The sequence below is a fragment of the Aquimarina rubra genome (genome assembly GCF_042684305.1).
Lineage (GTDB): Bacteria > Bacteroidota > Bacteroidia > Flavobacteriales > Flavobacteriaceae > Aquimarina > Aquimarina rubra.
Genome location: NZ_JBHULE010000035.1, coordinates 1 through 57,671, shown reverse-complemented (window position 1 = coordinate 57,671; position 57,671 = coordinate 1). Strand labels below are relative to the sequence as shown.

53 protein-coding genes, 1 tRNA gene and 1 rRNA gene (1 of these 55 running past the window's edge) are annotated in these 57,671 nt (G+C 34.9%); 19 read left to right on the top strand and 36 right to left on the bottom strand.

Annotation, left to right across the window (positions count from 1 at the left end; translation table 11 throughout):
* On the bottom strand, nucleotides 1-318 hold the 5' end (the start) of the coding sequence (locus ACFSR1_RS19905) for a LytR/AlgR family response regulator transcription factor (protein WP_378294801.1). Its footprint begins 519 nt before the window's first position; the window shows 318 of its 837 coding nt (coding positions 1-318); its start codon is at nucleotides 316-318; the stop codon falls past the left edge of the window.
* A gap of 309 nt (nucleotides 319-627) precedes the next feature.
* Here ACFSR1_RS19905 and ACFSR1_RS19900 point away from each other — a divergent pair, with 309 nt between their 5' ends.
* Nucleotides 628-1,461 carry a fibronectin type III domain-containing protein gene (locus ACFSR1_RS19900; protein WP_378294800.1) on the top strand — a complete coding sequence of 278 codons (834 nt, stop codon included), beginning with the start codon at nucleotides 628-630 and terminating at the stop codon, nucleotides 1,459-1,461.
* Between the two features lie 218 nt (nucleotides 1,462-1,679).
* Here ACFSR1_RS19900 and ACFSR1_RS19895 read toward each other — a convergent pair whose 3' ends face one another.
* From ACFSR1_RS19895 to ACFSR1_RS19845, 11 genes are all read right to left on the bottom strand, one after another.
* Nucleotides 1,680-2,849, bottom strand: a complete 1,170-nt coding sequence (locus ACFSR1_RS19895) for a hypothetical protein (RefSeq protein ID WP_378294799.1) — start codon at nucleotides 2,847-2,849, stop codon at nucleotides 1,680-1,682.
* A 96-nt stretch (nucleotides 2,850-2,945) separates the two neighbouring features.
* On the bottom strand, nucleotides 2,946-3,410 hold the full coding sequence (locus ACFSR1_RS19890) for a hypothetical protein (RefSeq protein ID WP_378294798.1): 465 nt from the start codon (nucleotides 3,408-3,410) through the stop codon (nucleotides 2,946-2,948).
* Between the two features lie 105 nt (nucleotides 3,411-3,515).
* Entirely contained in the window at nucleotides 3,516-3,941 is a 426-nt protein-coding gene (locus tag ACFSR1_RS19885; protein WP_378294797.1) for a hypothetical protein, read from the bottom strand.
* A 1,274-nt stretch (nucleotides 3,942-5,215) separates the two neighbouring features.
* Nucleotides 5,216-6,226: a radical SAM protein gene (locus tag ACFSR1_RS19880; RefSeq protein WP_378294796.1), complete on the bottom strand. Its 1,011-nt coding sequence runs from the start codon at nucleotides 6,224-6,226 to the stop codon at nucleotides 5,216-5,218.
* Nucleotides 6,201-6,482 carry a hypothetical protein gene (locus ACFSR1_RS19875; protein ID WP_378294795.1) on the bottom strand — a complete coding sequence of 94 codons (282 nt, stop codon included), beginning with the start codon at nucleotides 6,480-6,482 and terminating at the stop codon, nucleotides 6,201-6,203. Before ACFSR1_RS19875 ends, ACFSR1_RS19880 begins: the two co-directional genes overlap by 26 nt.
* A 67-nt stretch (nucleotides 6,483-6,549) precedes the next feature.
* Nucleotides 6,550-7,389, bottom strand: coding sequence for a hypothetical protein (locus tag ACFSR1_RS19870; protein WP_378294794.1), 840 nt, complete (start codon nucleotides 7,387-7,389; stop codon nucleotides 6,550-6,552).
* A 647-nt stretch (nucleotides 7,390-8,036) separates the two neighbouring features.
* Nucleotides 8,037-8,438: a hypothetical protein gene (locus tag ACFSR1_RS19865; RefSeq protein ID WP_378294793.1), complete on the bottom strand. Its 402-nt coding sequence runs from the start codon at nucleotides 8,436-8,438 to the stop codon at nucleotides 8,037-8,039.
* Nucleotides 8,439-8,889: 451 nt separating this feature from the next.
* Entirely contained in the window at nucleotides 8,890-10,293 is a 1,404-nt protein-coding gene (locus ACFSR1_RS19860) for a TolC family protein (protein ID WP_378294792.1), read from the bottom strand.
* A 3-nt stretch (nucleotides 10,294-10,296) separates the two neighbouring features.
* On the bottom strand, nucleotides 10,297-11,649 hold the full coding sequence (locus ACFSR1_RS19855) for an HlyD family secretion protein (protein WP_378294791.1): 1,353 nt from the start codon (nucleotides 11,647-11,649) through the stop codon (nucleotides 10,297-10,299).
* Nucleotides 11,650-11,655: 6 nt separating this feature from the next.
* On the bottom strand, nucleotides 11,656-13,323 hold the full coding sequence (locus ACFSR1_RS19850; protein WP_378294790.1) for a peptidase domain-containing ABC transporter: 1,668 nt from the start codon (nucleotides 13,321-13,323) through the stop codon (nucleotides 11,656-11,658).
* Nucleotides 13,316-14,002: a TetR/AcrR family transcriptional regulator gene (locus ACFSR1_RS19845; RefSeq protein ID WP_378294789.1), complete on the bottom strand. Its 687-nt coding sequence runs from the start codon at nucleotides 14,000-14,002 to the stop codon at nucleotides 13,316-13,318. Before ACFSR1_RS19845 ends, ACFSR1_RS19850 begins: the two co-directional genes overlap by 8 nt.
* A gap of 147 nt (nucleotides 14,003-14,149) precedes the next feature.
* Here ACFSR1_RS19845 and ACFSR1_RS19840 point away from each other — a divergent pair, with 147 nt between their 5' ends.
* Nucleotides 14,150-14,503 (top strand): hypothetical protein, encoded by a 354-nt coding sequence (locus tag ACFSR1_RS19840; RefSeq protein ID WP_378294788.1) that lies wholly within the window; start codon nucleotides 14,150-14,152, stop codon nucleotides 14,501-14,503.
* A gap of 37 nt (nucleotides 14,504-14,540) precedes the next feature.
* On the opposite strand, the gene ACFSR1_RS19835 is transcribed toward ACFSR1_RS19840, so the two are convergent.
* The gene (locus tag ACFSR1_RS19835) at nucleotides 14,541-14,900 is read right to left on the bottom strand and encodes a hypothetical protein (RefSeq protein ID WP_378294787.1); all 360 of its coding nucleotides are present in this window, start codon (nucleotides 14,898-14,900) and stop codon (nucleotides 14,541-14,543) included.
* A 111-nt stretch (nucleotides 14,901-15,011) separates the two neighbouring features.
* Here ACFSR1_RS19835 and ACFSR1_RS19830 point away from each other — a divergent pair, with 111 nt between their 5' ends.
* The 9 genes from ACFSR1_RS19830 (at nucleotide 15,012) to ACFSR1_RS19790 (ending at nucleotide 22,636) form a co-directional block, all read left to right on the top strand.
* Entirely contained in the window at nucleotides 15,012-15,278 is a 267-nt protein-coding gene (locus ACFSR1_RS19830; protein ID WP_378294786.1) for a recombinase family protein, read from the top strand.
* A gap of 71 nt (nucleotides 15,279-15,349) precedes the next feature.
* A complete protein-coding gene (locus ACFSR1_RS19825) occupies nucleotides 15,350-15,736 on the top strand; it encodes a group III truncated hemoglobin (protein ID WP_378294785.1) in 387 nt (128 codons plus the stop codon).
* A gap of 120 nt (nucleotides 15,737-15,856) precedes the next feature.
* Nucleotides 15,857-16,915, top strand: coding sequence for a 3-oxoacyl-ACP synthase III family protein (locus ACFSR1_RS19820; protein WP_378294784.1), 1,059 nt, complete (start codon nucleotides 15,857-15,859; stop codon nucleotides 16,913-16,915).
* 90 nt (nucleotides 16,916-17,005) lie between these two features.
* Complete coding sequence (locus ACFSR1_RS19815; protein WP_378294783.1) at nucleotides 17,006-17,527, top strand: methyltransferase; 522 nt, start codon at nucleotides 17,006-17,008, stop codon at nucleotides 17,525-17,527.
* A gap of 18 nt (nucleotides 17,528-17,545) precedes the next feature.
* Nucleotides 17,546-18,400 carry a glycosyltransferase gene (locus tag ACFSR1_RS19810; RefSeq protein ID WP_378294782.1) on the top strand — a complete coding sequence of 285 codons (855 nt, stop codon included), beginning with the start codon at nucleotides 17,546-17,548 and terminating at the stop codon, nucleotides 18,398-18,400.
* A 72-nt stretch (nucleotides 18,401-18,472) separates the two neighbouring features.
* Nucleotides 18,473-18,622, top strand: a complete 150-nt coding sequence (locus tag ACFSR1_RS19805) for a hypothetical protein (RefSeq protein ID WP_378294781.1) — start codon at nucleotides 18,473-18,475, stop codon at nucleotides 18,620-18,622.
* Between the two features lie 219 nt (nucleotides 18,623-18,841).
* Entirely contained in the window at nucleotides 18,842-21,145 is a 2,304-nt protein-coding gene (locus tag ACFSR1_RS19800) for a chondroitinase-B domain-containing protein (protein ID WP_378294780.1), read from the top strand.
* A 117-nt stretch (nucleotides 21,146-21,262) separates the two neighbouring features.
* Complete coding sequence (locus ACFSR1_RS19795; RefSeq protein WP_378294779.1) at nucleotides 21,263-21,826, top strand: TetR/AcrR family transcriptional regulator; 564 nt, start codon at nucleotides 21,263-21,265, stop codon at nucleotides 21,824-21,826.
* 63 nt (nucleotides 21,827-21,889) lie between these two features.
* The gene (locus ACFSR1_RS19790) at nucleotides 21,890-22,636 is read left to right on the top strand and encodes an SDR family NAD(P)-dependent oxidoreductase (protein WP_378294778.1); all 747 of its coding nucleotides are present in this window, start codon (nucleotides 21,890-21,892) and stop codon (nucleotides 22,634-22,636) included.
* A gap of 83 nt (nucleotides 22,637-22,719) precedes the next feature.
* Here ACFSR1_RS19790 and pafA read toward each other — a convergent pair whose 3' ends face one another.
* Nucleotides 22,720-24,396 (bottom strand): alkaline phosphatase PafA, encoded by a 1,677-nt coding sequence (gene pafA / locus ACFSR1_RS19785; protein WP_378294777.1) that lies wholly within the window; start codon nucleotides 24,394-24,396, stop codon nucleotides 22,720-22,722.
* 115 nt (nucleotides 24,397-24,511) lie between these two features.
* Between pafA and ACFSR1_RS19780 the strand changes: the two genes are divergently transcribed.
* Entirely contained in the window at nucleotides 24,512-25,249 is a 738-nt protein-coding gene (locus tag ACFSR1_RS19780) for an MlaE family ABC transporter permease (RefSeq protein WP_378294776.1), read from the top strand.
* Nucleotides 25,249-26,013, top strand: a complete 765-nt coding sequence (locus tag ACFSR1_RS19775) for an ABC transporter ATP-binding protein (protein ID WP_378294775.1) — start codon at nucleotides 25,249-25,251, stop codon at nucleotides 26,011-26,013. Before ACFSR1_RS19780 ends, ACFSR1_RS19775 begins: the two co-directional genes overlap by 1 nt.
* A gap of 80 nt (nucleotides 26,014-26,093) precedes the next feature.
* Here ACFSR1_RS19775 and ACFSR1_RS19770 read toward each other — a convergent pair whose 3' ends face one another.
* From ACFSR1_RS19770 to ACFSR1_RS19750, 5 genes are all read right to left on the bottom strand, one after another.
* Nucleotides 26,094-26,810: a hypothetical protein gene (locus ACFSR1_RS19770; protein WP_378294774.1), complete on the bottom strand. Its 717-nt coding sequence runs from the start codon at nucleotides 26,808-26,810 to the stop codon at nucleotides 26,094-26,096.
* Between the two features lie 88 nt (nucleotides 26,811-26,898).
* Nucleotides 26,899-28,347 (bottom strand): DUF389 domain-containing protein, encoded by a 1,449-nt coding sequence (locus ACFSR1_RS19765; protein ID WP_378294773.1) that lies wholly within the window; start codon nucleotides 28,345-28,347, stop codon nucleotides 26,899-26,901.
* A 5-nt stretch (nucleotides 28,348-28,352) separates the two neighbouring features.
* On the bottom strand, nucleotides 28,353-29,429 hold the full coding sequence (locus ACFSR1_RS19760; protein WP_378294772.1) for a mannose-1-phosphate guanylyltransferase: 1,077 nt from the start codon (nucleotides 29,427-29,429) through the stop codon (nucleotides 28,353-28,355).
* 2 nt (nucleotides 29,430-29,431) lie between these two features.
* Nucleotides 29,432-30,028: a SprT-like domain-containing protein gene (locus tag ACFSR1_RS19755; RefSeq protein WP_378295422.1), complete on the bottom strand. Its 597-nt coding sequence runs from the start codon at nucleotides 30,026-30,028 to the stop codon at nucleotides 29,432-29,434.
* Between the two features lie 67 nt (nucleotides 30,029-30,095).
* A complete protein-coding gene (locus tag ACFSR1_RS19750; protein WP_378294771.1) occupies nucleotides 30,096-31,682 on the bottom strand; it encodes a vWA domain-containing protein in 1,587 nt (528 codons plus the stop codon).
* A gap of 89 nt (nucleotides 31,683-31,771) precedes the next feature.
* Here ACFSR1_RS19750 and ACFSR1_RS19745 point away from each other — a divergent pair, with 89 nt between their 5' ends.
* From ACFSR1_RS19745 to ACFSR1_RS19735, 3 genes are all read left to right on the top strand, one after another.
* On the top strand, nucleotides 31,772-32,722 hold the full coding sequence (locus ACFSR1_RS19745) for a hypothetical protein (RefSeq protein WP_378294770.1): 951 nt from the start codon (nucleotides 31,772-31,774) through the stop codon (nucleotides 32,720-32,722).
* On the top strand, nucleotides 32,719-33,192 hold the full coding sequence (locus ACFSR1_RS19740; protein ID WP_378294769.1) for a hypothetical protein: 474 nt from the start codon (nucleotides 32,719-32,721) through the stop codon (nucleotides 33,190-33,192). The genes ACFSR1_RS19745 and ACFSR1_RS19740 overlap by 4 nt, the downstream gene beginning before the upstream one ends.
* Before the next feature lie 198 nt (nucleotides 33,193-33,390).
* Nucleotides 33,391-33,771 (top strand): hypothetical protein, encoded by a 381-nt coding sequence (locus ACFSR1_RS19735; RefSeq protein WP_378294768.1) that lies wholly within the window; start codon nucleotides 33,391-33,393, stop codon nucleotides 33,769-33,771.
* A 14-nt stretch (nucleotides 33,772-33,785) separates the two neighbouring features.
* Here ACFSR1_RS19735 and ACFSR1_RS19730 read toward each other — a convergent pair whose 3' ends face one another.
* The 8 genes from ACFSR1_RS19730 to porU form a co-directional block, all read right to left on the bottom strand.
* Nucleotides 33,786-34,466, bottom strand: a complete 681-nt coding sequence (locus ACFSR1_RS19730) for an SDR family NAD(P)-dependent oxidoreductase (protein WP_378294767.1) — start codon at nucleotides 34,464-34,466, stop codon at nucleotides 33,786-33,788.
* Between the two features lie 45 nt (nucleotides 34,467-34,511).
* Nucleotides 34,512-35,459, bottom strand: a complete 948-nt coding sequence (locus ACFSR1_RS19725) for a M28 family peptidase (protein ID WP_378294766.1) — start codon at nucleotides 35,457-35,459, stop codon at nucleotides 34,512-34,514.
* Between the two features lie 162 nt (nucleotides 35,460-35,621).
* Nucleotides 35,622-36,209: an NUDIX domain-containing protein gene (locus ACFSR1_RS19720; protein WP_378294765.1), complete on the bottom strand. Its 588-nt coding sequence runs from the start codon at nucleotides 36,207-36,209 to the stop codon at nucleotides 35,622-35,624.
* Between the two features lie 71 nt (nucleotides 36,210-36,280).
* On the bottom strand, nucleotides 36,281-37,903 hold the full coding sequence (locus ACFSR1_RS19715) for a pyruvate dehydrogenase complex dihydrolipoamide acetyltransferase (protein ID WP_378294764.1): 1,623 nt from the start codon (nucleotides 37,901-37,903) through the stop codon (nucleotides 36,281-36,283).
* Nucleotides 37,904-37,906: 3 nt separating this feature from the next.
* Complete coding sequence (gene pdhA / locus ACFSR1_RS19710) at nucleotides 37,907-38,908, bottom strand: pyruvate dehydrogenase (acetyl-transferring) E1 component subunit alpha (RefSeq protein WP_378294763.1); 1,002 nt, start codon at nucleotides 38,906-38,908, stop codon at nucleotides 37,907-37,909.
* A 149-nt stretch (nucleotides 38,909-39,057) separates the two neighbouring features.
* Complete coding sequence (locus tag ACFSR1_RS19705) at nucleotides 39,058-39,540, bottom strand: cytidine deaminase (RefSeq protein WP_378294762.1); 483 nt, start codon at nucleotides 39,538-39,540, stop codon at nucleotides 39,058-39,060.
* A 168-nt stretch (nucleotides 39,541-39,708) separates the two neighbouring features.
* A complete protein-coding gene (gene porV / locus ACFSR1_RS19700; protein WP_378294761.1) occupies nucleotides 39,709-40,866 on the bottom strand; it encodes a type IX secretion system outer membrane channel protein PorV in 1,158 nt (385 codons plus the stop codon).
* Between the two features lie 39 nt (nucleotides 40,867-40,905).
* Nucleotides 40,906-44,745: a type IX secretion system sortase PorU gene (gene porU / locus ACFSR1_RS19695; protein ID WP_378294760.1), complete on the bottom strand. Its 3,840-nt coding sequence runs from the start codon at nucleotides 44,743-44,745 to the stop codon at nucleotides 40,906-40,908.
* A 213-nt stretch (nucleotides 44,746-44,958) separates the two neighbouring features.
* On the opposite strand from porU, the gene gldJ reads away from it, so the two are divergent.
* Both gldJ and ACFSR1_RS19685 read left to right on the top strand, forming a co-directional pair.
* On the top strand, nucleotides 44,959-46,632 hold the full coding sequence (gene gldJ / locus ACFSR1_RS19690) for a gliding motility lipoprotein GldJ (RefSeq protein WP_378294759.1): 1,674 nt from the start codon (nucleotides 44,959-44,961) through the stop codon (nucleotides 46,630-46,632).
* An 81-nt stretch (nucleotides 46,633-46,713) separates the two neighbouring features.
* Nucleotides 46,714-47,991 carry a UDP-N-acetylmuramoyl-tripeptide--D-alanyl-D-alanine ligase gene (locus ACFSR1_RS19685; RefSeq protein WP_378294758.1) on the top strand — a complete coding sequence of 426 codons (1,278 nt, stop codon included), beginning with the start codon at nucleotides 46,714-46,716 and terminating at the stop codon, nucleotides 47,989-47,991.
* Between the two features lie 11 nt (nucleotides 47,992-48,002).
* Here the strand turns inward: ACFSR1_RS19685 and ACFSR1_RS19680 are convergent, their stop codons facing one another.
* The 8 genes from ACFSR1_RS19680 to ACFSR1_RS19645 form a co-directional block, all read right to left on the bottom strand.
* Nucleotides 48,003-49,085, bottom strand: coding sequence for a DUF2652 domain-containing protein (locus ACFSR1_RS19680; RefSeq protein ID WP_378294757.1), 1,083 nt, complete (start codon nucleotides 49,083-49,085; stop codon nucleotides 48,003-48,005).
* Between the two features lie 124 nt (nucleotides 49,086-49,209).
* Nucleotides 49,210-49,284: transfer RNA gene (locus ACFSR1_RS19675), tRNA-Val, on the bottom strand.
* Nucleotides 49,285-49,370: 86 nt separating this feature from the next.
* Complete coding sequence (locus ACFSR1_RS19670) at nucleotides 49,371-50,588, bottom strand: bifunctional folylpolyglutamate synthase/dihydrofolate synthase (protein ID WP_378295421.1); 1,218 nt, start codon at nucleotides 50,586-50,588, stop codon at nucleotides 49,371-49,373.
* A 229-nt stretch (nucleotides 50,589-50,817) separates the two neighbouring features.
* On the bottom strand, nucleotides 50,818-51,717 hold the full coding sequence (locus tag ACFSR1_RS19665; RefSeq protein WP_378294756.1) for an energy transducer TonB: 900 nt from the start codon (nucleotides 51,715-51,717) through the stop codon (nucleotides 50,818-50,820).
* Between the two features lie 3 nt (nucleotides 51,718-51,720).
* Nucleotides 51,721-52,113 (bottom strand): ExbD/TolR family protein, encoded by a 393-nt coding sequence (locus ACFSR1_RS19660; protein ID WP_378294755.1) that lies wholly within the window; start codon nucleotides 52,111-52,113, stop codon nucleotides 51,721-51,723.
* 1 nt (nucleotide 52,114) lies between these two features.
* Nucleotides 52,115-52,801, bottom strand: coding sequence for a MotA/TolQ/ExbB proton channel family protein (locus ACFSR1_RS19655; protein ID WP_378295420.1), 687 nt, complete (start codon nucleotides 52,799-52,801; stop codon nucleotides 52,115-52,117).
* An 86-nt stretch (nucleotides 52,802-52,887) separates the two neighbouring features.
* Nucleotides 52,888-54,357: a sodium/proton antiporter NhaB gene (gene nhaB / locus ACFSR1_RS19650; RefSeq protein ID WP_378294754.1), complete on the bottom strand. Its 1,470-nt coding sequence runs from the start codon at nucleotides 54,355-54,357 to the stop codon at nucleotides 52,888-52,890.
* 26 nt (nucleotides 54,358-54,383) lie between these two features.
* Nucleotides 54,384-55,610 (bottom strand): Glu/Leu/Phe/Val dehydrogenase dimerization domain-containing protein, encoded by a 1,227-nt coding sequence (locus tag ACFSR1_RS19645; RefSeq protein ID WP_378294753.1) that lies wholly within the window; start codon nucleotides 55,608-55,610, stop codon nucleotides 54,384-54,386.
* A gap of 439 nt (nucleotides 55,611-56,049) precedes the next feature.
* Between ACFSR1_RS19645 and ACFSR1_RS19640 the strand changes: the two genes are divergently transcribed.
* On the top strand, nucleotides 56,050-57,192 hold the full coding sequence (locus ACFSR1_RS19640; protein WP_378294752.1) for an acyl-CoA dehydrogenase: 1,143 nt from the start codon (nucleotides 56,050-56,052) through the stop codon (nucleotides 57,190-57,192).
* Nucleotides 57,193-57,547: 355 nt separating this feature from the next.
* Here ACFSR1_RS19640 and rrf read toward each other — a convergent pair.
* Nucleotides 57,548-57,655 (bottom strand): 5S ribosomal RNA (rrf, locus tag ACFSR1_RS19635).
* Between the last annotated feature and the right edge of the window lie 16 nt (nucleotides 57,656-57,671).

Below are 57,671 nucleotides of genomic sequence, written 5' to 3'. Positions count from 1 at the left end.
TCCCAACGTAGAGGCCATAAACCTTACGATAGTGGTAATTTCTACTTTTTTAGAGAAATGTTTTTTCTTGTAAAATTTAAAATTAAGATGCGCTATGATTCCAACGAAAGTGGAAAAAATAATCGTAAAAAGAAAACCTTCTATGGGGAATCTATACGGTTCACTATCCAGAAAATTATAACTCGCTGCTAAATGATTGACTACCAAAGAGAAAATTATCAATATAATCGCTTTCTGAAACCAAAGCCATGTAGTACTACTGATACATATATGCCATACTGTTTTTACAATATTCTTGGTTGGTTGTGTAATACTCATAAATTAGAAACTCTTTTGTGTCAAATCAAAAGTAAAAAATAATTTCTCTGCAGAAATTTTACTAAGAATATTGTTCGTCATTTTTTAAACTTATTTTGAGTGTTTTTCTTTTATTAAATCAGCGTATGCTATGAAGTTCCGAAGCAAGCTTCGAGGTATTAGATCTACCCAGATCGGCTTATGATGTATCACCATTACTATCCCATTTTAAGACTATTTTCTCCCTTTCCTATTTTGTTGATTTTTAAAGTTGTAAAAATGATGTAAATACCGCATTTTTGCACTCAATTTAATAATAATGTACCCAAAATGAAAAAACTATTTACCTTCTTATGTATTTCCTGTATGCTCATTTCTTGTAGTGAGAGTGATATTTTCAGTGATATAAATGACAATGAAAATCAGAATGCGATTTATGATGCTCCCTATGTGCGGTCTTATACAACCTACACGTCTCAAACCTCTGTAACACTTAATGGTTTTATCAATCACGAAAATGTTGTTTTTCAAGAACCAGACACGTATGCCGTAGGTTTTATATTTAGAACCGGAGATGCTCAGGACTCCAGCAATGATCAGGTAATCGAATTCGAAGAAGAGGTAGCGTATTACAATGGTTTTTATAAATTTAATCGTACTATCACCAATTTAGACCCAAATACTACCTATTACTACACGGCATTTACCAAAAACGGACCTACAGAAGAAACCGATTGGGAATCCTTTACAACCTCTGCTATTGCCTGTACGTATGACCGAGATAATTATTATAATATTTCGGGAACCTGGAGAGATGCTAATGTAGAAATTACAAACCCTAGTTGCTGTGGCGACGGTAATGTTGGTTTTAGATTTGGGATATGGCCTGATATTTTTCAAATTAATTTTAATGAAATAAGCGTTGAATATCCAAAAACAGGCCAATATTTTGGTGTGGATTATGAGTTTGTGGGCACGCATATAGAAAGAGATCTCGTAAAATCTACCAATCAGGTATTGATCGACAATACAGACTCTACTCCCGAAACGGAATTGTTTGTAGAAAACGATGGCCAAAGAATTACCTTAATTTTTTGTGATACGAAGCTTCGAAATGGTGATATCCTAAACGGAAAGGTTTCTGTTGCCATTCCTGCAAATTAAATTCGAAGAAATAAGAGCATCAATAATCAAAAGGCAGCAAATTGGATTTGCTGCCTTTTGATTTATGGTATTTTTTGTAATGGTTGTTTTGGATGAGACAGGATTTGCATTATTCCTCAAAGTCAGGAGACTTTGCGGAGCCCGGTTATTTTGGAAGTTAAACCATAACACCACCAGTCACAACGATCCTCCATAGATGGGAACACTTTCATTTTTAATTATTCTGCGACAATAATTTTCACACGATCATTTGTTTCGTTTGAAAATGCGTCTACAGTGCTAAATATCACCTCAAATTCGCCAACCTCATCAGGATGCATTGTTAAAATCATGGTAGACGAATCAAAACTGGCCCACTTCACGTTTTCATTATTGAAGCTTATCTCTAACTGTTCCTGATCAATATCCTTAAAATAATCTGTCGGAATTGATACTGTTGTTTCCTTACCAACTTTAATAGTCTGTGTAGTGATTGGATTAAAAACAAATGGTTTAAAAACCTTCTTTGTATGTACCCAATAAATATCTGACTCTGCCAACCCTTTTTCATCCATTTGCAATCGAGTAAAAAATAAAAAATTATGGTCTGCACTTACAAAGGGCCTTCTTTCCCAATCCGAGGTATTGATAGTAGCATCTAAACTTCTGGGTTGGGTCCATTTTTTTGTAGCATCTTGATAACTGATCCATAAATCGGGTGCATTTTCATTGGTTGCATATCGGCTAAAAATAATATAATCCTCATCTGGAGCGACAAAGATACTTTCTTCATCGCGCTCAGAAGAAATTACATCTATTCGTTTGGCATTCGTATAGGTACCATTTTCTAGTGAAGAAACATATAAATCTGCTGTTCCGCTGCTATTACTATCCCTGTTCGACGAAAAATAGATCGTTTTATCCAAAGACATACAGGCTGAAGCTTCTCTTTCTAAAGAACTAATAGGGTGACCCTCTTTTTTAGGATCACTCCAGGTACCCTTATTTTTTTGTAATCTCCATATATCGGTAACGTACTTATTTGTATCCGATACACTTTTGGCGAACAACATAGATTGTCCGTCGGGTGAAAAATAAGGAAGATACACGCTTTGACCCTTTAGAGGTTCAAAAATTGCAGGTCTTGTCCATCCTTCAGACTCTTTTTTAGCGTACCATATATCACCACTAAAATCTTCTTTGTCTAGCACACCAAATGCCACTTCTTGCGTATCCGGTGTAAATGAAATTCCGTGATCTAATCTCCCTTTTACAGACACAATATCCGGTGCAAAAATCAGAGGAATCATATCAGGATAAGATTGCCCCAAATAATCAATGGATTTAGTAGATGATGTACAACTGATCAGTCCAAAAATAAGCCCCAGCGATATCCATAGTTTACTCATAAAGTTCTATTCTGTAATGTCTCTGTTTAAGTTCGTTAAGATACATAGTTTAGACAAAGTAACATTAAATGTTTACTGTGAATCCCATGTTGGTTGCTATTTGCACATGAATTGAGTGGTTTTGTTTTTCCATTGAATCCAATATTCTTGCAATCCTTCTGGTGTGGTAATAAGCTCACTAATAGCCAGTTTATGATTAGGCATCAATGCATTTTGAAGCTGTTTTTTTCTAGCTTCCAATGCCGGTGCATGATTCCATCCACCTACATGATCGAACGAAGTATATGCATCACAAGGTTGATCAACCCGTTTAAACGGAATTTTTAAATAGTAGACCACCTGACCGCTCCCCATTCCTTTGGTAGTCATAACAATATTATCGAAGTCTACTTTAGCATACTCACCTTTTTTGAAAAGTTCTTTGAGTTTGTCTCCCACAGCTGCAGACATTTTATTAGAGAACTGGTGCGCCACATCGGATCCCTTTACAAATTCCGGCCCTTCATACTGACCACTACAATCTGCACTGGTACAATGGATCACTGGCTCTTTATCTATCATACTACAAAAACACACTATTGAAAACAGTGCGATGATAAAGAATCTGAGGTTTTTGATCATAATGGTATAGATTAATAGTCTACTGTTTGTGCTACCGGTCGGAGTTTATGATTTGTTATCCAGCGTTAATGCTTTTATTTTTTTAATTTTTTTCTCAATTTCCAAAACTCTTTTATTCCAGTATACTTGAGCATTTTGAGCATCATAAAAGGGTTCCTTTTTTGATCCCGTTTTCATTTCTTCCGGAATGCTATAAATAAACCTTGCATTGTGGTGCTTGTCTTTGGCTATCTCACTTTGGGTATCAGGATCTTTTTTTCTTTGTGCCCAAAAGTGTTGATGCTCCAGATATCGTTCTTTAATCTCTTCGAAATAACTAATTAAAGCTTTTGAGTCATTGGGTATATATCCTGGTCCGCTACAGCCACAAGAATGAAACGTAATACCAACTTCATACAAGGTAGCCATATGAGCCCAGGCTTTTGTATCGGTTTTCTTAGGAGATTCAAAATCCAATCCCATATTTGCCATAAGATTATTGCATTCGGGGCATTTTGCAGGTGATTGTTTATCATCCTTACTTTGCCCTTTCGTAATATCCCGTAGCAGCCTTCTTTTAAATGTTTTTCTACAGTTAAAACAGGCATAATGAGATTTATAAGTTGTTATGCCATACCTGCACATGGTTTAAACATATTATTTTTGATAATAGACACCAGTTTCGTTTGATTTTACATCTTTGATCATCCGCAAATAACTGCTATGATCATTTATCCAAATGTAGTGTTTTTACTTTATTGCACTATGAAGTTGCAAACTTCATAAAAATCGGGGGTACTTCTTAGATACCTCCTCCCTACCTTTGGAGTACCCAGGGGGTACCTCTGAGCTAAGTCTATCTTAGCTCAGAGGGAAGTGACACTTAGTTCTAACACAAGTGCCACTTCTGTTTGAAGTACCCCCTTCGTCGATTTGTAGTACCCCTTGCAGACCTTTTCGACAAGAATACCCACTACCATAAGTACCCCAAGTTATGTTCTGGCTGATATATACCCACTTATACAAGTACCCTCTCCCCACTTATAGTAGTGGGTTTGAGTTATTTTTAGCTAGTTTTTATTATAGAAATGTTAAAATTTATTAGTTAGGCGTTACGTTTGGAAAGTTCTTATGCTGTTGGTTTCATCCTAAAAATCGGGTGGAGATGTATTAAACGGAAAAGTTTCTGTTGCTATACCTGTGGATTAAATCTAAAGAAAAGAGTATCACAAACGCAACACAGAAAGCACTTACGCGCTATTATAGTCTTTTTAATTTTTATATTTAGGGTATGTTATTATTATCAATATTTTTTTTAGCCTCCTCGGTCTATATCTTTCTATCATATTATTATGAATGGGAACACTCAAAAAAACACTGGCAAAGAGGAATTCCTTATTCTAAGTTTGATAAAACTCTGGGTATAATAATTTCTATCATTTTACTTGTCTTCTCCGTCTACATTTTCTTGAAATCTTTTAGCTAGTTACTATACTACAAAGTTGCTTGCTTTCGAAGAGCAGCGAGTACCAAAAAACGCAGCACGGAAAACATTTCCGCGCTATCATAGTTAGTTTTACACTTGCACGTAACGGTCTTGTATAAGAAGAGTAGGGCTGAAAACAGTCGATATCTATTCGGTTGAACGCAAGCCGAATTTTTAAATTCTTCTTATTATCTTTTTTATGAATAAGCTAATTTAATAATTTAGTGACCTCTCAAAAGTACTTTTATAATTGGACCAGCAACTAATCACTATATTATTTTCACATGTTGTTAGGCACAATTTCATTCGCTTTATGTGGACACGCTAATTTGTTAACTTCCCAATTTTCAAAACCAGACATCCAGTATTTCAATTTTTCAGAGTCAATATTCAAAGTACCATCTAGATTTATATTTCCTAATTTATTTTCCTCTTTGTCTAAAGCAACTGTACATTTGGCTAAAGTTCCATCGCCTCTGATAGCAATAGAATTGGGTTTTGAAGCGTAACAAACATAAGAGTTTTTTAAATCGAATATTTGATTTCTATTTAAAACTAAACTTTCCAAATGCTTTTTTATTTTTAGTTTCTCATTTGGCATCATTCTTTTAATATTTACTGAGTTCTTACCACCTAAATCTTCAATAGCTTTAAAATAAAACTTAAACCTTTCATCATAAAAATCTGAATTCAGCTTAGAAATTAATGGTTCCATTTTTTCAGCATTATTCGGATGATAATGAATTCTTAAAATAATTTCAAATTCTAAATTAGTTTCTTTGATAGCCTTTAAGTTTTTCCATATTTTTTCAAATGTTGCACCTCCATTTTTTAAAGTTCTAGTTTTATTATGAATCAAATTATCTCCATCTATTGATATTTGAAATACCTTGACGTTATTATTAACTAATTTGGTGAATCTTGAAACACTCAAGGAATAAGCATTAGTTGTTATGTTTGAAAAATTAGTAAAATTTGGAAAATCTTGGCTCAGAGAGTTGGTATACTCTAAAATTTCAATTATTGAATTAAAAGCTAATAGTGGCTCTCCACCAAACCAACTAAATTCTAAGGAACTCAACTGAGGTGCTCGTCTAGATATCAACTTTTTTATACTTGAAACCAGTTCTGGTTTCATTTTGCCAATTTTGAAATCTTCATAGCAATAAGTGCATCTAAAATTACATTGTTCCGTTGGGAAAATTATTAGATTCAGTCTAGAATTGTCAAAAGCATCTTGGATGATTGACGACTTTTCCTCTGCACTAACAACCTGCTCCACAAACTCCATTTTTAACAGCTGCTAATGGATTAAAATTTTCAAACTTGGCTCGAAGTGCTTCAGAAAACTCTGGATTCTTAATTGTAATAATTCCTACATCATCAATCGTAATATCATCCAACGAAAATTGTGGTATCTCACTTTTAATAAATTCAACTGTCTCATTCTGATTCACCACTAGTTTTGTTAGTAACGAAGAATCTTTAATTGATACTTGGTCAGTGCCGAAATCAACTTTTTCTGGTGTAATTTGAATTTTGCTCATTATAATTATTTATTAGTTAATATTCATTTTATTAGAGTTCTAAAATAAGAACTTGATAATACATTAATTATTTAAAAATTGAATAGCCAATTCCTATTCCAAGCCAAGGTTGATATTTGAAAACCCAATTTTGACCAGTCGAGGATAATGGTAAATCCATACCTAAAAGAATGCTTAGACCAAGTTTTCCATAACCGTATTGGTAGCCCAAACCAGAGCTAACACTTAAAATATTATCTCCATCATTAAGTCCGTCAGTATTTTTCTTTTTAAGTTCTAATTTATTAAGACCTAAAAATCCATAAAAATTTTGACTATTCGTCAATTTCGGTTCTCTACCTTTCTTATAGGAAAATTTCTCCCAACTTTTTCCATAAGTTACAGCGATATTAACATCAGTCTCAATATTATTTGTGAAACTTGGCAAGCTATCTGATTGATTAGTCAAGTATACTTTTAAAGGAACTGTTATAGCACTTACTTTCCAAGATTTTCTGGTTATTTTAATTCCTTCTGTTACGTCTATATATAGCCGTCTCTTTATTTTTCCGTTGTATTTTGCAAAATCATTAGCTACATCTGCTCTAGGGATTATTATAAGCTTATTTCCCTTTTGTTCTAAATCTACATATATTGAAGAATAATTAAAATTAGGATTAATTGTCTTGAATGAAAATGTTTTATCTACCTCTACATATTTTTTGGTTTTCTTAGTAGCATTCTTTCCTTCAAACGTGTATAAAATTTCTTCTGTGTTTTTCTCTTCTTCTAAAACTATAGGAACTTTACTATTTTTGGATGTTCCATCTTTTTTAAGATAAATTCGATAATTACCTTTTATTTCTTCTTGAGCTACAATATTAAGACAAGAAGAAATCATTAGTATAATAAGTATTTTAGTTTTCATAAAATGATAATGTTTATTCACATTAATTTGCAAAATATCAATATTTGTTAGGAATTAAAATACCCATTATCAGGTGTTTTTCAAATTGCGCCTAACAGTTGTATGCAGTAACCACGGTAATCATATTACCAACATATAAAATATCTAATCACCTATTCTTAAATTCTCCCCACCAAACTACCACAACCACAAACCAATTCCTTACGGGAATCCGTAATGGTGATATTTTAGTATGTACAATGATGAAATAAGACTACAGGAACTGTACTCTTAGGGCGATAGTGGTTACGTTAGTAGAAAGTTTATGGCTTTCTGGTATGAATGTGCTATTCAATTCTTGGGGAAATCATAGCACATTTGGGTTTTTAAATATATAAAAATAAATTAACTGTTGTTGTTTTGTTTCATATTGCCCTTATTATTATTGTTTTGGATTCCAGCCTACGCTATGTCGTAAGGTATTTTTCAGTTTCACTGAAAACCAGATTTATTTTGCTAAAATCTTTCCAAGGCTTCAAGATTTCTTAACGCAAAACCAACCTTATACTGGTGAAAAAAGATTTTCAAAGCCCTGCTTTGGAACGTCAGTATATTCAATCGATAAAATTTTTGTTAGATGTTAAGAATTGACGCTTTTTTATTGATGATTACTTCTTGGATTTTGTGTATTCTAAAAACAACTGACATCCGGCTATGCACCAGGCATAGGTTTCTGCTAAAGTGATCTCTTCATTTTCCTGTGCCTTTTCTCCTTCTTCTATACAAATCTGCTCCAAACGATCGATCGCTTGTACCGTAGTGGCATATAATTTCTGCTGTGTTTTTACTTCTCTTAAAAACTGATTGGCAACTTTTAGATCTTTTTTTAATTGAGCAATCTCACTACCCACACCTACTTTCATTACCTGCATCATGGATATAAACCTGACCAATTCTCCTAAAAAATCTGTCGGCATACATAAATAACCGGACCGTGCAGGATTAGGGATGGCTTCTTTACTACCATCTGCTACAAATTCTTTGACCATCACAGAAAATATGGTTGACATATCTAAGATTCTTTAGATTTTTTCTCTATGAAGTTGGTTAACAGCGTTAAAAGTAGCGTTCCTTACTTTGATAAAAAACAGGGGAATCTACCTGTTTTTAAAACCATGCAATTATAGGGAAAACTCCCTAAATATGTTCTAAAAATAGATCAATTATTTTTCGTTTTATCCGTCAAGCGTTTGGGAGTCTAAAATCCAAACAGTGTTTTTTTTGCTATGATGGATTCCGCCTCTACCTACACAAACGTTATGGCAGACAGGTGCAGCGGAATGACAAATCGTTGTTTTTTGGATTCCGTTTTTTACTTCGACAGAGAAATTTTAAAGATATCGAAGGGCTAAGTTTGAGACTTCGTGTAAATGTTTAGCTCAGGGTATAAGATTCCAATGGAGGCTTCGAGGACCTCAGCCTCCATAAGTATCGGGAAAAAGAATATGTTATTAAAGTATGTTACAGATTCTCCGGATTTACGGCAAGGTTCTTAAATAGTTTTGCTTTGGTGCCAAAATACTTGTTTTGGAGCTTGTTTCGCTTTAGCTCTGCATCAATCAATTTGCTCTCTCGAGAATTTATTAAAAACAAGGAACTCTCTCCAAAACTAAACTTGCGTTCTTCGGCTTGCAGTAACGTATTGTAGTCGGTTACAATATTAGCAATCAAACTATTTTGAGTTTTAAAAGATTCTAACTCATTATAGATCGCATTGACTTTATTTTCGAGCTGTACTTGCACACTTGCTAGTTCATATTGGCTATCCTGGATTTTATATTTGGCCAGTTTTACAGCCCCACGTTCTTTTCTCAAAAACAATGGAAACTGAAAAGTAACGCCTCCTTTATAATCGGCTGTATTAAAAGAATTGGCTACCTCTGGTGAAGCTGTTAGGAAATTATATTCCAGATTGATCTTAGGTAAGAGTTTATTTGCTTTTAATCTGCGGTCTATTTGTAATCCTTCGATTTTATAATTTAATGATCTTAGCTTAGGATGATTTACCAAATCGACTCCAGTTAGCAATGCTTGCTGTATTTGTAAGGTTTGATCAATCACAGCATCTACGTCATTATCCGGTATTACATTAGGCTGCAATTCTACCGGGATATTATTACCAATCCAGAGATAATTAGAAAGATCCAGGGCTGATTTCATTAATTTTACCTTAGCCTGCTCCAGGCTTAATTGTCGGTTCTGCACTGTAATTTGTGCTTCTACCGTATCAATAATCGCTTTATCACCGGCCAGCGCGCTGCTTTTTACTCCTTCAAATCGAGTTCTGGCATTGGTTAAGAAATTCTCATAGATTTCTTTTTCATTATAAGCCTCTAGCCAGTCAAAATACGCCAGTGATGCATTGTATAAAATTTCATTGACCAAAAGATCACGATCTGCTTTGGTTTGCTCTCTAAACAATCTGGCTTTTTTTAGCGATGCCATACGATCATTGATCAACAACCCTTGCGCAATGGGCACAGATATTCCTGCACTGTATAATCCTTCATCCGGAACGGTTCTTTCTGGATTTAGAAAAATCCCTTCGTTTTGTTCAAAATTGGCTTTCAACTCTATTCCATACCAGGTTGGCACTTTGAACGTAGCATTCAGCAAATCATAATATTCTGATCCTTTAAACTTTTTACGGTCGTAATCGACTTCGATTTTAGGATCAAAACCACCTCTGGATTTTAGCAAATTTGCCTCACCCACACTTATATTTAATTCGGCTTGTTTAGCAACCGGATGATGCTTTTTCACAAAACCCAGATACTCCCTGAAATTAAGCGTAAGCGTATCTTTTTCCTGTGCGTAAAACAGCGTGGTGATAAAAAGAAAACTGCACAACAATACTTTGTTCATAGGTTATTTCTTTTTGGTGGTTTCTGCAGTATCTGCAGGTTGGTAATAATTAGGCGGGAAACCGTTTAACTGTCTCCACAATTCGAACCAAATCGGCACGTCTTCCAGCAGTGCGATCGTATTGGCTCCTGATCCTACGCGCACACCTTCCGGCCACGGATGATCCTTAGGATCTGGGGATATCAACACCCGATACATTCCGTTTGAACTAATAAATGTTTCTATAGCCACCACTTTTCCTCCATAGGTTCCGTAGGACACATTAGGCCATCCGCTAAAAATGATTGCCGGCCATCCATCAAATTGTATACGCACTTCTTCATCTATATGGATCAAAGGAAGATCAATAGGCTTTACAAAAGTTTCTACTGCCATATCGTACTCAGATGGCATAATCCCTACCAAGCGATCTCCTTCTTTAAAAGTCTCCCCGATACCGGATTGAATCGCTTTATTGATATATCCGTTTTGCGGAGCCTTGATGTAATACAAGTCGTTACGAATCTCATAATTCGTGTACTCGTTCTCTAACTTGGTTACTTGTGCTTCTGCATCAAACTGACTGGATTGGGCTGTAAACCGGTCACTCTGAGCTTTAGAAATTTTTTCTGCATACTCGGCCTGGATACGGTTCATTTCTATTTGAGCATTGATCACATCGTTCTTGCTAGCCAATAGTTTATTTTCTTGCGAGATTAATTTAGCCTGTGTTTCCTGCAGCTTTAGCCGTTTTTCTTCAACATCAGTTAAGGATTTTAATCCTTCTTCTTCTAACTGTCGGGTACGATTAAACTGTCTTTCTGCGATGCTGATATTCGTTTTGGCTGCTTCTAAATCAATGCTATCACTTTTTACTTTTAACCGTGATTGTAATAATTTGTTACTGGCTTGCTCAAGCTTTAAGGCGCGTTCTTGTACCAGCGCATCTGCCTGATTTGCCAATGCTTTTACTTTTCCTTCATAAGAAGTCACTGCCATCGATTTTGCTTTGATCTGCTTCCCGGTTCTGGCTACCAGATTTGGGTCAAAGTATTCGTTTTTAATCTCAGATATTCTCATAATGGTATCACCCTTTTTAACAAAATCTCCTTCGCGCACATACCATTCTTCTATTCTACCGGGAATCGGCGACTGTATGGTTTGTGGTCTCTGACCCGGTGTTAATGTGGTTACATACCCCTTACTGTTAATATTCTGTGTCCACGGAAGAAACAGTATAATAAAAAGGATGATGGTAAACGCTAATAAAAAACGATTAAAATATTTGTAATGTTCTTTACCAAATACCTTCTGTGATGCTTTATATCCTAAAATGCTCACAGTCTTATTAAGCTTGTTGTTTGAAATATTTAGCATACCTTCTTATTTTTCACTTACGATTTTACCGTTATCTATGGTAATAACTCTACCACAACGCGATGTCCATTTGTTATTCTGACTTACTACTACTAATGCCCAAGGATTTGCAGGGTCTGCCAGAAAATCCATAATCCTGGAAGCTTCTGCTCCATTAAACTGATCCAGTGGATCTTTAAGAATCAATAGCTTTGGTTTTCGTACGATGCCACGTGCCAGTACGATTTTTTTGGCAATGGTATACGGTATCTGTCTTCCTTCGGGATATAGCATCGTTAATAATCCCATAGGTTGTTCTTTTACGAACTCTAATAATCCTACTTTTTCTAATGCCCAATACACCTGATCGTTGTTAATAGTGACATCTCCGAAAGTAATATTTTCCAGAATCGTTCCTTCAAAGGGAGATTCTTCGGTTAGCGACTGCCCAAGATATCCTCTGTAATAGTTAAGATTCACCCCTTTTAGAGAAACATCATTAATATAAATGCTGCCACTATCAGGCTCTAACAAACCTGCAATTAAACGTAATAGGGTGGTCTTACCGGAACCATTAGAACCCTGTATCAAAATGGTACACGTAGGCGTGATGGTTAATGAAACATTGTCGATAATTTTTTTGTCTCTATCCGGAACTGCATACGAAACCTGATCTAGTTCTACTGTAAATCCTTCATCCTCTTTAAAAGGTGTTTCTCCGGACTGTGGTTCTAATTCTTTGTCCACTACCTGACCTATTTTTTCTAAAGAAGTCAGTACATCATAGAAAGACTCTAATCCTACAATCAGTTTTTCTACCGAACTAATGACCAATAAAATAATGATTTCTGCTGCTACGAACTGACCAATATTCATCTGTTGATTCAAAACCAAAACCCCACCGATTAGTAAAAGTCCAGCAGTTACCAGCACCTTAAAACCAATCATCTGAATAAACTGAATCACCAATATCCTAAAATGACTCTCTCTCGAATCTAAATAATCTGCCACCAGATTATCATTTTTACTCAGTGCCAGACTTGTTCTACCGGATAACTTGAAACTAACTATAGATCTTGCTACTTCTTGTATCCAATGAGCTACTTTGTATTTACTTTTTGATTCACTCAGGCTGGTTTGCATTCCTTTGGTTGCAGTATACTTAAAAACCACATAGATTAGTAATAATAGCAGAAGACCGTAAATAATAAAAAACGGATGATAAAAAGACAGTAGCAAAAGTCCGAAGATAATCTGCACCAATGCAGTCGGGAAATCAACTAATATCTTTGATAATGCTTTTTGAATAGTCAACGTATCAAAAAAACGATTGGCAAGCTCCGGTGGGTAGTAATTACGCAGCTCACTCATCTTTATTTTAGGGAATCGATACGTAAACTCAAATGAAGCCCTTGTAAAAATCTTTTGCTGTACATTTTCTATAATTCTTATTTGCATTAGCTGAAGGATTCCAACAAAGAGAACTCCCAGTGTTACCAATATAACGAGAATGATCCAAGATGTACTTATCTGCGCTCCCTGCAGCAAGTTGATAATCGCTTGTATCCCTAAGGGTAGCGATAAACTCACCAATCCTGCGAAAATTGCATAATAAAAAATTTGGAGGATATCTCTTTTATCAAGTTTTAAGAGTCCCATCAGACGCTGCCAGGCAGTCAATATGTTTTTAGCCATTCTTTTGGTTATTTAAAGAATTAAATACTAGGTCAATAAAGTATGTTGTTGGTGTGATCTTCTCATCGCAATCGGTCAATGTAGCAAAATGATCTTTTAGAAAATGCTGGTGTAATGCACCTTCGGTGACTGTACTAGCCAGACTAGTGGGGAACTGATACTCACTGTCTACTTCGAGAATCATATCCTTGATCCGGTTGACCAGTCTTTTGTATATAGAAAAATATCCTTCTTTATTTTCGTTATCAACTTCTTTAGTCAAATAAGATTTAGAATATTCATTAATAACAATCTTATTTAGTAATACCTCATTGATGTGAGAAAATGAGGAATCTTCCTGGGTAGTACGCGTAATAATTTCGATAGCTTTTCTTAGTTTTTCTGAGGAATCTGAAATACTGTTTGTGGTAAATACCAATTGATACTCTAACCATCCCCAATACCAGGAAGTAAGGTATAAGAGTAACTTATGCTTATTTTCAAAATATCTGTAAATCGAACTTTCGTTAGATCCGATTTTTGACCCCAATTTTTTAAAAGTAAAACTATCAAAACCTATCTCATCAATCAATAGAATACTATGCTCTACTATATTCTTCCCCAAAGTTGAAGATTCCGGATCCTTTAAGTATATATTATTATGGATATTAACTTTCAGATCTTGAAGTATAAATTTCATAACTAAAACTATTTACCTCAAAAATAATAGTATTACTATCAATATTTAATACATTAACTATTATTTAACCAAATTTTATGTTTTACTGTTAATCAAATTTTGGTAAATTAGTAGTGCATAGCATACAAACAATAAATTAAACAGTAAATGAAAAATCTAATCATTATTGCATTTTTATCGTTCGTTACGATGAATGCACAGGAGTCACAAACCTTGTCTTCAGACACGGTAGCAGTCGGGGATATTATTACCTTAGGGACGCCATCAGGACAGACCTACCAACATGTTTTATTTCCTCGGACCAATTTTATCATCAAAAAAGGCGGAACCACTAATTTCAAACAGTTACAAGGAAAAAAAGTAGTTGTTACCAACAAAGAAGTGGTAGGAGGTATTACTAAAATTACCATTGCAAGAAAAGACGGAAAAAAATTCCTGAATAGTATTGCTAATGTAAAGGTAAATTTTGATGACGCCGTAACAGCAAAAGAAATTCTGTGAGGTAAGTAAAGCCAATAAAGAGATCAGCAATCAGTGCTTATTGCTCATTTTGATTTGTAATTTCTGCAAGTTTATCTCTGATATCCTGATCATCAAGATATCTTAGCAACGCTTGTTTGAAGTGATCTTTATTGCCATATGTTACGCCGGTTTCTTCAACAATATAGCCTTCTTTTAACATCGTACCCTCACCTGTCACTAACCAGGTGGGGTTGATTTCTGTATACAATTGTATAATTTTTTCTATAAAATCACCTCCAATATTGCTGTTTGCCGACTGTAGTCTATGCAAATAGCCCGCACTCGCACCAATAGAGAGGCTAAAACTTCTAAGGCTAATTCCTAAATGGGCAGCAAAAATAATAACTCTATCTAAAATTTTATCTTTTTTATCCAAAATATTGACTATTATTTGTGTATATCCAATATTTTATATAATATTGTATAACAAAACGATAACATTACATTCACAAAGATACTTATACCAAAGACATTAGCCAACTTAATTATGATTACACCTGAGGAACGTACTGCGATCTTAAAGGTTATAGGAAGTAAGCATGTAAAAAAAATACAAGCTTACTTAAACCAGAATAAGATTCTAAGTCCAAACAAAAAACCATATTCCAAAACGAGTATATCTTATATCTTATCCGGGGAAAGAGAAAATGAAATAGTAGAAAATGCCATTTTTGCGTATGCGCATCAAAAAATGATTGAAAAAGAAAAACAACAAGAATTGCGAGATCTTATCGTCTCTAAACAAAAATTATAGCCCAAAACCAGAGTACTTGTCCGAATACCTTGTAATTTTGCATATACACATTAACGTAAACCAAGGTATTTTTGGACAAGGATCATTTAACAGACATCGCCAGCCGAGAAGATATAGAATATTTGATGTGGGCGTTTTATGAAAAAGCATTGAAAGATCCCACCATTGGTCTATTCTTTACTGAAATAGCCCAAATTAATCTAAAAGATCATATTCCGCATATTACTGATTTCTGGGAACAACAGCTATTTTATACCGGTAACTACAAAAAGAATGTATTGCAAATTCACCAGAACCTGCATCAAAAAAAGTCGATGGAGAAAATCCATTTTAATGCCTGGTTAGCATTATTCACCTCCACAGTGGATGCCAACTTTAGCGGAACCAAGGCAAAATTAATGAAAACACGGGCATTATCCATCGCCACAGTAATACAATTAAAAACCGGACAAAATTGATTCGTCTTTACTACTTCCTATCATAATTATAAACGCTTAGCCATCGTAAAATTTATTATGCAAGCATAATAAAGTGGTTTTTAATAACTACCTTACCTTCTATAAAAAAGAAAAGGAAAGATGAATATCAAAATAACCGGCACAGGAAGCTATATTCCTACAGAAATCATCCAGAACGTGGATTTTGAGAATCATCAATTCCTGAATGCCGATGGCAGTCAAATCAGGCATCCATCTCCTGTTGTTATCGATAAATTTCAAAAAATTACGGGTATTGAAGAGCGTAGATATGCTTCAGAGGAATTAAATACCTCAGATATTGCTTTTCTCTCTGCAGAAAAGGCCATTGCCGATTCTGGTATTGACCCAGAAACCTTAGATTATATTATTGTTGCCCATAACTTTGGAGATGTTAATAAAAATTCATCTCAGGCCGATACGGTACCTAGTCTTGCAGCTAGAGTAAAGCATCTTTTAAAAATAAAAAATCCATATTGCGTAGCTTATGATGTGCTGTTTGGATGTCCCGGCTGGATAGAAGGTGTGATACAAGCTATGTCTTTTATCAAAAGTGACATGGCAAAAAAGTGCTTGGTAATCGGTGCAGAAACCTTATCTCGTGTTATTGATAAGCACGATCGCGATTCCATGATTTATTCTGATGGATCAGGAGCATCTATTATAGAAATTACAGAAAACACCGGAGGAATCATATCCTCTGCAAGTGCCTCTTACACCTATGACGAGGCTAATTTTTTATACTTCGGAAACACTTATGACACTAGTTCTAAAGATTCTACAAAATATATTAAAATGTATGGTCGTAAAATCTATGAATTTGCGCTAACCAACGTGCCTAAAGCAATGAAAAAGTGCCTGGATCAAGCTAATGTTGATATTTCTGAGGTTAAAAAAATTCTTATCCATCAAGCTAATGAAAAAATGGATGAAGCCATTGTAAAACGATTCTATGAACTGTATGAACAAGAGGCTCCGGATGGAATTATGCCTATGAGTATACAAAAACTAGGAAACAGCAGTGTGGCCACCATTCCCACACTTTTTGATTTAATTTTAAAAGGAAAAATAGCCAATCAATCCATAGATCCGGGAGACATTCTATTATTTGCCAGTGTTGGTGCCGGTATGAATATAAATGCTTTTTTGTATCAATTCTAAATCAATTTAGAAAAATCTACATATCTGAATATGGTAATCTTTGTAATTGTCTATTTTTACACCTTATAATAGATAGTAACCCATTTACCAATGTACGAAGGAACGTTTCCTCACAAACGATATAAAGAAACACTAGAATTCTTAAGAGCGCACGTTTCGGCTCCTGCAACTATACTCGACCTTGGTGTCCATAATCCTTTTGTGGAGTTTATGGAAAAAGAAGGATACACTGTAAGTAATACATCCGGTGAAGATCTGGATTTAGAAACTGAAGCTGTAAAAACTAGCGAAGCAGACGTTGTAACGGCTTTCGAAATTTTTGAACATCTAATTGCTCCTTTTAACGTATTACGTGATATTAAAGCAAACAGGATCGTAACTTCTATCCCTCTTAAATTATGGTTTTCTCCGGCTTATAGAAGTAAAACAGATCCTTGGGATCGTCATTATCATGAGTTCGAAGATTGGCAATTTGATTGGTTATTAGAAAAAGCCGGTTGGGAAATAAAAGCCAGAAAGAAATGGACACATCCCATCAAGAAAATTGGTTTCAGGCCTTTGCTTAGGTATTTTACTCCGAGATATTATATCGTATACGCAGAAAGAAAATAGTTTAATAATACTACCATCTTGAACATTTATATTGTCATACCAGCACATAACGAAGAACTATTGATTGCTAAAACTTTAGACTCATTAGTTGCCCAGACAATACTTCCTAAAAAAATAGTAGTGGTTAATGACAACTCTACTGATGGTACAGAAGCTATAGTTAACGAATTCATCGGCAAACACAATTACATTTCTTTAGTAAATACAAGTTCTTCTGAAGATCATATGCCGGGTAGCAAAGTTATCAATGCATTCTATCAAGGATATAAAACACTGGATGATGGATATGATGTGATCTGCAAGTTTGATGCAGATCTTATCTTTCCTGAAAATTACCTGGAAACACTAATAAAACATTTCGAAAAAAATCCAAAAACCGGAATGGTAGGTGGTTTTTGTTATATCCAAAAAGAGGAGAATTGGATTCTGGAAAACCTTACCAACAAAGATCATATTCGAGGCGCATTAAAAGCGTATAGAAAATCCTGTTTCCAGGATATCGGAGGGTTAAAACCTGCCATGGGCTGGGATACAGTGGATGAGCTGTTGGCACAATACCATCATTGGGAAATCAAAACCGACGAATCGCTAAAAGTTAAACACCTGAAACCTACAGGAAATACCTATAACCCAAAAGCAAAATACAAGCAAGGTGAGGCTTTTTATAAAATGCGATATGGTTTTATGATTACACTGATAGCCTCTGTAAAACTATCACTATTAAAGAAACAACCTCGATTGATTATGGATTATATAGCTGGTTTTTTTAAAGCTAAAAGAGAAAGACAACCATTTCTGGTTACAAAGACCGAAGGTAAATTCATTAGAAAGTTACGTTGGGGAAAAATCCTCCAAAAGTTATTTAAATCCTAAAAAATACTTCTTTTCTACGTTCTGTTTATTCCTTTTCATAGATTCAGGTATTATTAATTAAAAAACCTGAATATGTTACACAAAATTTTAAATGTAGAAGGGATTGAGATTCTCAAGAAAGAACATCAAAAAACAATCACAGGTGGAGAACCTCCTTGTCCTCTATGGGTTTGCAACTCACTAGAAACCTGGCCTCTTCAGCCAGCTTGCTATTGTGAATAGATTTCTAAAAGTTAAAAGGTGTTTATGTAAAAGTTAGCATAAACACCTTTTTATGTTTTCTACTAATCCTTCCATTCATTAGGAGGCAACTTGGTTATTATAAAAAATAGACCTAAATTGCTCCACACACAACTTACGAGTATCTACTTTTAACGAAGCATTAGACTGTTTTTTGAAGTCTAATGGGAATGTTTAATACAAATATTTCAAAACAAACAAATGAAAAAAAGTAGGCTCTATAGCTATCTGTTAGCTATTCTATTCACTGTAAGTTCTTGCACACAAACTAGTACTACAAAACAAACCGATGGAACCAATGTTGTTACTACCATCGAAGAATTTAATGATGCTATCGCAGCAGCACAACCAGGAGACGAAATTACCTTAAGCAATGGTATCTGGACTGACACACATTTCGTAATTACAGCAGAAGGCACAGAAGAAAAACCGATTACAATTAAAGCTCAGGAAAAAGGAAAAGTAATCTTGTCGGGTAATACTTCTCTAAAAATCGGAGGAAAACATGTGATTGTAAAAGAACTAGTTTTTAAGAACGGTTACACAGAAGAAGATGCACTGATTATCTTTAAAACCGATGATGGAAAATTAGCAGAACATTGTAGGCTTACCGAAATAGCCATTGATCATTTTAATCCAACCAATAGATTCGATAAATCCGAATGGATTCATCTTCACGGAAAAAACAATCGAGTAGATCATAACTATTTTGGAGGAAAACTAAATGCCGGTGTAACTCTGGTGGTAAGACTAAACAATAAAAACAGCTTAGAGAATCATCACAGGATTGATCATAACCATTTTGGATACAGACCTAACCTAGGGTCTAATGGAGGAGAGACACTTCGTGTTGGAGTTTCAACATATTCTTTAAGTCCATCAAGAACATTGATTGAGAACAATTATTTCGAACAATGTGATGGCGAAGTAGAAATCGTTTCTCTTAAATCAAGTGACAATATAGTGCGTAACAATGTTTTCTATGAATCCGCAGGTGTATTGGCATTAAGACATGGAAACCGAAACTTAGTAGAAAACAATTTCTTTATCGGAAACAACAAACCAGGTACAGGAGGAGTTCGGGTTATTAACGAAGGCCATACTATTAAAAACAACCATTTTCAGGAACTAAGAGGAAAACGTTTTTTTGGAGCGCTACCGGTAATGAACGGGGTACCTAATTCGCTAATCAATAGATATCATCGAGCAGAAAACACAGATATTGTTGGAAATAAGTTTTTAAAATGTGATCATATCCAGTTTGGAGTAGGCGCTGATAACGAACGAACCGATCCTCCTCAAAATATAAGATTTACTGACAATGTTTTCTATCATCCCGAAAGAAAACAAGTCTTTGAAGCAATTTCGGATTATAGTACCTTCTCCTTTTCAGGAAACGAAGTAGTATCTGCGGATTCGAAATTTAATCACAAAGGATTTAAACAAGTCGAAATTACATTCTCAAAAGATCCTGCTGATGGTTTACTAAAAAATAAAACCTACCAACCTACACTTCCTATTACAAAAAATGAAGTGGGACCAAACTGGTACACACCACAGCAGAAATATTTTGAGATCACCAACAAAAACTCGAATGCAACACAAGTATCCGGAAACGAAAATGAGGCTTTATTTGATACCGTGAAAGCTGCGGCATCAGGGGACACTATTTTATTAAAACCCGGAACCTATACTTTTACCAAACCGTTAATCATCAACAAAGCATTGACCATTACCACAGAAAAAAGTAATAATCCAGTAATCTTTACTTATGACCAAAATGAGTCGCAAAAACCTCTAATCATCATAGAAAATGGAGGAAGCCTATCCATTACCGGAGTTATATTTGATGGTGCTTCAGAAAATGGTATTGCACAATCCGGAATCGCTACCTCATCAAAACCTATGATTGATCACTATAAACTAAAGGTAACATCTTGCGAATTCAAAAACTTCGATGCGAGCCGAAAAACTGCTTTTAGAGCTTATAAAAACACCTATGCAGATACCATCGTTTTTAAAAACTCAAAGTTTCATAACATTTCGGGGAATGCAATCAGTTTAGATGGTGAAAATGAAAATAGAGGACGCTACAATGCAGAGTATGTAGAAATTAACAACTGTCATTTTAGCAAAGTAATGGGGAATGCAGTTTCTCTATTAAGAATGGGTAATGACGAAAGCACCACCGGACCATATTTAGAACTAAAAAACTCTACATTTATCGACGTGAATAACAAAGATTTAGGGAGTGTAGTGCTGCTTTGGGGAGTTCAGAAATTAAATATTGATAACTTACTATTCATTAATTCCGGAAAAGGTGGTAGAGCTATAAAATACGAAGATCCGGGATGGGCGATTAGTGCAATTGATAACATCAGTCTTATCAATTCTGGTCGTATCGAATCCTTTGGAGAACGCACTGGTAATAATATCGAAATTATAAAAACTGAAAAGCCCTTAGAGTTCAAGCCAAAATATAAAGGTTATAAAGCCTTACAGTAAAAAAAAGATCCATCCCAACAACCTAACCAATCGTCAAGTAACAGTGTATTTCTGTTAAACATTTCTCAAAACCAGACAGACTTGTCTGGTTTTTGTGTTTTTTTATATATTTGTCGTGTGAAACACTCCAAGGTAAGAGATCATATCATAGAAACAGCCTCTGCTTTATTTTATAATAAAGGGTATAACCTCACGGGAATTAATGAGATTATTAAAGAAGCAGGAATCGCCAAGGCAACCTTATACAATCATTTTCCTTCGAAAGAAGATATATGCATAGCCTATTTACAGTATAAGAATGAGGCTTTCAGAAATGATATACAAGAATTTGTTCAGAACATTCCACCCGGAAAAAAGAGAATATATGCCCTATTTAATTTTCTAAAGTTATTTTTTGATCAAAAAGATTTTAATGGTTGTTGGTGTCTGAATACTTTCTCAGAAATGCCAAAGGAAAACGAAAATGTAAAGAGCGAAATTCAGAAACAAAAAAATAATTTTATACAGTTTATTAAGGGCTTGGTTATCGACAATTGTGATCAAAATTCTGATCAGGCAAATGAAATGCTAGCCAGAAAAATTTATTTATTGTATGAAGGAGCCATTTCAGAAAGCAAATTACATCAAAACATCTGGCCGATCGAAACATCTTTGTCCTTATGCAAAAAAATCATAGCATAAAAAAATTTACATTTAAAAAGACAGACTTGTCTGTACATAATTAATTATCTAAATATAAATTAAATGACTCAATTTAAAAACAAAATTGCTCTGGTTATAGGCGGGACCAGCGGAATCGGCAAAGCCACGGTAGACTCATTAATCGAAGGAGGAGCCACGGTTCATGTAGTAGGTAGAAATACATCCAAAATTCCGGATGGAAATAACATCATTAAACATCAAGTAGACATTACGAACAAAGCTAATGTTGATCAGCTTCGCCACACTATTGAAAAATTAGATCGCTTAGATTACCTGGTAAACGCATCCGGAATTTTTGGTCCGAAACCTTTTTTAGAACATACCGTTACAGATTATGATTCCTATCAGGATCTTAACCGAGGATTCTTTTTTATTACACAAGCAGCGGCTAAGAAAATGAAAGAAAACAATAACGGATCAATCGTAAATATAGGCTCTATGTGGGCGAAACAAGCCGTAAAAGCCACTCCCTCTTCTGCTTATTCTATGCAGAAAGCAGGATTACACTCGCTAACACAACATTTGGCTATGGAACTAGCTGATCACGGAATCCGAGTAAACGCAGTATCTCCCGCTGTGGTAGAAACTCCTGTATATGATGGCGTTTTTGGCGGAGCTGAGGAAGCTAAAAAAGCGTTGGTTGGTTTTAATAATTTCCATCCAATAGGAAGAAATGGAACCGCAAAAGATATTGCCAATAGTATTACTTTCTTATTATCAGATCAAGCATCTTGGGTAACCGGAGCTATTTGGGATACTGATGGTGGTGTGATCGCCGGCAGAAACTAAAGGCTTATTAGTAAGAGTAAAGTCTCGGAAAAAGGAGACTTTACTCTTTACATACTTTATATCATACCTGCACTAAAAATAATTTAGTTTAGCACAAAAGGCAATACATCTCCCGTCGCTCCATTAGGAAAAGTGATTCCCAGCAAAGCAGAAATCGTTGGTGCAATATCAGGAATGGTTGTTCTCTCTGCAGTGCTTCCTTGTTTAATACCTTTACCCATAAATAATAAAGGAGCGTGTGTATCGTAATTTAATCCACTACCATGTGTTGATCCCGTTGGAGAATATACAATAGTAGCCGGATTTAATACAAAAATAACATCCCCGCTTCTTTTCTGATTGTATCCTTTTTGAATCAAAGCAGCAATTCCATTTGTAAAAGTTCCTGTCGATAGTTGTTCTCTGGTAAATACTTTATCTATTTGATCATACTGTAAAATATAATGCGCAATAGCTTTCTGTAAATCCTCTGGGTTTACATTGTTTTTTGCTAACATATTATATGCAAAAAACACCTGATCATTTGATATTTTTTCGATCAATCCATCCACTTTAAACTTTTCCTTTACAAAAGCTTCAACGCTGGTGGATAATCCTTTCATATTAAAATAACCCGCAGGAATTTTAACGGTCTTTAAATAATTCGGCACATGAACGGCACCATGATCTGCCGTTAAAAACACTGTATAATTTCCTTTCCCAACTTTGGCGTCCAAAGCATTAAAAAATCGTTCCAGATCTTTATCCAAGCGCAAATATGTATCTTGTATTTCTTTGGAATTTACTCCAAAATTGTGCCCTACATAATCTGTACTGGAAAAACTTACTGTTAGAAAATCAGTAATAGCATCTTTCCCTAGTTCTTCGCCATCAATTGCAGCAATTGCAAAATCTGCTGTTAAACTATTTCCATAAGCCGATCCTTTGATAATATCATAACCCTCATTCTGATCTTTCAACGTTGCTAAATCATATGGAAATGTAGCGGTTTCCTTTCCTTTAAAACCTCTCTCAAAGGTATTCAGATCGTCACCACTTTCTGTATAAGAATTAATATCATATAGAGTATTCCAAACTTTTAAATACGATTCTGCCTTATCAGAATCATTAAATTTTTGTACCCATTCCGGCAAGTCATTTCTGTAATATGTACTTGTGATCCATTTTCCTTCGTCTTTTCCTCTAAACCAATATGCACCATTAGCAGAATGTCCTGCAGGTAAAATAGCTCCTCGATCTTTAATAGCGATCCCGATCGATTTTCCTTTCAGTTGTGTATGCAATCTGTTTTGATCTGCTACAGTAGTCGTTTTCATTCTATGTGGTGACATTCGCTCTAATTCACTATCCGAACCTACTGCTTTTACAGAAGGATCACTGGCGCAATACACTTCTTTCTTACTGAACTTATCGTACCAGTAATTCGAAATAATCCCATGATTTTGAGGTGTAGTCCCTGTAAATACAGAAGCGTGACCAGGTCCTGTATAGGTTGGAATATAGTTGAAGTGATTATTCTTACAATTGAATCCTTCTCTAATCATTCGCTTAAAACCGCCTTCACCAAAGCGATTATAAAAACGTGTTAAGTAATCGTATCGCATTTGATCCACAACCATACCTACTACTAATTTTGGGGAAACATGTATCGTTTTTTCTTTAGAAAATTCGTTCGAATTAGAATCAGATTGCAACTGTTGTGATTTACATTGTATAGAAATCAGTACTAGTCCAAGAATTAAGAATACTTTCTTTATCATTACTCATTTATATTTAGATGGCTAAAATACCATTTATGCAAATGTAAAACTTTAATAGAAGGTTATATCCTGTCGCTAATTTTTTTTCTATTTTAGCCCTTCTAATGTAAGACATATGTTTTATCTGGACGATATTGGTCGTTATTTTTTAATGCTAAAAGGAGTTTTTAGTCGTATGACTAAAGGTTCCGTTCTAAGGAATTTAATTTTAAAAGAAATAGATGACCTAATTATAGGATCATTAGGTATCACCATTTTTTTAGCATTCTTTATCGGAGCGGTAGTTGCCATACAAACTGCGTTGAACCTAAATAATCCTTTGATTCCTAAGCAGCTTATTGCATTCGCATCTAGGCAATCAGTAATCCTGGAATTTGCCCCTACTTTTATTTCTGTGATTATGGCCGGTAAGGTAGGATCTTTTATTACATCTAGTATTGGTACAATGCGGGTTACAGAACAGATCGATGCATTAGAAGTCATGGGAATTAACTCACTAAACTACCTGGTTTTTCCGAAAATTATTGCGATGCTTATGTATCCTTTTGTAATTGCCATAGCCATGTTTGTAGGTATTTTTGGAGGATATATTGCCGGTGTTTACGGAGGATTTGTTTCTAGCAGTGAGTTCATTAGTGGGTTACAGGAAGATTTTATTCCGTTTCACTTAGTATATGCTTTTATAAAAACATTTTTATATTCATTCTTATTAGCAACCATACCTTCGTTTCATGGATATTATATGAAGGGAGGAGCTCTAGAAGTAGGTAAAGCCAGTACATCTGCATTTGTTTGGACTACCGTTGTTGTTGTTATAGCTAATTATGTATTAACCCAATTATTATTAAGCTAATGATAGAAGTAAAGGACATACATAAAGCATTTAATGGAGAAGAGATTCTAAAAGGAATCACCACTACTTTTGAGCGCGGAAAGACAAATTTGATCATAGGCACCAGTGGAAGTGGTAAAACAGTTTTCCTTAAATGCATGCTTGGATTATTCACCCCAGAAAAGGGGAGTATTTGTTATGATGGAGCTACCTATTCTGAGTTAAATGAAGAACAACAAAGAGATCTGAGAGAACAGATGGGAATGGTATTCCAAGGGAGTGCATTGTTTGATTCTATGACAGTAGAAGAAAATGTGATGTTCCCATTAATGATGTTTACCAAACAAAAAAAGGAAGAAATGCTAGAACGAGTAAACGAAGTATTGGCTCGTGTAAATCTCGAAAATGCAAATAAGAAACTTCCTTCAGAGATTAGTGGTGGTATGCAAAAACGTGTAGCAATCGCAAGAGCCATTGTAACCAGACCTAAATATCTTTTCTGCGATGAGCCCAACTCTGGACTAGATCCCAGAACCGCTATCGTAATTGATAATTTGATTAAAGAAATCACCGAAGAATATGACATCACTACGATCATCAATACGCATGATATGAATTCTGTCATGGAAATTGGAGAAAAGATTGTCTTTTTAAGATATGGTCATTTAGAATGGGAAGGTGATAAAACACAAATTTTCAAAACTGATAACGAAGCTGTAACTGAATTTGTATACTCTTCTAACCTATTCAAAAAAGTAAGAGATGCTCAGTTGAAGGGATTATAATTATCGATACACCATTTACACCAAAGAATCTACCCTTTTTTCTTCCAATAAATTTCAAATTTACTTAGAATAATATAGTTCTATTTTGCTATTAAAATATTTTCCGGAATTACATTTTCCATCTTAGCAAAAGCTAAGCTTAAATTATCTTCTTTTATATCATCTAGCAACCATCTACCTTCTGAATATTCCATTACCCATATATGACTTTCATCCTGATAACCTAATCCTCCTTCTACAACCTTTCGGGTTTCTTTATCTATCAAATAATCCTGAATGCTCCCTGAAAAACTAATGACAATTTTCGAACCCTCATAATTATCGTTATTTGTCAATTCTAGATATAGTGGTCTTATTTTATTAATCTTCTGAAGATCACATATGTTCCTTAAATTATTTGACTTCCATTTATCTAGATGAGCAGATTGTTGATTTTGCCAATACCAATGATTTACATATTCTTTAACTTCACTCATATCTTCATTACCCCAAGCATTATACACACGAGTAATAATATTGGAAAAATTCTTTTCAAGATTTAACCACGAAAAATCCTTATTCTTTAAACCTATCTGTACTAGTTGCTTTTTTGTTTTTCTTACTTTAAAATATTCAACAGTTTTGATATAAACAATGAGCGGTAATAAAACAATCACCACCAGTAACATCAAAATTTTTCCCCACCAGGTCTTAAACAAACCTTTTGCAATCACGCCACCAGGACCTGCATATATCGGGTCTATAAAAAAAAGAAAAGCTATAAAAACTAGTAGTACTATAAATTTTGAATTTTTCATTCCTCTATTATTTAAGTAGTTTCACCATATGTAAGTGTCTGTATACTCATAAATGTTATCCTATGAGAATAAACTAATTGTCAACTAATCACTTCACCAACAACGTATCTGCTTTCAGTTCACTGGTAATCCACTCGCGTAAATCTTTATTTCTAACATCGTTAAGACTATCAGATACCTGGAATTTCCATTGAGGAAAGATAACTTTTACCGTATCTACTTTTAAGAAATTAGATTGAAGGACTTCTCCATAACCTAGTTCTGACAAATCCGGGAAACGGATCTTAGCATCTTTAGCAATGTTATTATACGGTAAGACTTCTACAGGTGCTACTTTCTGAGCTTCTGCCAACTGAGTTTCCAAAAGTGCAAGGCGTATTTTTAAATCTTCTACTTTATCCAATAATTCTTCATTCTCAGTTTCTAAACGATTTAACTCCACAATATAGCGATCGTTTGCTTTGGAAATTTGTTCAATTCCTCTAGCTTTATTACCGCTAATTTTCAGTGTAAAATCTCTTATACTTTCGTAATTCTTAAGTTCATTTTGCAAATCACTCACAGTCGCTTCAGCGATTTCACCATCAAAATATAATTTGATTGACTTATCATCATATTCATAGAATTCTTTACGCAGATATAAATTAGGGTTTGCATCAATTTCATTTGCCAAAAAACTTTTATAATCCCTATCCGCATTACTCATGTTCAAGGTAATATAAAAGGTCCAAATTGCGGGAATAACGGCGATAATTGCAAAAGCAGATGCTATTCTGGCTGTACGTTTTCTTTTTGCCGAGTTTGCATAACGCAGCATAGGAAAACGTAATAACTTGGCTACAATAAAAGTAGACAATGCTATAAAAATGGCATTAATACAAAACAGATACATAGCGCCTATTGCAATTTCTACTTTTAGCACTGCAATACCAAAACCTACTGTACATAAAGGAGGCATTAATGCCGTAGCAATCGCAACCCCTGCTATGGCATTGGGCATGGTTCCTTTTTTGGATTTAGCAATAATCAGTGCCAAACCACCAGAAATAGCCACAAAAACATCCAGAATCGTTGGGGCAGTTCTGGATTTTAGCTCTGGAGTAAGTTCTGTCAATGGAGATACTGCAAAATATAAAGTAGCAGTTAGCACACTTAATCCAACCATCACTCCCAAATTAACCAAAGATCTCTTTAGTGTATCTATGTCATTAATTGCTATAGAAAGCCCAACACCCACTATTGGTCCCATTAAAGGAGAAATTAACATCGCACCAATAACTACCGCAGTTGAACTCACGTTTAGTCCTATCGATGCCACAAACACCGAAAATATCAGAATCCAGGCATTATGTCCTTTAAATGGTATATCATTTTTAACATCCTCTATGGTCTGGTCTTTATCGGTGTCTGATCGTATATTCAATAAACCAGAAAGAAATAGCTTAATACTCGCAAAAAGACCTATAGCGTCTCTTTTTACAGATTCTTTAATCTCTTCTTGTTCTGAATTGGCAGGCTGATTTGTATTCTCTTCCATGTATATTATCCGTATTTTTCTCCGTAAGTATCTTTTACTTTTTTAAGTACTTGTTTAATATCCTGTTCTTTCTTTTTAGGGTAAATTAATAGCACTTCTTCTTTATCCACAATGATATAATCTTCTAGTCCATCTACTACTACAATCTTGTCTCCAGAAGTTCTAATCATGTTACCAGATGCATCTTCTGCCAAAACTCTGGCATTCACCACTGCATTATTTGCATCGGTTTTATCAAGTTTATCATATAATGAACCCCAGGTACCCAGATCGTTCCAATCAAAAGTAGCAGGAAGGACATATACATTTTCTGCTTTCTCTAAAATAGCATAATCTATGGATATATTTTCTGCAAGCGGATAATTTTTAGCAATAAAACCATCCTCTTGCTCTGTGTTATAGACAGGTAAACCTTTTTCGAACAGAGCGGTCATTTCTTTTTGGAATCTTGCAAAAGCTTCTACAATACTCTTAGCACTCCAAATAAATATCCCTGCATTCCAGAGATAGTTACCTTGGTCTAAAAACTGCTTTGCAGTTTCATAATTAGGTTTTTCTGTAAACTGAGCTACCTTTTTTATCGCACTGGTTTCTTTATTGTATTGTATGTATCCATACCCGGTATTCGGAAAACTAGGCTGAATACCTAAGGTCATTAGCATGTCCTTTTCTGAACAGGCGTCAAAACATTGTTTTAAATTTCCTGTAAATGCATCTTCATCTTCAATCCAGTGATCACTTGGTGCTACTACCATCACTGCATCCGGGTTTTCTTTTTGAATTTTTAATGCTGCATATAATATACAAGGAGCCGTATTGCGCATTGCCGGTTCGGTTACCACTTGACGCTGTTCTGCATCGGGTAGTTGCTCTAAAACCAGGTCATTATATCGCTCATTAGTAAGAATGAATATATTCTCTACCGGAATGATTTTAGCCAAACGATTAAACGTTCGTTGGATCAGTGTCTCTCCGGTTCCCAACATGTCGTGGAACTGTTTTGGGAACTCTGTTGTACTTACTGGCCAAAATCTTGATCCGACTCCACCAGCCATCAAGATGGCATAATAATTTTTGCTCATAATTAATTTAGTAATTCGACCTCAGCATTAGGATTAAACAAATAGATTCTACCCGTGCTAATTTCGATACATTCATAACGTTTTACACGTTTATTTCCTTTTTGGAATATCTTTCCATTATACAATCTAAACTTGCTTCCTAAAGGCACTTCAAAGATATAATTTTTATCATTCTCCGGATCATATTGTTTTAGCGCTAACGATAGTTTTGCATCAGTATCACTACTTGCTCTCGGATTCTTAAAATGATTTGCAATCACAGGCAATAACCTTGACGGAAAAACATCCGGATTGATATACGGTAGCATCAATTGCTGAAAAGTTCGTTTCCACTCTATTCCGTGAGGTTTGATGTAGCGTCCATATTTCTCGAAAGCTACCAGATGAGCAATCTCATGAATCAACGTTATCAAAAAACGATAGGTATTCAAAGATGCGTTAACCGTGATTTGATGTCTACCATCTGGCATTTTGCGATAATCGCCATGACGAGTGACACGTTCATTAACAATTTTGAGATGAACATTACATTTCACAATCAAATCAAATGCCGGTTCTAAAGCACGTTCAGGGATGTATCTTGCCAGGATTTCCTTCATTGCCGCAAAATACAAAAATAAGCGCATCGATTAAATGCGCTTAGTAAAGAATTCTTGTATCTATTATCTATTCAACTTTTTCATAACTACTCATTAATCTTACAAACTCAGCTCGATATCCCTGTTCATCGTTCCCTCTGCTATTTTTTGCCAACTTGATGATATCCTCAATACTTTGATTTTGTATATACTGTGAGTTTCTTAACTTCATTCCATACCACGCCACAGAAGCAGCAAATTGAAAGTCGTTCGAGATTTGTTTCTCAGTATCTGTTTTATGTATATGAACCATCTCCATACTTTGATCTTCCTTTGGTTTTTTATACCTGAATTTTACGGTAAGTAACTCGTCTCCATATTTAGCTTTCTCAACTCCTTCATTTTTTTCAGAGTATTTTAAATCTGAAACTTCCTTGAGGTATGTGCTTTGTACTCCAGTTGGGATGACCTCATACAATGCTGTAACTGTGTGACCACTCCCCAATTCTCCGGCATCTTTAGTATCGTCTATAAAATCTTCGTCATTTAATAATCTATTTTCATAACCTATCAAACGATACGCCTGTACTTTGGCTGGATTAAATTCTACCTGAATTTTTACATCTTTTGCAATGGTATATAATGTTCCGCCAAACTCTGTTCCTAATACTCTCTGTGCTTCTTGCATGGTATCGATGTATGCGTGATTACCATTACCAGTATCGGCCAATGTTTCAAGCTTACTATCTTTATAATTTCCCATTCCAAAACCCAAACAAGTTAAGAACACTCCTGATTCTCTTTTTTCCTCAATTAACTCTTTCATTCCGGCATCACTACTAACTCCTACGTTAAAGTCACCATCGGTTGCCAGAATTACTCTATTATTCCCGTTTTTGATAAAATGCTCCTCTGCAATTTTATAAGCAAGCTTAATTCCTTCACCACCAGCTGTTGAACCCCCAGCTTGCAGATCATCTAATGCTTCTATTATTTTTTCCTTATTTTTTCCACTTGTTGGTTTAAGCACTACTCCGGCGGCACCTGCGTACACAACGATAGACACCTTGTCTTTAGCTCTTAATTGTGATACCAACAGTTTAAAGGCCTTTTGTAATAAAGGTAATTTGTTCATATCATTCATAGATCCAGAAACATCAATTAAAAATACCAGATTGGATGCGGGAAAACTTTCTGCCGGTATTTCTTTACCCTTTATTCCAATTTTAACCAATTGTGTTTCTTCATTCCAGGGAGTAGATCCGGATTCTGTATGAATCGCAAAAGGATGCTTATCGACAGGTTGTTGATAATCATACTTAAAATAGTTGATCATTTCTTCTATCTTCACAGCATCTGCAGGAATCTCCTGACCGTTATTAATCATCCTGCGAATATTACTATATGAAGCTTTATCCACATCAATTGAAAAAGTTGATAACGGAGCTAGGCTTACTCTTTTAAAGGTGTTTTCTATAATTTCTTTATACGCCTCATCATTTTCATTGCTATCTTTTAGATTTTCAAAACCTTGTGTAAAATCCACGCTCTCTTCCAAAACTATACTTTCATGAACATTATACTTTCTAGTGGCATACTGATTGCAAGAACTTATTACTAAAAAGAATAATCCAAGAAGTATAAATCCGATTTTTTTAATAGTCTTTGTTTTCATATTTATTGTTTTTACCTTGTTAAACTGAAAACAAACATAGTATCATAAAAACCTGTATTCTTGTATAGTCTTTGTAAAACCCTTGTAAATTGTTTTACAAATCATATTTATTTAATAATCAAAATATTACAATTATTAATCCTGAAGAACACATAGCATTCTCTCTTCTTAAAAAAGCAGTTTCTCAACAGTTTTTAAAGGAGAATACTGCCTCGAGTAATGATATTTCTCAATGGAAAGGTCAGGATATTATTTTGTTTCAGGAAGACTTGAGAAAACAGGTAAAAGGTAGTATTAGTGAAAAATCGTTCTACAGCTATTTTAAAAACAAATCAGAAAAATTACCTCGTGTAGATATTCTTAATATGCTATCTGAATACTGCGGACATAAAAATTGGGGAGATTTTAAGGCACTAAATTCTAATAAGAAAATTCAGAAGAAAAATCGTGTAGTTTCTAAATTGATTGGCTTTTTGTTAATTGGGATTGTATTTATCACCTCTGCTTACTTTTTAATCCCGAAGACGCACACTTTTATCTTTTGTTTTATTGATCAAGACAGAAACCTACCCATTACCAGAACTCCTATTGATATTATAGTCTTAAATGATAAGCAATCTCCTTTTTATGCAAAAAGTGATAGTTTAGGTTGTTTTAAATGGCGTACCAAAGATGACTATATTCATTTTGTAATCAAATCACCGTATCATAAAACAGATACCATTTTTAGAACAGTTTCATCGATTACCAATGAAAGCATCCAGGTTCGTACAGATGATTATGCCTTAATGTTACATTATTATGCCAATGGCAAACTTGAGGATTGGAAAAATAGAAAAAATGAATTATCCAGAATGATTTCTGATGATGCGACTATTTTTCAGGTATTACCATCAGGCTTAGGTATCGAAGTATATTCTAAAAGTGAATTTATAGATAAACTCACAACACCCACAAAAAGCTTACAAAATATTGAAATCATTGAGTCCAAGAGATCTAAAAATCAAATTGTTAAACTAAAATTCAGAGTAAAGTCATGAAACAATTTGTATATCTCATAGTACTACTTATAATTACGAGTTGCGCAAACAACTCATTTAAGAACATGGAAGCGCCTGAAATAAGTGAAGATAATTTTTTTACCGAAGATGAGGCTTCGTTTGCTACTTTAGAAGATGCTTATGTGGTTTTGGTTTCAGAAAAACTACAAGATTATCTGGATAAACAAATATTGGTAAATCAGCACCCGGAATTTATAGCTAAAGAGGATACTCCTGTATTATTCACTACAAAAAAAGCAAAAGAAATACGGCAAGTTAAATTTATAGGGCAGCCTGAAATTCTTTCTGACTCAATTACTAAAATAATCACACAGGTTCATTTTGGTAATACACAAACTGACACTATTATTTCTTACATTACCACTTCTGAAACCCTAATTGACGGTGTTAGATTTAAAACTTCAAAAGCAACTTTCGAAAGGATGAAATCATCCAAAAAAACGGATTAAAAAATGTTTTTCAACATGTTTTTTACGGTTTTTCCGTCTTACAAACGTTAAGAAATCTTTGATTTAAGAGTTATTTGTCGAACAAAAAACAACATTTATCGAGTTTTTACAAGTTTTAACTTGTTGTTAATCAATTATTAATATTTTTGGAGTCCTGTTTTTTAACATTTTAGAAAGAATATTTAAAGATTAGACATTATGAGAATTTTTACAATTTTACTATTACTTTTTATTTGTACTACTACCAGTATCGCACAAACCCAAGTTGAAGATCCACAGGAGAAATTAAAATTAGTGGAAGAGGAACTAGAGCAAATAAATAAAAAATTAGAAGAATTGGCAGAACAAAGAGCAATTCTATTACAGCAAGAATTGAATCTTAGTAATTACGCCAGTGATCGTGTAAAAAATGTAATCATAAAATACTCAATTCAAGCAAATAAGGTGATCCAGTCTAATGCCTCTGCAAACGAAAAGACAAAGAACTTAAGTAATATTGTTTATTTCCAGAACGAAGAGTTTAAAAAATTACTTACAGTTCATCAATTTTATAAATACCTGAAGTTAACGGATATATAGAGATTCATGTCCGGCTATGGTGTACTGCTGGATACCTGGAGTACTTTCCCATTATAGAATTTACTAGCAGTAAGTGCAAAATTCTTGATATATTCTGCCATTTCTATAGCTGTTAATGGCGCTTGATATCCCGGAAAAGCTTCCTCTAACATCTCTGTTTGCACTGCTCCTAATGCCAATACATTAAAAGCAATACCGCTTTCTTTATATTCTTCTGCCAAGAGTTCACTTAGTGTTATAACGGCACCTTTACTAGAACTGTATGCGGCCAAACCAGGAAACTTCATACTGCCTTGAATTCCACCCATACTGCTTACAGTAACTACATGGCTTCCATTAGTCATAAAAGGTAGCACTAAACGGGTAATTTCGGCCACACCGAAAACATTTACTTTGTAGACGTCTTCAAATTCCTGAGTAGAAATTTCTGCAAAAGGTTTATTTAATAATTTACCCGCGTTATTAATCAAAACATCTACTTGGTTCCAGTTTTTGGTAACATAATCAGTCATTTTCTCCAAATCTCTGGGATCGCATATATCAAAAGAAAATGCGTGAATATTTTTATGATTCAGCGCTATAATTGGTTTTTCATTTCGGGACAAAGCCAAAACATGATGCCCTTCATCCGCAAACAATTTTGCCATTTCATAACCTATTCCTCTACTAGCACCGGTGATAATAATATTTTTCATAAGCTCTTAGACTTTACTAAATTCCTAAAAAGGAAAGCAAGTATATCATTCGTTTAATTTAATTTCTTTGTTTGGTGTATTTAATATATTGTTGATCGCCGGCACACAATCATTGATAAGCTCTGCCATAAATTCAAAATTCATCTCAGAAACCTCATCATCTACGTGGTGATAGTAGTCATAATTGGTGAAATCAAAGGTAGAAATCGTTTGGCACGGCACATTAAATGCTGAATAAAAAGGATAATTATCACTTCTCCTGAACAGCTGAAATTCTTTTGCTTTTGGTAAAAAACCTATTAATTCTTTTCCCGAATATTCATTAATTTTTTCTGCCATATTTGACATTTCGTACCCTGTAATATAGGCTTTATATGTTTTATCATTTAAAGGCACTCCAATCATTTCGAAATTAACCATAGTATAAAGATCCAGGTTTTTCTCTTTTAAAACTTTGGCCAGATGATCAGATCCCAATAAACCTCTTTCTTCTGCTCCAAATAATACAAATAGCACGCTTCGTTTATTGGTTTTAGCTTTTGCGAAATGTTTTGCTAACGAAATCACCGCGGTACTCCCTGCTGCATTATCATTTGCTCCATTTGCAATACTATCTCGATTCACCTCTTTTCCTTTTCCTATGTGATCAAAATGTGCTCCTATTATCACAAACTGATTTGCTAATTCAGGATCTGTCCCTTTTAGATAGCCCACAACATTATAGGTTTCCGTTCCCTTAGCATCAAAAGTATTAAGATATGTTTCAAAATAAGGTTCTACTCCAGATTTCTCAAACTCCTTCTCAATAAATTTAGCGGCTTTCTCTAGTCCTTCACTTCCCGTGTCTCTGCCTTCTAATTCATCGCTAGCTAAGAAATTCATAATAACTTCAACATCAGATGCAGCGACATTAGACATCGGAGATTGTGCTTTAGTTACTTCTTTACAGTTTATAAATAAAAGGGCGATGATGAAAAATAATAGCTGTTTCATATGTTTATAATATTCTTTTTAATATCAAATGGAACTTGTCGAATAATCATTTTCTGTAAGTAATGAAAATTTTACTGTGACTCCATTCTTGTTTTTTTTTATTTTCTACGGTGAATTTTTTTTTGATAAAGATACTTAAAAAGAGTGCTTCTGGACAGGTAATTAAACACTCATTACATCCTTTATTTTTAAATACTGCAATAACAAGATCGTCCTTGCATCTTTAATTTCGCCTGAAGCGATCATCCTGAATGCTTTATTAAAATCTATTTCGAGCACATCGATATGTTCTTGTTCTGCAGAAAGTCCTCCACCCTGATCTGTACGCATATCATCCGTATATTCTGCTATAAATAAATGTGCTATTTCTGTCATTACACCCGGTGAAACATACGTTTCAAAGGCTTTTTCTAAGGTGTGGATGGTAAATCCCGTTTCTTCCAGCACTTCTTTTTTAGCGCATTCTTCTGGCATATCTCCATCAAGAGACCCTGAGCATACTTCAACACTCATCCCCGATGTATTACCATTGAGATATGTAGGAAGTCTAAATTGCTGTGTGAGAACCACTGTATTTTTTTGGAAGTTATACAATAATACAGCAGCACCATCACCGTGATCATATACTTCTCTAAGATGTTCTTCTTTTGGATGATTTCCAGGATGCTTATAATCGAAAGTATATTCTTTCAATAAGAAGGTTTTATCAGAAAGCACTATTGATTTAAGATTGTCTATTGGAGTTTTCATGTACGATTAAAGATAAAAAAAATCCTACTTCATTGGAAGTAGGATTTGTACTATTTAATACTCCTTTCTGACTATGCTAACATAGTTACAGGGTTTTCTAGGTATTGTTTTAAGGTCTGTAAAAATTGCGCGCCAGTGGCTCCATCAACCGTTCTGTGGTCACAAGCCAAAGTAACCTTCATAGTATTACCCACAACCACCTCATCATTTTTAACAACAGGTTTTTTAACAATAGCTCCCACTGATAAAATCGCGGAGTTTGGCTGATTTATAATAGATGTAAATTCCTGAATACCGAACATACCTAAATTAGATACCGTAAAAGTACTCCCGCTCATTTCTTGAGGAGTCAACTTTTTATCTCGTGCTCTGGTTGCCAAATCGCGAACCATAGTATCGATTTCCATAATATTCATACGATCGGTAAATGGTAATACGGGAACTACCAATCCATCAGGTACTGCGACCGCTACACCAACACTTATATGTTTGTTATAAACGGTAACATCATCTTTCCATGTAGTATTTACTTGAGGGTGTTTTCGAAGTGCCATTGCACAGGCTTTCACCACCATATCGTTAAAAGATACTTTAGTATCAGGCAACTCATTAATAGTCTTACGAGAAGTAATGGCATTATCCATATCCACCTCAATCGTTAAATAATAGTGAGGCGCTGTAAATTTGGATGCAGAAAGACCTCTGGCGATCGCTTTTCGCATTTGTGAATTTTTCACCTCTTCAAAACTCTCTTCTCCTGCCGGAGTAAATGTTTGAATCGATGGAACTGAAGTTGTTTGTTTTGATGCTGCCGCAGTAGTAGAAGCTTCAGAAGGTGTAAATGATTCTATATCTTTCTTAACGATTCTACCATTCTCACCAGTACCTTTTACCTGAGATAAATCTATTCCTTTATCTGCCGCAATTTTCTTGGCTAGTGGCGAAGCAAATATTCTACCACCAGAGGAAGAACTCTCATTTCCAGAACTAACCGGAGTTGACTCTACTTTTTCCTCTTTGGTTGATGTAGTAGTTTCTTTAGCTGAAGTAGCGGTTGCAGAAGGGACTCCATCTTTTATCCCCGAAACGTCTGTTCCGGCAGGACCGATAATTGCTAATAAAGCATCTACAGGGGCAGTTTGCCCTTCTTCTATACCAATATGTAACAATGTACCGTTATAGAAAGATTCGAATTCCATAGTAGCCTTATCTGTTTCAATCTCGGCTAAGATATCTCCTTCTTCTACGGTATCGCCAACTTTTTTAAGCCAGGTAGCTACTGTACCTTCTTCCATAGTATCACTAAGGCGAGGCATTGTAATTACTTCTACTCCTTCAGGAATTTCTGTGGCCCCTCCTGATGAAACAGGAGCTGACTCTTCATTCTTATCCTCTTCTTTTGGAGTATCTGCTTGTGGTGCTGAATTTCCATTCAATAAACCAGAAATATCTTCTCCTTCGTCTCCAATAATTGCAAGAAGTTGATCAACCGGCGCTGTCTCCCCTTCTTCAATCCCAATATGAAGTAATGTACCTTCATAAAAAGATTCGAATTCCATGGTTGCTTTGTCGGTTTCTATTTCCGCAAGGATATCCCCTTCATTAATTTTGTCTCCTTTTTTAACAAGCCACTTCGCGACAACTCCTTCTTCCATGGTATCGCTCAATCGCGGCATATTAATTACTGTAGCCATAATCTATTGTGGTTTGTGTGATAAAAATGGGTAATCTTCTTGCTCGTATACAACATCATACATCAGATTCTTTTCCGGAAACGGAGATTCTTCTGCAAATTTCTGACATTCTGCTACTCTATCCTTCACTCCTTTATCAATGGCAGCGATCTCATCATCTGTAGCGTATTTTTTATCTTTAATAATATCCAAAACTTGAGTAATTGGATCAATTTTTTGGTATTCTGCTACCTCTTCTTTTGTACGATATTTTTGGGCATCACTCATCGAGTGTCCTCGGTAACGATATGTTTTTAGTTCAAGGAACGTTGGTCCACCACCAGTTCGAGCTCTTGTGATTGCCTCGTCCATTGCTTCTGCAACTTTTACAGGATTCATAGCATCCACGGGGCCACAAGGCATTTCATATCCCAGTCCAAGTTTCCATATATCCGTATGATTTGCTGTTCTTTCTACCGATGTACCCATTGCATATCCGTTATTTTCTACACAGAATACTACTGGTAAATTCCATAACATTGCTAAGTTAAAAGCTTCGTGAAGTGATCCCTGACGTGTAGCCCCGTCGCCCATAAATGTTAATGTAACAGCGTCTCTTTTATAGTACTTATCTGCAAATGCTAATCCAGCACCTAAAGGAATCTGTCCTCCTACAATACCGTGTCCTCCATAGAACCTATGCTCTTTAGAAAATATATGCATAGACCCTCCCATTCCCTGAGAAGTACCTGTACCTTTTCCGTATAATTCTGCCATTACTCTTTTAGGATCTTCTCCCATTCCGATAGGTTGCACATGATTACGATATGCAGTTATCATTCTATCTTTGGTAAGATCCATAGCGTGCAAAGCTCCTGCCAAAATAGCTTCTTGACCATTATACAAATGTAAAAACCCTCTTACTTTCTGCTGAATATATACCTGAGCAAGTTTATCTTCAAACTTTCTCCAGAAAAGCATTTCTTTATACCAATTTAGGTAAACTTCTTTGGTTATTTTTTTCATTTACAATTGTGCTGATAAGTGTAACAATTAATCACCTAAAATGGTAATTATTAAATTTTTCCGATTTAGTTCATTACTGAACGAAAAACAAAAATAAGGTATTCGAAATTAAGGGAAAAACAGTTTTACCAATAAAATCTACGAAAACGTTATAAATACGAATTATCAAAAATAAGAGGTAATAAATTAGCTAAAGAATAAGATTTAACCACTTTTCCTGTTTCTCCCATAAAAAAGATCTCTATGGGTTTCTTTTGATTAAGCTCATATTCTGCAATTGATTGCCTGCATGCTCCACAAGGTGGAGTAGGTGTAATCAACTGATGTTTTAAGGATTTTGCAGAGAGTGCCATTTTTATAATTGGGATTCCCGGAAAATTTGCTCCTGCATAAAATATAGCCACCCGCTCTGCACATAGTCCTGATGGATAACATGCATTCTCCTGATTATTCCCCAGCACTACTTCTCCATTTTCCAGTAGTAACGCAGCTCCGACCAAAAACTCAGAGTACGGAGCATAGGCTTTGTCTCTAATATCAAAAGATTTTTGCATTAAATCTTGGATGTCCTCCGGCAGTTCTTCAAATGAATCATACACTTGTAAAGTAGATTTTATTTGTATTTCTTTCACACATTTAAATTTTACAGTATCTGCATTAAAAATAGTAATTATCGAAAAAACACTTAATTAATAACGAATACTCTTATTACTTTTAAAGGGAATACAATGTACTATAAACAAAAAAAGTATCAAACATTACTGCTTGATACTTTTTAATTATTCTAAGAATAGGTTATTCTATCTATCGTAAAAATCTTCTCCAAAATTAAATGAAAGACCAAAACGAAGTGTTCCTTCCAATGGGCTTCTTACTGCAGAAGTAGAGAATAAGTAGGATACATCTAAGTTCACGATCGTGTATTTAAAACCAAGTCCAAGAGAAACAAACTTACGTGCTCCTTTTTCTTCTGCTTCATTAAAATACCCTCCTCTAAATGAAAAGACATCTTTATACACATACTCTGCTCCTAGAGACCAGGTAAATTCCTGTAGTTCTTCACTAAAACCACCATCAGCATCTCCCCAAGAAGAAAAGATAGCACCAAAAGAACTGATGCTTTGATATTCTGCATTATCTTCTGCATCAATATCACCATCACCGTCAAAATCCTGAGGACTCGGCACTAATAATTTAGCAAACTCTAAAGATGGTGTAATCCTATTATATTCATCTAACAAGAAATCAAAACCAAGTCCAGCTCTAAAAGTAGTAGGGATAAAATTTTCCTGACCTGCATCATCATATTTTATTTTAGGACCGATATTAGAGATATTTACTCCAGCTCTCCATCTACCATTAAATGAGTTATATGCTACTTCTTCACTTCTATAAAAAGCGGCTACATCTACACCAAAACTGCCCGCTGCACTTGCATCGGCTCCCAAACCTTGCAATCTTAAATCAGAACGCAAATAACGACCTGCAATACCCATAGAAAATGTAGGACTTAATTGTAAAGCATAGGATACATCTAAAGTCAATTCATTTGGTTTCTGCACATTTGGCTCATCATTAGGACCTTGCCTAAATTCAATATCCCCTAAGCTAAAGTATCTAAAACTAGCAGCAACGGCACTTCTCCCATCTTGACCGAAACGATTGTAATAATTTACACTTCCCAAAAATATATCATTTACCAGGTTACTCAAATATGGGGTGTAATTAATACCCACTCCTTGTTGTTTTCCGATAAAGGCATATTTAGCCGGATTCCATTGTTGCGAAAATGCATCTGCGGATGTTGCAACCCCTTGATCAGCTAAACCAGCTGCTCTTGCATCTGCGGCAATTAATAAAAATGGTGTTGCCGTAGTTATGGCTCTATTTTCTTGAGCTTCTATTTTAAAATTCGAAAGTGTTAAAAACACAAACCCAAGGATTATGATTTTTCTCATGTGAAAATTGATTTTGACAAATATATAGTTATTTAGTTATTATAATATGACGAGTTTTTCAAATTTTTCAACTCGCTGATTTGTTAACGTGGATTTTACAGATATCTTGTATACATACACACCTTTTCCTAATTTATCACCGAAATCATCCCTTCCATTCCACTGAATATCTTCTCTGTAACTTGTTTTACCGGATAAGGTTTGATTCTGAGTCCAGATCACTTTTCCTGAAACCGTAAACACCTGAACCTGTACTTCTAACACATCATTAATAGCACCAGAATGTTCAAACCAGAACTCTGTGTGACTCACAAATGGATTGGGATAATTCAACACGTTATTTAGTGTGAAACCAGCAGCATCCGTCACAACAAATTGAATTTCCTGAGTAGAAGAATTATTATAGACATCCCATCCTTTAAACGTTAGTGTATGTAGACCAGGCTCCAAATCCCTAAATTTAAAATTAACAAGGCCTTTCGTAAAATCATCTACCTCTGTCTCATAAAAATCATTAAGAATAAACGGATTAGAATCATCTCCATCAAGTATTGCAGAAATATCGTGACCAATTCCACTAGCGGTATTAATTCCGTTTTCATCCTGCAATTTCGCTATAAGTATTGGAGAATCGTTAGTTACTCCACCAGAGACAAAACTTTCATCGTTCATAAACAATTGAATTTGCGGTCCAACATTATCTTCAGGAGCATTCTCATTTAAACCTCCGACCAAAATTGTTTGATCAACTCCGGTCTGATTTTCTAACACTCCATTTCTTGCTGCATAAAAACTAATCCTTCCTGCATCTACCGGAATGCCAATATCTCTTGGCACAATAAACTCAAAATCAAAAAGACCGTTGGTTACTGATGCCTTTCCTCTAAATATAATTTCTCCAAGTGTTTTATAATTCAATCGGATGATCTGTCCTGCGCTGTTTACGGTCCTATCATTAGCTAGTGTGACTCTATCTATTTCTTTATCATATATTGTCGTCGATAAAATACCATTATAATCAGACAACAACACTCCTGACTCACTAACTACCTCTCCAGAAATTTTTATCCTACTTAAGGCTTTGAGCGTATCAACCTCTTGGGTAATAGGAACATCATTTATATTTGTTAGACGAATATTTGGCTTAGGAACAGCCATTTTCATTGCTGGGTCTCCAAAAAAGAAAACTACCCGCCTACTATTCGTAGTAAAGGAATTTTTCATTTGTCTCACTGCTTCTGCTACCGACGGATATTCAGATCCATCGGGAAACAAAAATTCTGACAATCTATCATTTACTGATATCCCAAAAGTTACAATCACATCTCTTGTTGTACTAATCAATCCAACCGTACCGCCATTTATATTCTGGTATATAAGTTCTCCAGCCGAGTCTCTACAGGGATTATCAAACTTGGTAAATTCACAAGTAACCGTTATAAAAATTGGATACCTATTCGTATTAGCTAATTCGATTACATCCGATTTGTTCAGTATAAATTCCTTTGCCAATCCGTCTTCACCTCCGTGTCCAAAATAGTCTATGGCTACTGCTCCGGTTTCAATTGCATTAGAAATAACTTCATTAACCTGCGGATATCTATTACCAGACGGAGAAGATTCCTGCTGAAAAGCATCTGCATATATTTTAGTTAAATTGATATAAGGTTTTCGCTGAACCAATTCATCTCCAAGTTCATCTAGATTTCGCTGAATCGTTTCTTCCCAATCTTCATCTACATCATCCGCAATTAATAAAACCGAGTTTCTCCATCTACCAAAAGACTGTTCGCTATTATAATCGATAATCTTAGAAACCATGGCATCAGCCAATTGAGGTGTATCTGCCAAAACTCTCCCTACCGCTATATCTAACCGATCACTTGCTAACATTTGTCCTTCTAAAGGATCCATAGAACCAAAGAAATCGTCAGTTGCGAATGAACTGACTAATGAAAAACTACTTAAACTCTGAAAAGTAGGCACTATATTACTATCAGCACAATTCTCTCTTAACAATAACCCTTTATAATCAACAGAAGCATCTCCAAAAAGACAAACATATTTTAACTGTTCACTAGGACTTGAAGCATTTTCATACACATACCTAATCAAATTTCTAATGGCTACAATATCTTGCTTACCACTTCCAAACTCGTGATATATTTGATCTAATGTTATAACTTTTACATTATAATTGTTTAACGTTCTATGATGATCAGCAAGTCTATTTGCTGATTGAACCAAGGTGTTATTCGAAATAATGAGATAATCAATATCTTCAAACTGTCCTTGATTGTTTAGAAAAACTGTCCCTTTAATATCTTGATTATCTACTCTAGCAGTTTGATCCGATAACGGATCATAATAATCAGTAGGCACCAATCCTACATATTGGCGTGATTCACCCATATTTACCTTGAAGCTTATAGTAGAGGCTGCATTGGTATTACTAATACTACTTATCGACGCTGGATTAGTCACATCCCACACCTGAGATATTGTTCCTGCATTTGTAATGTTATATTGCCCAATTCCACTTGTGGTTGCAGCTTCTTCGTAAGAAAATCGCATTTGAGAATTTGTCCCGGTCAGTGCTCTTTTTGCTTTCAGGCTGATAAAATCAAGGTATCCTATTGCTGCAGGGTTTCCGTTATTATTATAATTAAGTCCCACAGTGATCTTATCCGTATTAGATGTTATATCTTGTGTGAGCTCTCTTGGAGACCCCAAAGATGTTCCAGAAATTTGAGCAAAGCTCAAAATTCCAACCTGACCATTGTTGGCTGTAATATTCATGCTTGATGGAGAAACTGATGTTGCTGCAGCAAAAACTCTTAACTCAATAGGCTCAGTTGTAATTAAATTAGGAAAGTCAAAATCATAATTTTTACTGCTTTGTATATCAAAACGATCTCCAAACCAACGCCTCCCAACTTTTACTATACTATACTCATCGACTTCATAAAACTGATAATCCGAAAAGGAATTAATCTGTACGTCTGCAGCGGCTGTTGGCTCAGTGTAACCAGACACTCTTCTGCCGTTAACTCCTCCTGCAGTGACATAATAATAAGATTTATCAGCATATAGGTTAATATTTGTCAAATTCTCTTCACTGTAACCCTGAGTACCTTCTCCATAAAATAAAATATAATCACTCCCTGAGAAATTACCATCTTCACCTCCTACAAGCTGAATGGCATTTTCTCTTAAATCAAATTCTGTGTTTTCCTGATTAATCAGAGGCATCATTTGACCTCCATTACCATATATTTTTATTGTTCTTGGATCTACCGTCGATACATCCATACCTAAACTACTAAGAAAAGCAGGTGTGATTCTAAAAACTCCAGTTTTATCTACGTAAAAGCGGAACCACTCGCCAGAAGCTAATACCGAATTACTTACTGGAAACCTTTTTATACTAGATTTTTGCCCTGATGTTTGATAGACAATATCAAATGACACTACTTTCCTGAAGGTATTTCCATTTCTCACAAAAGGTAACACGCTTGCAAAACCATTCCTTTTACTTCTTGCTTCGCTAGATCGTATGTCATAAGTAAGCTCTTTAGGGATAAGATTTATGTTAAGATCTTTAAGTTCTGCTCTCGAAATAGTTTTGTAAACAACATTTTCTAACCTTGCTGTTATTGTATTAATTTCTTGTGATTCTTCCCATTGTGTGGTAAACTGCACTCCAATATCATCCAGATATTCGAAATTTTTCTGGTCAAATCCCGGAACTGTGAACGAGACATTACTGGATGTATTAATTTTTACATCTTTCCAGTTAATGTCAACATGTACTGTCTGCTGTGCTGAAATGTAAACAGAAATCAGTAGTGCGCATAAAATTGTAATTTTCTTCATCATAGCGTATAACGGGTTTAACACAGTTTTAGTGTTCCGTAAATTATGGTTTTTCTTCAAAAATAATAATAAACACAAAAATATTGCGTTAAACCAAAGTCAATCGTAAAAAGATAAATTTGTCACGATTTGATATTATTTTAAAAATATTAGGGTAAATTTAACGTTAATTATTATATTGCGAGCCCTAATTTCTACTTTAACGAACTTAAGATTATGAAAAACGCGTTAGTTTTTAAGTCGCTAATGGCCCTTAGCATTAGCATCTTACTGTTTAGCTGTAACAAAACAGATTACGGCAACAGTTCTAGAGCCACCGGCTGGAAATACAACTCCAAGGATGGTGGATTCCAAGTAAATACTAATTATAAAGAGCAAGAGACAGGACCAGGTCTGGTATTTGTGGAAGGTGGTACTTTCACGATGGGTCGAGTTCAGGATGATGTGATGCACGATTGGAACAACACTCCAACACAGCAGCACGTTCAGTCTTTTTATATGGATGAAACCGAAGTTACCAATGTAATGTATCTAGAATATTTAGATTGGTTAAAAGGTGTATATCCTCCCACAGAGCCAAAATATAAAAACATATATCACGGTGCACTTCCTGATACATTGGTTTGGAGAAATCGTTTAGGTTTTAACGAAATGATGACTAATAACTATCTGCGTCACCCGGCATATGCCAACTATCCTGTAGTAGGTGTTAACTGGATTCAGGCTGTAGAATTTAGTAAATGGAGAACAGATCGTGTAAACGAAAGAATTCTTGAAGAAGAAAGAGTGATTAAAGAAAATGCTCCTTTTGAGGACGTTTCTGCAGAAAGCACCTTTAACACTGACACTTACCTCAATGCGCCTTCACAAACATATGGAGGAAATGACGAAGCAACCAGAGGAGGTAAAAAGTCTGAGCAGTACGAAAAAAGAAACGATTCTACCGGATTATACATCCAACGTAAAGATGGATTACTTTTACCAAAATACAGACTGCCAACAGAAGCAGAATGGGAATATGCGGCTTTAGGTCTAGTAGAGTTAAGAAGTTATAACATCTATAGAGGTAGAAAAAAATATCCTTGGGATGGACAATATACTCGTTCTGGGAAAAGAAGAACTCGTGGAGACCAATTAGCTAACTTTAAGCAAGGTGATGGTGACTATGGTGGTATTGCAGGTTGGAGTGATGACGGTGCTGATATTACAGCTCCAGTAGCATCTTACGATCCTAATGATTACGGTCTATATGATATGGCTGGTAATGTTGCAGAATGGGTTGCCGACGTTTACAGACCTATTGTAGATGACGAATACAATGATTTTAACTACTATAGAGGTAACGTTTATACAAAAAATGCGATTAATCCAGACGGAACTGTAAAAATCGTAACTACAGATTCTATAATTTACGACACCTTAAGTAACGGAAAAATCGTTGCAAGAGTATTACCAGGAGGTATCTTACAGACTCCGGTTGATGAAAATGAAACTTATTTAAGAACTAACTTTACTCAAAGTGACAACCGTAACTTTAGAGATGGTGATAAAAGTTCTTCTAGATATTATGAAGGGTTCCAGGATGAAAACATTCCTAACAGAAGAATGTATAACTCTCCGATTCATAGTGTCGAACCAAGCGCAGAAGATAGTACTAAATTAGACAGAAGATATGATGAGTCTAGTAAAAGAACTACTATTGTAAGTGAAGAGGTAAGAGTATACAAAGGTGGTTCCTGGAAAGACAGAGCATACTGGTTAGATCCTGCACAGAGAAGATTCTTCCCTCAGGATATGGCTACTGATTACATAGGATTCAGAAATGCAATGTCTCGTGTAGGTGAAAAAGCTAAAAACAAAAAAACACCTAAACACAGAGCTCCTAGATAAAATAAAAATTTATTAGTTCGTTAATAAATATAAAGCCCTGACACATTTTATGTGCGGGGCTTTTTAATACAGCTATATTAGATGACTATTGAACGAATACACGAATTATTCTTGGAAAGTAGCGGTATATGTACTGATACCCGTAAAATCAAGAATGACAACATCTTTTTTGCCTTAAAAGGAGAGAATTTTGATGGCAATACATATGCTCAAAAAGCAATTAAAAATGGTGCTTCATACGCTATAATTGACAATGAAAAATTTCTAGTCTCGGATAAATACATTTTGGTAGAAGACGTATTAAAGACTTTACAAGATTTAGCTACCTATCACAGAAGGTATTTAAACATTCCTATACTTGCTCTTACAGGTAGTAATGGTAAGACCACAACAAAAGAATTAATCAATTGTGTTCTTTCTTCAAAATACAACACAACAGCCACAGAAGGAAATCTTAATAATCATATAGGAGTTCCACTCACTTTACTTTCTATGAATAAGGACACAGAAATTGGCATTGTGGAAATGGGTGCAAATCACAAAAAAGAAATAGAATTCTTATGCAATATTGCGTATCCTGACTTTGGATATATCACCAACATAGGAAAAGCACATATAGAAGGTTTTGGAAGTTTAGAAGGTGTTCTCATAGGAAAAACAGAACTGTATCGGCATATAAAAAAACACAACAAACTTATTTTTCTAAATAAGGAAGACCATAAACTTTCTAAAGCCGCAGAAGGAATAGAATCATTCACTTTTTCGCAAAATTTAAAAAGTGACGCTAACATTCAATTACAAGAAGCAAACCCTATGGTAAGCGTACATTACAAAAATAATGTAATCAACAGCCATCTTATAGGATCATACAATTTTACCAACATAGCTGCGGCAATTGCCATTGGTCATTATTTTAAGATCAGCCCTGAACAAATAAAAGCCTCCATAGAATCCTATATTCCTACTAATAATCGATCTCAGATCATCAAAAAGAATAATCTTACTATCATTCTCGATGCCTATAATGCTAACCCATCTAGCATGAGTGCAGCTATAGATAATTTCAAACAACTAGAATACACGCGTAAAATAGTATTCTTGGGAGATATGTTTGAACTTGGAGATACAGCAGGCGAAGAACATCAAAAAATCACAAACGAATTAACTAAAACATCATTCGATAAAATTTATTTGATTGGAGAAAACTTCTTCAGCACTATAACTGAAGACGACCGTATACAAAAGTATGAGTCTTTTCAGGATCTAAAAGACCATGAATCTTTGACCGAAATTAGCGGTGCTGTTTTGATAAAAGGATCCCGCGGAATGAAACTGGAGCGTATTTTAGATTTAATCTAACAACTATAGGTTTAAGGATTACGCTTTTCAATATAAATTTTAAGATTTTGGAGAGACTCATTAACAGATTTTCTCAGCGCTCTTTTCATAAACAAAGACAGTATTATTTTTTTAAGAATTGATTTCGCCGTTGGATACATTTCCAATACCAACTTACAAGAGTTCTCTGAGATTGGAACAAATATATAGAATTGATATAACGAATCGACAACCGGAACATCACTTGTTAGCTCTCCATAAACCAACTGACCGGATTCTACAGACTTGGTAACTGTGGTAAAATTCAATCGTTTCCCATCAATTACACATACATGCTCGGTACCTAACCTAGTTACTTCATTTGGATTATATTCAAATTTATCCACTCCTTTGACCCAATAATGACGGTAACTATAATTAGTAATATATTCTAACAATTCCTGTGCAGAAACATTGTATTCTTTTTCTATAACGATCCCTGGAGGGCTCTTAAAATAAACTTCGTATGGAGTTTCATAAGAAGTAAGTTTCAATTTCGATTTATCGATTTCAGAAAAAAGATACTTAATATGCTTTCCGTCATACATATCTTCATCCTTAGAGAAATTAAATAATTGAGATTTGTAATGATCAGGCATCCCGATTACCTGAGATAAACTTTCACTTAGCAATGCATAATTATTACTAGAAATAGAATTCTTTAACAACCGATGTGCTTCTATTACTATTTGTCCAAAAGGCTTTCGTTTATCTTGCACTGTGATGAATTGCAACTCTCCACAATGTGCTATAATTTTTAATTGAAGATTTGGAGCGGTAGCACAGGCATTGCAAGGACAAATTCGGTTTTTTTCTAACAACTTAAGGTGACTATAAAAAGCAGTAAACATCGTCTCTATTTGGGCTAATAATTTTTCCTGAGAAGGAATCTCTTCTTCTTTATAGAAAAACAAAGCATCCCCTTCTACTTCGGCTAATCTTAATTTTTGAGTATTAGCATTAATCAAAATTTCTAGCAATTCTGCAATTACGTGCTGGCTATGCTCAACTTCGGTAGTTTGAACAAATTTTGTGTAGCCGGATATATCAGGAATAAAAAGTAAAGAATCAGACATTAAGCAAGACTTTATTATGATGCATAATAAAACTAGTGATTTCTTCTTAACACCTAGGGTTTTTATATAATATTTAAGAAACAAAAAATCCGTTCATTTGGATGAACGGACTTTTAAATTTAAGTGGGCAATGAGGGATTCGAACCCCCGACCCCCTCGGTGTAAACGAGGTGCTCTGAACCAACTGAGCTAATTGCCCTCTATGTTTTTTGCAACCCTTGTTCCTGATTGCGGATGCAAATATAAGACAGTTTTACAGTCTACCAAAAAAAAATTAAAGAAAAATTAAATTATTTCTGCTACTACAAATGTACTACCTCCTACATACACCAAATCCTTATTGTTAGCTGACTGTAAAGCAACTTTATACGCCATTTTCACAGAGTTATAACATTCACCATTTAAATTAAATTTTAAAGCTTCTTTCTTTAAAATTTTCTCATCGAGACCTCTTGCAATTTCAGGTTTTGCAAAATAGTATGTTCCATTCGTTGGAAATAAGGGTAATATCTTCTTCAAATCTTTATCATTAACAACCCCTAAGACTATATGCAGTTTATCATATTCTTCGTTTAGCAATTGTTTCAGAACTAGTCTTAAGCCATCTTCATTATGAGCAGTATCGCAAATTACCTTAGGGCTTTTCTGTAAGATTTGCCATCTTCCTAGTAAACCAGTGTTATTTACAACTCTACTTAACCCGCTTTTAATATTTTTTTTATTAATATTCCAACCTTTTTCTTGTAGAATAGAAATCGTTTGCAAGGCAGTTTTAACATTTTCCTCTTGATAACTACCTTTTAGATCAGTGTCAAAAATGTTACCTTCATAATCTACTGCAAAAAATATCTTGCTTTGAAGCGACAATGCTTTTTCAGTAAAAACCTCTTTTGTTTCAGGTGTTGTCCTTCCTATCACTACCGGAATATTCTTTTTAATAATCCCAGCTTTTTCTGAAGCAATTTCCGGCAATGTATTCCCAAGAAATTGTGTATGATCTAATCCAATATTGGTAATAATTGACACTTCTGGTGTAATGATATTTGTAGAATCCAGACGACCTCCCAAACCTACCTCTATTATAGCTATATCTACTTTAGATTCTGCAAAATATTGAAATGCTAATCCTACGGTCATCTCAAAAAACGACAGTTGATTTACTTCAAAATAAGTTCTATGTTGTTCAACAAAATCTACAACGTACTCTTTATTAATTTCCTTACCATTAATACGAATTCGCTCTCTAAAATCTTTAAGATGCGGGGAAGTATACAAACCTACTTTGTATCCTGATTGTTGCAAAATGGACGCAAGCATATGACTTGTAGATCCCTTACCATTGGTTCCCGCTACATGAACACTTTTAAATTTAGTTTCTGGATTTCCCAAATACAAAGCTAAATGTATTGTATTTGTTAAATCTATTTTATAGGCACTTGCTCCCTGACGTTGATACATTGGTAACTGTGCAAACATCCAATCTAAAGTTTCTTGATAGTCGATAACCTGTACTATTAGTGTTAATAAACTTATGAGAATTATTATTTCTGCAACTTTCTATATATTCTTAAGTGATAGATTACTGGTATCTATTTTCAACACACTTTTCATCGAATCATATATGTGCTTCGATAGATCAAGTATATAACAATTATATTTAAATCAAAAGGATTGGAAAGATCTAAGCCCAGGAAAAAAATTAAAAATCACAATTGTATTCTTTTAATTACAATTATTCTCCCAAACCAAAGGTAACTTCTACGAACCCGATTTGCTTAACAGGAGCTTTGGGATCTGGTTTCCATTTAAAAGTTAAGGCTGTTTTCTTAGCTGGTTCCAGAAGACATCTTGCACTATTAGTAGTTCCTTTAACACCTGGAGTAGCTTGAACAACTTTACCATCTCTATTCACTACAATTTTGACTACCACTCGCCCGGCTTCGTTACACTCTTGTACTACTTTGGAGTTTGTAGGGCGACCTCTACCGTTAAGTCCATATCCAACACCTCCTGTACCCCCAGGACCCGGTTGACCATAATAGCTGGTTGCATAAGGATTACCATTTGGATTACCTTTGTCTCCTGGTTTATTATCATCACCTTCTCCTCCTTTTGCTTTTCCATCACTTTTAGGTCCATTAGAGAAACTATCCAATATATCTAGCGTTGATTTATCCGGCTTTGGATCAGGTTTTTTTTCTTCAACCTTTTCTACAGGTTTTTCTATAGGCTTTTCGACCGGTTTTTGCTCTACCGGCTTATCTTTTGGTTTTTCCTTTGGTTTCTCAACCTTTTTCTTAGGCTCTTTTTTAGGTTTCTCTTCCACTACAGGAGCATCTTCCACATCTTGAGTAACTACCTCTTCAGTAATTTCAGGAGTCTCTGGTTCTGGTTCTGGAGTAACCGGCGTAGGTTCTGGAGTTGTCTGTTTAGGAGATGATTTAATAGCTTCTTTTGGTTGTATATCACCCGATCCAGTCAGTGTAGTTCCAAAATTGACAGCGATACCTCCTTCTGGTGTTGGATCTAGATATCCTAAACCAAGATAGAATAATAAAAAGATGATAGCCACGTGCAGTATCGTCGTGATTATAAAAGATTTCTTCTTATGTCTTGTATCTAATTTCAGCATAAATTATTCCGGCTTGACCGCCAGTATTACTTTGTATTTATTTCTGTTAGCAATATCCATCACCCCTACAGCTTTTTCGATAGGGACACCTTCTTCTGCTCTAAGTATAATAGTAGGTTCTTTCGTACCTGATAATTTCGATTTCAAAGTAGATTCCAATCTACTTTGACTTACACGTTCGTTATCCACGTAGTATTGCAGCTTATTGGTAATACTAACGGATATATTTTGCACATTAGAGCTCTTTCCTTTAGCTTTTGGCAAAATTAAATCTAATGCTTCGGGCGTAATTGTTGGCGATGTCAATAAAAAGAACACCAGTAACAAAAACACGATATCCGTCATCGAAGACATACTAAATTCCGGACTTACTTTATTTCTTCCTCTTAAATTCATATTAAGCAGGTTCGTTTAACAAGTCTAGGAAATCTACCGCCGTAGCCTCCATCTGGTGTATCACTTTATCTGTTCTTACAACCAAATGATTATATCCAATATAGGCGACAATACCTACTACAAGCCCAGCAACGGTTGTTGTCATTGCAGTATAAATACCTTCTGCCAACGTACCCATATCTGCACTTCCCGAACTTGAAGCTAGATTATGAAATGCCAAAATCATACCAATTACGGTACCTAAGAACCCAATCATTGGTGCCGCACCTGCAACTGTTGCAAGTATACTGACATTTTTTTCGAGTTTATACACTTCTAATCGTCCAGCATTTTCAATAGCTTTATTAATATCTTCCAAAGGATTGCCTATTCTGGAAATACCTTTTTCTGTTAATCTTGAAACGGGATTATTTGTTTGTGCACATAAGATTTTTGCAGCTTCAATTTTACCACCAGCTACGTTATCTCTAATCTGATGCATAAAGCTTTCATCATATTTTGATGCAGCTTTTATTGCAAAAATTCTTTCAAAATAAATATAAACTGCCACAAACAACAGCACAAAAAGAATAGCTATAATTACTACTCCTCCAGTTCCTCCACTAAGCAATAAGTCAATAATAGATAATGTTTTCTCTTCTGCTTCGGGATCAATTTCTTTGGTATTCTGGGCTAACATACCAAGCATTAATAAATGGGTCATATGTATTCTTGTTAATTTAGTGTTAGTATACTAACGTTATTTCTATAGGTTAAGTATATTCTTAATCGTGCTTATAGCACATAAATTATTCCTAGCAAGCCTACTCCACCAAGTATAATGGTATACGGTAAAGCCATTTTTACCATTCTTCCATAAGACAAACCAATTAGCGGAGCCAAAGAAGAAGTTAATAAAAATAAAAACGCTGCTTGACCATTAGGTGTTGCAACACTAGGTAAATTTGTTCCTGTATTTATGGCTATTGCCAATTTTTCAAACTGTTCTCTGTTGATCACACCATTATCAAAAGCTTGCTTTACTTCACCTATATATACTGTGGCAACAAAAACATTATCACTGATCATGGATAACACTCCATTAGCCACATAAAACATTGAAGGTTGTTTTGAAGGATCTAATGTTAATGCCCAGTCTATTATGGGTGAAAAAAGATGTTGATCATGAATCATAGCCACGATCACAAAGAAAACCACTAATAAACCTGTAAAAGGAAGTGCTTCTTCAAAAGCTTTTCCTAGTTGGTGTTCTTCGGTAATACCCATGAAAGCTGTCTGTACAATAATTAGCGCCAGACCAATAAACCCTACAGGAGCTAAATGTAACGCTAAACCAACGATAAGAAGTATAGCCGAAACCCCTTGTACAACTAAACCATATTTAGATTTATCAGACCTATTTGCATCTTCTTGATCTGTATAATTTTCAATAATTCTTCTAGCTACTTCAGGTAATTTTGCTCCAAATCCAAACCAACCTGTAAGTTCTAAAACTATAGTTGTCAATAATCCTGCTGCTAATACAGGCAATGTTATCGGAGCCATTTTAACGAAGAATTCTATAAAATCCCATCCCATTCGCTCTCCTATTAGTAAATTTTGAGGCTCGCCAACTAATGTACAAACTCCTCCAAGCGCAGTTCCCACTACTCCGTGCATCACTAAACTTCTGAGGAAACTCCTAAATTGCTCTAATGTTTCTCCGCTCAACTCTTTCCTATCCAATGTCCCATCATGATCAAAATCTGACGCTGGCATTGAATGGATCTTATGATACACCCCATAAAAACCTACTGCTACACTGATCAATACCGCTGTCACCGTTAAAGCATCCAGAAAAGCAGATAACACTGCCGCCAAAAAAACAAATAACATAGACAATATCATCTTTGATTTTATTTTAGTAAATACTTTACTAAAAATATACATCAATAACGGCTTCATAAAATAGATACCTGCCACCATAAACACCAATAGTAAAACTACCTCGAGGTTTTGATCTACTTCGTGATAAGCATTCTTAGGTGTGGTAAGATTTAATGCGAGAATCTCTATAGCTAACAATCCACCGGATTGTAACGGATAACATTTGAGTGCCATGGCCAATGTAAAAATGAACTCACCTATAAACAACCAGGCACAAACCGTTGGATTTATATAATAGACAACAACATTAAGTAACAAAAAACTGATCATTACGGTCTTAAACCATTTTGGGCTATTGCCAAGAAAATATTTTAACATAGTATACGCTATTATTTATATTATAATTATACCAATTGTTTGAATGCTATCTCAAACGCTGTTCTACTTATATTGGTTTTTGAATTATTCTTATTAAAAATTCTTTGTATCGCATCTTTAATGGTCTGCGAAGTATCATTAAAAATTGCTTCATCAGTCATTAACACTCTTCTTTCCATAAAATATGCAAATACCCTTGCCATTCCACAATTAGAAATAAAATCAGGAATCAAACTCACTTGTTCATCTGTATATTCCATAATAGATCCAAAGAATATTTCCTTGTCCGCAAAAGGAACATTTGCCCCGCAAGAAATCACTTCTAATCCTGAATTAATCATTTGAGTAATTTGATCCTTAGTAATTAATCTTGATGCAGCACAAGGTGTGAATATTTCTGTCTGAAGCGACCAAATTCTATCATTTAACTCTTCAAAGGGAATCAAGGTTTCGCTATATAATTTATTTCCTTTTTTATTCAGATAGAGGTCTTTGATTTCTTCAAAAGAAAAACCATTTTCATTTATGAGTCCACCAGCGTGATCAATAATACCAACAACTTTTGCTCCCATTTCTGAAAGGTAATAAGCAGCAGCAGATCCAACATTACCAAAACCTTGAACTATAGCTCTTTTTCCTTTCACAGTACCTCCGTAAATATCATAATAATGTCTTACCGCCTCTGCGACACCATATCCGGTAATCATATCAGCCACGGTATATTTTCTCGAAACATCTGGTGAAAAGGTCGTATTCTCCAATACTTTTATCACTCCTTGGCGCAACTGTCCTATTCTATTTATTTTATCAGCTTCTGTAGGCTGAAAATGACCATTAAAGACTCCTTCTTGCGGATGCCAAACACCACAATTTTCTGTAATGGGAATTACTTCATGAATTTCGTCAACATTTAAATCACCTCCGGTTCCGTAATAGCTTTTGAGCAATGGGGAAACGGCCTTGTACCATCTCTCTAAAACTCCTTTTTTTCGCGGATCATTAGGATCAAAATTAATTCCCGACTTTGCTCCTCCAATTCCAGGGCCGGAAACCGTGAATTTAACCTCCATAGTTTTGGCAAGAGAAAGCACTTCATTCATATCCAATCCTAAGCGCATTCTTGTTCCGCCTCCAGCTGCTCCTCCTCTAAGTGAATTAATTACTGTCCAACCTTCTGCTTCTGTCTCTGCATCTTTCCAGTTAAAAACTATCTCGGGAGCTTTATTTTCGTATTTTTTTAATAATTCTTTCATCTTTAAAACTTCAATTTATACAAATACCTTTATCTCTAAGACTATACTTCTTCTAATTTCTTAATTGTATACACTCCATTACGGAGCTAGTGCTGTCTCATAAAAACGGTATTAATAAATTGAAACTGATATCCTACGATGGACTTCACAAATATAAAAAACTAAATAGGGTGAAAGCTTAATTTAAAAAAATAATAATCTAAAAATTAATTCTTCCGTTTTTTCCTAATTACACGAATAAAAATAGATTAAATTTAAGATGAGCCATCATAAATTCTGAAGTATTAAAAGAAAATCCCAAAAAACAAAAAAAACATCAAAACTATCGTATTATAACTTATATTTGTAGAATTAATAAAAAAATCGATCTTATCTCGATTTATTTTCATCAAAATGTTGAATTCGCGTGTTATGCACGCACAGTAAATTAGGATCAAATATGGACTTTAAACTATCCGAAGAACAAATAATGATACGCGATGCCGCTCGTGATTTTGCAAAGGCTGAATTGTTACCTGGAGTGATCGAAAGAGATGATAAGCAGGAATTTCCTGCCGAGCAGGTTAAAAAAATGGGCGAACTTGGATTTTTAGGAATGATGGCATCGCCAGAGTATGGCGGTGGTGGCATGGATACCTTATCTTATGTACTCGTTATGGAAGAATTATCAAAAATAGATGCTTCTTCTTCTGTAATTGTATCTGTAAATAACTCTTTGGTATGTTGGGGATTAGACACCTATGGCACACCTGAACAAAAAGAAAAGTACCTTTCCAAACTAACTACAGGAGAGTCTATTGGAGCCTTTTGTTTATCAGAGCCTGAAGCTGGTAGCGATGCCACTTCACAAAGAACTACCGCTATTGATAAAGGTGATCACTATATTCTTAATGGAACAAAAAACTGGATTACTAATGGAGGAACCTCAGATTACTATTTAGTTATTGCCCAAACAGATAAAGAAAAAAAACATCGTGGAATCAATGCCTTTATTGTGGAAAAAGGATGGGAAGGTTTTGAAATCGGACCTAAAGAAGATAAGTTAGGGATCAGAGGTAGTGATACACATTCTTTGATTTTTAATGATGTAAAAGTTCCCAAAGAAAATCGAATTGGTGAAGATGGATTTGGTTTTAAATTTGCTATGAAAACATTAGCTGGTGGTCGTATAGGTATTGCTGCACAAGCCCTAGGTATAGCACAGGGAGCATATGAATTAGCTAGAGAATATTCTAAAGTTCGTAAAGCTTTTGGTACAGAAATAATGAACCACCAAGCAATTGCATTTAAGCTAGCGGATATGCACGTACAAATTGAAGCAGCTAGAATGTTGGTATATAAAGCTGCTATGGATAAAGATAATCACGAAAACTATGATTTATCAGGAGCTATGGCCAAGCTTGTTGCTTCACAAGCAGCAATGGACGTAACTATCGAAGCGGTACAAGTGCACGGTGGTAATGGTTTTGTAAAGGAATATCATGTAGAAAGATTAATGAGAGATGCAAAAATCACTCAGATATATGAAGGTACAAGTGAAATACAGAAAATTGTAATTTCCAGAAGTATTCTTAGAGATTAATTAGTTAAAAATTCTCTAAATCAAAAGCCCAAGTTGTTTATACGATTTGGGCTTTTTTAATGCATCAAATTATCCTATACTGAAATAGATTAATACAAATTCGATTAATTTACTACCTATACCGGAAAGCATTTTACCACATAAAGCATGCTTCACAGGCCATCTTATGCAAAAGCGATTGGTTTAAAATCTAAACAACAACTCTTTTATAATTTCCTATTAATCTTTATTCTTAAAAGTATATACGTATAAAAAACGCTCCATATTATTATACACTTATTATAAAACAGGTTGCTATTCTAACGAAATAATAGCCCATAAAAAAACCCTTCATTGTTATAATGAAGGGTTTCAAGGAAGGCGGCGACCTACTCTCCCACGATTGTAGTACCATTGGCGCTAACGGGCTTAACTTCTCTGTTCGGAATGGTAAGAGGTGAGCCCCGATGCTATAACCACCTTAAGTCGTTATAAATGAA

Excerpts from the sequence above, each read along its gene's own strand:
- ACFSR1_RS19855 (WP_378294791.1), bottom strand. The coding sequence starts at position 11,649 with ATGCTAAATATTTCAAACAACAAGCTTAATAAGACTGTGAGCATTTTA.
- ACFSR1_RS19865 (WP_378294793.1), bottom strand. The coding sequence starts at position 8,438 with ATGTCAACCATATTTTCTGTGATGGTCAAAGAATTTGTAGCAGATGGT.
- ACFSR1_RS19820 (WP_378294784.1), top strand. The coding sequence starts at position 15,857 with ATGAATATCAAAATAACCGGCACAGGAAGCTATATTCCTACAGAAATC.
- ACFSR1_RS19885 (WP_378294797.1), bottom strand. The coding sequence starts at position 3,941 with ATGGCAAATATGGGATTGGATTTTGAATCTCCTAAGAAAACCGATACA.
- gldJ (WP_378294759.1), top strand. The coding sequence starts at position 44,959 with ATGAAAAACGCGTTAGTTTTTAAGTCGCTAATGGCCCTTAGCATTAGC.
- ACFSR1_RS19750 (WP_378294771.1), bottom strand. The coding sequence starts at position 31,682 with ATGAAAACAAAGACTATTAAAAAAATCGGATTTATACTTCTTGGATTA.
- ACFSR1_RS19735 (WP_378294768.1), top strand. The coding sequence starts at position 33,391 with ATGAGAATTTTTACAATTTTACTATTACTTTTTATTTGTACTACTACC.
- ACFSR1_RS19800 (WP_378294780.1), top strand. The coding sequence starts at position 18,842 with ATGAAAAAAAGTAGGCTCTATAGCTATCTGTTAGCTATTCTATTCACT.
- ACFSR1_RS19895 (WP_378294799.1), bottom strand. The coding sequence starts at position 2,849 with ATGAGTAAACTATGGATATCGCTGGGGCTTATTTTTGGACTGATCAGT.
- ACFSR1_RS19765 (WP_378294773.1), bottom strand. The coding sequence starts at position 28,347 with ATGGAAGAGAATACAAATCAGCCTGCCAATTCAGAACAAGAAGAGATT.
- ACFSR1_RS19790 (WP_378294778.1), top strand. The coding sequence starts at position 21,890 with ATGACTCAATTTAAAAACAAAATTGCTCTGGTTATAGGCGGGACCAGC.
- ACFSR1_RS19880 (WP_378294796.1), bottom strand. The coding sequence starts at position 6,226 with ATGGAGTTTGTGGAGCAGGTTGTTAGTGCAGAGGAAAAGTCGTCAATC.
- ACFSR1_RS19755 (WP_378295422.1), bottom strand. The coding sequence starts at position 30,028 with ATGAAGGAAATCCTGGCAAGATACATCCCTGAACGTGCTTTAGAACCG.
- ACFSR1_RS19740 (WP_378294769.1), top strand. The coding sequence starts at position 32,719 with ATGAAACAATTTGTATATCTCATAGTACTACTTATAATTACGAGTTGC.
- ACFSR1_RS19805 (WP_378294781.1), top strand. The coding sequence starts at position 18,473 with ATGTTACACAAAATTTTAAATGTAGAAGGGATTGAGATTCTCAAGAAA.
- ACFSR1_RS19730 (WP_378294767.1), bottom strand. The coding sequence starts at position 34,466 with ATGAAAAATATTATTATCACCGGTGCTAGTAGAGGAATAGGTTATGAA.
- pafA (WP_378294777.1), bottom strand. The coding sequence starts at position 24,396 with ATGATAAAGAAAGTATTCTTAATTCTTGGACTAGTACTGATTTCTATA.
- ACFSR1_RS19665 (WP_378294756.1), bottom strand. The coding sequence starts at position 51,717 with ATGCTGAAATTAGATACAAGACATAAGAAGAAATCTTTTATAATCACG.
- ACFSR1_RS19725 (WP_378294766.1), bottom strand. The coding sequence starts at position 35,459 with ATGAAACAGCTATTATTTTTCATCATCGCCCTTTTATTTATAAACTGT.
- ACFSR1_RS19645 (WP_378294753.1), bottom strand. The coding sequence starts at position 55,610 with ATGAAAGAATTATTAAAAAAATACGAAAATAAAGCTCCCGAGATAGTT.
- ACFSR1_RS19720 (WP_378294765.1), bottom strand. The coding sequence starts at position 36,209 with ATGAAAACTCCAATAGACAATCTTAAATCAATAGTGCTTTCTGATAAA.
- nhaB (WP_378294754.1), bottom strand. The coding sequence starts at position 54,357 with ATGTTAAAATATTTTCTTGGCAATAGCCCAAAATGGTTTAAGACCGTA.
- ACFSR1_RS19900 (WP_378294800.1), top strand. The coding sequence starts at position 628 with ATGAAAAAACTATTTACCTTCTTATGTATTTCCTGTATGCTCATTTCT.
- ACFSR1_RS19685 (WP_378294758.1), top strand. The coding sequence starts at position 46,714 with ATGACTATTGAACGAATACACGAATTATTCTTGGAAAGTAGCGGTATA.
- ACFSR1_RS19870 (WP_378294794.1), bottom strand. The coding sequence starts at position 7,389 with ATGAAAACTAAAATACTTATTATACTAATGATTTCTTCTTGTCTTAAT.
- ACFSR1_RS19775 (WP_378294775.1), top strand. The coding sequence starts at position 25,249 with ATGATAGAAGTAAAGGACATACATAAAGCATTTAATGGAGAAGAGATT.
- ACFSR1_RS19660 (WP_378294755.1), bottom strand. The coding sequence starts at position 52,113 with ATGAATTTAAGAGGAAGAAATAAAGTAAGTCCGGAATTTAGTATGTCT.
- ACFSR1_RS19770 (WP_378294774.1), bottom strand. The coding sequence starts at position 26,810 with ATGAAAAATTCAAAATTTATAGTACTACTAGTTTTTATAGCTTTTCTT.
- ACFSR1_RS19840 (WP_378294788.1), top strand. The coding sequence starts at position 14,150 with ATGAAAAATCTAATCATTATTGCATTTTTATCGTTCGTTACGATGAAT.
- ACFSR1_RS19815 (WP_378294783.1), top strand. The coding sequence starts at position 17,006 with ATGTACGAAGGAACGTTTCCTCACAAACGATATAAAGAAACACTAGAA.
- ACFSR1_RS19890 (WP_378294798.1), bottom strand. The coding sequence starts at position 3,410 with ATGATAGATAAAGAGCCAGTGATCCATTGTACCAGTGCAGATTGTAGT.
- porV (WP_378294761.1), bottom strand. The coding sequence starts at position 40,866 with ATGAGAAAAATCATAATCCTTGGGTTTGTGTTTTTAACACTTTCGAAT.
- ACFSR1_RS19655 (WP_378295420.1), bottom strand. The coding sequence starts at position 52,801 with ATGCTTGGTATGTTAGCCCAGAATACCAAAGAAATTGATCCCGAAGCA.
- ACFSR1_RS19780 (WP_378294776.1), top strand. The coding sequence starts at position 24,512 with ATGTTTTATCTGGACGATATTGGTCGTTATTTTTTAATGCTAAAAGGA.
- ACFSR1_RS19715 (WP_378294764.1), bottom strand. The coding sequence starts at position 37,903 with ATGGCTACAGTAATTAATATGCCGCGATTGAGCGATACCATGGAAGAA.
- ACFSR1_RS19850 (WP_378294790.1), bottom strand. The coding sequence starts at position 13,323 with ATGGCTAAAAACATATTGACTGCCTGGCAGCGTCTGATGGGACTCTTA.
- porU (WP_378294760.1), bottom strand. The coding sequence starts at position 44,745 with ATGATGAAGAAAATTACAATTTTATGCGCACTACTGATTTCTGTTTAC.
- ACFSR1_RS19830 (WP_378294786.1), top strand. The coding sequence starts at position 15,012 with ATGATTACACCTGAGGAACGTACTGCGATCTTAAAGGTTATAGGAAGT.
- ACFSR1_RS19640 (WP_378294752.1), top strand. The coding sequence starts at position 56,050 with ATGGACTTTAAACTATCCGAAGAACAAATAATGATACGCGATGCCGCT.
- ACFSR1_RS19845 (WP_378294789.1), bottom strand. The coding sequence starts at position 14,002 with ATGAAATTTATACTTCAAGATCTGAAAGTTAATATCCATAATAATATA.
- pdhA (WP_378294763.1), bottom strand. The coding sequence starts at position 38,908 with ATGAAAAAAATAACCAAAGAAGTTTACCTAAATTGGTATAAAGAAATG.
- ACFSR1_RS19680 (WP_378294757.1), bottom strand. The coding sequence starts at position 49,085 with ATGTCTGATTCTTTACTTTTTATTCCTGATATATCCGGCTACACAAAA.
- ACFSR1_RS19860 (WP_378294792.1), bottom strand. The coding sequence starts at position 10,293 with ATGAACAAAGTATTGTTGTGCAGTTTTCTTTTTATCACCACGCTGTTT.
- ACFSR1_RS19760 (WP_378294772.1), bottom strand. The coding sequence starts at position 29,429 with ATGAGCAAAAATTATTATGCCATCTTGATGGCTGGTGGAGTCGGATCA.
- ACFSR1_RS19875 (WP_378294795.1), bottom strand. The coding sequence starts at position 6,482 with ATGAGCAAAATTCAAATTACACCAGAAAAAGTTGATTTCGGCACTGAC.